Source organism: Methylocystis bryophila (assembly GCF_027925445.1).
Lineage (GTDB): Bacteria > Pseudomonadota > Alphaproteobacteria > Rhizobiales > Beijerinckiaceae > Methylocystis > Methylocystis bryophila.
Window position 1 is genome coordinate 3113937 of sequence record NZ_AP027149.1, and the last position, 57169, is coordinate 3171105.

Below are 57169 nucleotides of genomic sequence, written 5' to 3' on the forward strand. Positions count from 1 at the left end.
GCCGCGATCGTCCTGACGCCCTTCATGCTGGCGTCGCCGGGCTTCGCGCAGTCCGTCGGCGGCGCGGGCGGCCCAGACCCTTATGGCGCTCCCGGAGGGAGTGGCGGCGGGGGCTATACGGGTGTCGCGGGCGGCGCCGGCAGCGGCAATCTCGGCCCCCTTGGCGATGGAGCGGGCGGCGGCGGCGGCGGGCCGGGTGGCGGCCAGGGCGGCGCGGGTGGCGGAACCAATCCAGGGGCCGGCGGGACAGCTGGCGCCTCGGGCGGCAATGCGAATAACAGCGAAGGCGGCGGCGGCGGCGGTGGCGGTGGACTGAACGGTTTCGTCGGCTCTGGCATTTCGGGCTCCGTGAGCTTCGCGGGCGGCTCCGGTGGGGCTGGCGGAAATCAGTATAACGGAGTTCCGACAGGGGCCGTGGGCAACAGCGGCGGGGGCGGCGGAGGCGGCGCCGGCGGCTACGGCGCGGTTCTCACTGGCGCGTCGGCATCGGGAACATCCGGCATCCTCGCGGGCGGCAACGGCGGCGTCGGAGGATTCGGCAACACCGGCGGCAGTGGGGGCGACGGCGGCGGCGGCGTTTACGCCACGGCGACCAGAGGAAGCTTCGCGCTTTCGTCCGGTGGCCTGCTCACGGGCGGAACCGGCGGAACGGGGGGCGGCGGCGGGCTTCTCGACGCCGGCGGAATTGGTGGAAATGGCGGCTCAGGCGGAGCAGGGTTCTTCGCGGCCTTGGCCGGCGTGACCCTTTCTAATGGCGGAAACGTCAGCGGCGGCGCGGGCGGCGTGGGCGGCACGCCCTTTGTCGCCGGCATAGGCGGCAACGGAGGCGTCGGCGGGCCGGGCGTCTCGCTTTCGGATGGCGCGATCACAAATCAAGGAATAATTGCGGGCGGGGACGGCGGCGCGGGCGGCGGCGGCGGGCCTGGCGGAGGCACAGCCGGAAGCGCCGGGGCGGGCGGCGCTGGCGTGATCGGATCTGGACTCTCCATCACAAACGGCGGCACGATCTCGGGTGGCCTCAGCGGCAACGGTGCGACGCGGGCCAACGCCATCAGTTTCACGGGCGGCGTCAACGTGCTCGAGTTGCAAGCCGGCTCGACCATCACCGGCAATGTGGTGGCGTTCAGCCCCGCCGACACGCTGCGGCTTGGCGGCAGCGCCAACGCGAGCTTCGACGTCTCGCAGATCGGCGCGCAATATGTCGGTTTCGGCGTTTTCCAAAAGACCGGCGCGAGCGTCTGGACTCTGACCGGCGCCAACGACGCCACGATGGGTTGGGGCGTCGACGCCGGCACGCTCATGGTGAACGGCACCATCCCCAACGCGGCCATGACGGTGAACAACGGCGGCACGCTCGCCGGCGTTGGCACGGTGGGCGCCGTCACCGTGGCTACTGCGGGCGCGTTTGCGCCCGGCTCCGGCGCGCCCGGAAGCTCGATGACGATCGCGGGCAATCTGACGTTCAATTCCGGCTCGACTTATGTGGTCACGCTCAACACGCTGACCTCGACTTTCGCTGCGGTTCAGGGCAACGCTTCGCTGGCGGGCGGCACGGTCGCCGCGACTTACGTCCCGGGAAGCTATTTCTCCCGGCGCTATACGATCCTGACGGCGGCGGGCGGCGCCCTCGGCGGCGCCAATCGCTTCGCAGGCCTCGTTCCGACGGGGCTGCCCTTAGGATTCCACGAGACGCTGAACTACGACAACAACGACGTCTATCTCGATCTCTGGAGCAATCTCGGCGGCGGCGCGATTGGCGGCGCCTTCGGCCTGCCCGGCAATCAGCAGCACGTGGCCAATGCGCTGAACCTCTATTTCAACGCCGGCGGCGCGCTGCCGCCGAATTTCGTCTCGCTCTATAACCTCAACGCCCCGGCGCTTTCCTCCGCGCTCGCGACGCTCGCCGGCGAAGCGGCGACCGGAACCGAGCAGACGAGCTTTGGCGCGGCGAACCAGTTCTTCGATCTGATCTTCGACGCCGCGACCGCGGAGGGGAACAGCGGCGCCGCCTCGCCCGTCCAGCCGATGCGCTACGCCGAGGAGGAGACCGTCGCGCGACCAAAAGCCATCGCGCTGATCATGCCCGACGCCGGCAAGTCCGCGCCGCTCCCGATCCTGATCCCGCGGCCCGTTTGGGGCGTCTGGGCGAGCTCTTTCGGCGGCTATTCCAATCTCTCGGCCGATTACAGCGCTGGCGCGCACGCCTTCGCGGGAAGCGCCTTCGGTCTCGCTTCGGGCATCGACTATCGGCCGGCGCCCGGCGTGAGGCTGGGCCTCGCGCTTTCCGGCGGCGGCGCAGACTGGGGCCTCGCCCAGGGGCTCGGCGGCGGCCACGACGATATGCTCCAGGCGAGCCTCTACGGCCTCATGCGCTTCGGTTCCGCCTACGTCGCTTCCGCCTTCGCCTTCGGCAACCACTGGATGGACACGTCGCGCAACGCCATGGGTTATGGGCTGACAGCGCGCTTCCAGTCGCAAAACTACGCGGGACGGATCGAGGCGGGCTTGCGCGACGTCGCGCTCCTCGGCGTCTCGCCCTATGTCGCGGCGCAGGAGCAGGTTTTCGTCATGCCGGGCTATGGCGAGAGCGATCCGATGGCTTCGGGGTTCGCGCTCACCTATGCCGGCCGCTCTTTCACCGACGCCCGCACGGAAATCGGCGCGCGTTTCGAGCGCGCGATCGGCGCTTTCGGTCCCTCAATGCTGGCGCTGCGCGGCCGCGCCGCCTATGCGCATGACTGGGTGAGCGATCCCACGCTCGCCGCGGCTTTCGCGATCCTGCCGGGGACGGGTTTTGGCGTCGAAGGCGCGCGCCCTGGCCGCAATGCTGCGGTCGTTTCGCTCGGGCCCGAGCTGCGGATGCCGGGCGATACGACGCTCTTCGCCAAGTTCGACGGCGAGTTCTCCGACCGCGGCCAGGTCTATTTCGGCCGCGTCGGCTTTCGCTGGGGCTTTTGAGCGCGACGCCCGCAGAAAGCGTCGGTTCAAAGGACCTTCACCAGATCTTCGGAATCAGCCGCCAGCGAACCGTCGCCTCGTAATCTGCGTAGCCGGGCAAATTCTTCTCGAGGAATTTCTCTTCGTCGAGAAGGCGCCAGACGAGCACGGGGACCATCAGCGCGAAGGGGATAAGTCCCCACCATGACCCGAGCGCTATCGGAATCCCGCAGAGCAGGAGCACGGCGCCTGAATACATCGGGTGCCGCATGAGCGCATAAGGGCCGCTCGTGATGACCCTCTGGTCCTTCGCCACCTCGATCGTGCTGGCGGCGAAAGGGTTTGCGCGCAGCACGAGGAACATTGCGAGCCAGCCGACGAGCATGAGAGCCTCGCCCGCGAGCGAGGCCGCCGCGGACATTTCGGACCAACCGAAACGCCTGTCGAGCGCCGGGACGAGAATGAGCGCGACGAATCCGACGAAGACGAGACTCACGATGAGCTTCTGCGCGGGCTCCGTCTCATAGCCCGGCCCTCCTCTCATCCGCCGCTCCAAAAGCGCCGGGCTCTTTTTCATGAGATAGACTAGGATTGCGAGCGAGGCCACGAGATAGACGAGGAGAAAAGTCCAGGCCTGCCAGTAATCCAGGGTCCCCGCGGCAAGGAAGATCGACACGCCAGTGACGAGAAGGAAGATTGCAAAGCGGAAAAGGGCGCGCGCCATGAGGTTCCGCATGAAAAACCTCCGATCAGAAGCGCGAAAGCGACAACCGGCTTTTCGTATCAAGCGCGCTCTCAGGCGGCAAACCTAGGCCATGCCAGGAAAAGTGCGAAGCAATTTCGCGTGACGCCGCGCGACCAAGCGCGCTCTAAGCTCGATGCGTGGAACGATCGGGACGCGCGTCAAATCTACGGGATTATCGCCAAGACGGGCTAAGGCGCTCTGCTATTGGGCCTTAGCCTCGATCATCGTTTCGCAATGGGGAAGCGCCGTCGAAGGAGCACGGCGAGACCTTTCTTCCGCAAGAAGCGCGCTCTCCATCTCCGCGATCCTCCTCTTGCAGTTCGCCCATTCGTCGTGCTCGCACTGCAGCTTCTTGCAGCCGAACTCGCATCGCGCCAGATCCGGCGGGACGCCATCGATCACATGCCTCTTCAGGAAGGCCTTCAGCCAATCCAACATTTCGCAATTACTCTCTCTGCCTGCAAGCGCCAGGATCGGAGTGGCTTGCCGGTCCCTTCCTCATCAAATGATTATGCGAGCCTTTCCCCTTCGGCAAGCCGCTTTCCAGCGGGAAGCCCCAAAACATCTGTCGCCCCAAAAGGATTCTTGCCGTCGCGACGGAGGGCGAAGGGTTCGGAACGCCCCAGTTTGATACACAGCGTATCATTTTCTTGACAAGCCATCTTTTAGGATACACCATGTATCTTGAGGCGGCCGGCCAGCGGAACGCGGCGGTCGTCAGTGCCCCCGATCGAACTTAGCTCCAGCGAGGCGCCATCATGAAATATTTTGACCCTAATCCAATCCTCCCGGTCAGACGCGAAGCTATCGAACATCATTTCCTTCTCAAGGACGATAGGTCCCGACCTTCATGGACCGGCCCTGAATATGCCTCCTTTGCCGAAAATGACGAGCCAAGTCGCCAGGAAATGGTTATCGCCTTCCTGGCCGTGGCCTTTTCCGCTTCCCTCATGACACTGTTTGGATGTTGGATATATTGGCGCTTCTTGGGCTTCGCTTGCCATTAGCGACGCGTTGGCTGAGCCAACAACCTTTCGACCTCACCAACATCTTTCGACCCGTCAACATGATGCGCGCGACGGATGGTTCTTCAACCCATTCGGCAGTTCGGCGGATAGCCGGCATTCAGATGGACGATTCTCCAGGACCGAAGCCGCGCCCACGCCGAAGCGACTCCCCAGGCCAGGGCGTGGCGTTTCGCCGAATTTTGAAATCGCTTTTCGAACGCCTTTTTTGAAATCATCGCTTGAAACCGTCTCGCGCCGTCCCACGTCGGCCTAGAGAATAAATCGCGCTCTAGACTTCAAGAATGGATCACGTTTTCCGCATTCGGGCGTCTGCCTGAATGCGGCGTGATCTAGAGAGCGTCCGGATCGAGTGGACTTAAGACTAAGCTCCAGCAAAACCGAGAGCATGTCTTGACCGGAAAAACGCTACCCACTTTTCCGGGGCGTTCTCTGTGAGATCGCTGAGCTCCTTATAGCGGAGGCCACCCATGCGCTCCTTGGCTGTGATCTTCTTGGTTCTCTCGGTGACGCCTGCGTTGGGAGAAACGACCCAGCTGGCCGGGATCCCAAATCGAGGCGGCCTGCCCTCCCCACACGCTTCTCTCATTGAGGTCGGCGCATGCTTCACGACTTGCGAGAGCGGAGGCGCAAGTAAGGACTGCGCCCCAGGACAGTCGTGCAGCTGCTATTGTGACGGGAGCGGCCGCGCCGTCTGCGAGATCTGCCGTTAGGCCTTTCATCGAGGCGGACAAATCTCAAATCGCGTTCGGGGGAGAGCGCGGAGCTATCTCTCCTTAGGAAACTCGAGCCCCATCTCGCGATAGCGCTCAGGGTCCTCCGCCCAATTCTCGCGGACCTTTACGAAAAGAAAGAGGTGGATTCTCTGGTCGGCGGCGTCGGCGATCTCGGCGCGCGCCGCCTGGCCGATGGCCTTGATCGTTCGGCCGCCTTCCCCGATCACGATTTTCTTCTGCCCTTCGCGCGCGACATAGATTGTCTGCTCGACCCGCGCCGAGCCGTCCTTCTGGTTCGTCCAGGAGGTCGTCTCGACCGTCGATTCATAGGGCAGTTCGTCGTGCAGCCGCTCGAAGAGCTTCTCGCGCGTGATCTCGGCGGCCAGCATCCGCAGGGGCGCGTCCGAGAGCTGATCCTCTGGATAGAGCCAGGGGGAGCCGGGCATCGCTTGCGCGAGCTTGACGCGCAGCCGATCGAGCCCATCGCTCGTCAGCGCCGAGACCATGAAGGTCTCCTCGAATGTTTGCGCCGCGTTGAGCTCCTGGGCGAGGGCGAGCAGCCGCTCGCGCGCCATGACGTCGATCTTGTTCAAGACGAGCCACTTCGGCGCGGCGCTCTGCGCGAGCTGCTTCAAGAGCGCCAAAACCTCCTCGTCCGCGCCTTTGCGCGCGTCGACGATGAGGAGATTGAGATCGGCGTCTTTGGCGCCAGAAAGAGCGCTCGCGACCATGGCGCGGTCGAGCCGGCGCTTGGGCGCGAAAATGCCGGGCGTGTCGACGAGCACGATCTGGCTCTCGCCTTCGATCATCACGCCGCGCACCTGCATGCGCGTCGTCTGCGCCTTTCGCGAGACGATGGAGACTTTCGCGCCGACGAGCGCGTTGACGAGGGTCGACTTGCCGGCGTTCGGCGCGCCGACCAGCGCCGCAAAGCCACAGCGTCGCGTAAGGGCGTTCGTTTCGCTCACGACGGCTCCGCGCCTTCCGGTTCGATGCCTTCGCGATGCAAAAAGGACTGCGCCGCCGCCTGCTCGGCCGCGCGCTTGGAGGAGCCCGCGCCGCACGCACCCTCGAAACCGTCAATCTCGGCCCGGATTTCGAAACGCGGCGCGTGATCGGGACCGCTTCTGGCGGCCAGCCGATACGTCGGCGCCGGAAGCTTGCGGCCCTGCGCCCATTCCTGCAGCACGGTCTTTGGGTCTCGCAGCCGGCGAGACGGGGCGAGCATGCGCGGCTCGAAGGCGCGACGCACGACCGCCTCAGCGGCTGCAGCCCCCGCGTCGAGGAACACCGCGCCGATGATCGCCTCGCAGACGTCGCCCAGGATCGCCGGCTTTTCGCGTCCGCCGCTCAAGACCTCGCCTTCGCCCATTCGAATGAACGGCCCGACGCCCCATTCGCGCGCGACCTCCGCGCAGGTCTCCTTACGCACGAGCGCGGCAAGCCGGTGCGACAAAGGCCCCTCGCTCTCGGCGGCATAGGTCTCCATGAGCATATGCGCCACGCCCAGACCCAGCACGCGGTCGCCCAGAAACTCCAGCCGCTCGTAAGATCCCGAGCGCGGCGTCGCGGCGCTCGCATGCGTGAGCGCCTGCGCCAGCAAGCTCCTGTCGGCGAAAACATGCCCAATGCTCTGCTCGACCGCGGCAACGTCGCACTCTGGGTCCCCGTTCATCCCCGATATCGCCGGTTCAATGCGCAACCTTGAAGATGCGGCTCCAGCGGCCCTCGAAAGGCCAGCGCCAAATGGCGAGCGCCGACTCGCCCTCTTTGATGTCGAGCGAGAAGAAGATGCGCTCGGCGCGTCCCACGAGATTCTCGAAAGGCACATAGCCGACGCCGTTCTGCGACGGGGGCACGCGAGAATCGGTCGAATTGTCGCGATTGTCGCCCATCATGAAGAAATGGCCGGGCGGAACGACGAAGAGATCGGTGTTGTCGTTGATGCCGTGATCGCCCTCGATCTCGATGATCGTGTGCTCGACGCCGCCGGGCAAGGTCTCCTTGTAGGTCGGGACCTCCCCCACGCGTCCATCGCGGCCTTCGACGCGGGCGGGAGCGATGGGCTCGCGCGGCACGATGACGTTGTTGATGTAGAGTCGGCCGTCGATCATCTGTATGCGGTCGCCAGGAAGGCCGATCACGCGCTTGATGTAATCCGTGTCGTTGTCGCGCGGCAGCTTGAAGACGACGACGTCGCCGCGCTTGGGCTCGGCGCCGAGGATGCGACCGGAAAACAGATTCGGACTGAAGATGATCGAATATTTCGAATAGCCATAGGCGTATTTCGAGACGACGACGTAATCGCCGACGAGCAGCGTCGGGATCATCGAGCCGGACGGTATGTTGAACGGCTGGAAGAGCAGCGTGCGAATGACAAGCGCGATGGCGAGCGCCTGAATAACGACGACGACGAGCTCGACGAGCCCCGCGAGCCACCCTTCTTCTTTTTCAGGCTTGGCGACCGGAATATTCTTGCTCAAGGGGTCGATACTCCTCGTGGCGACGGGCGGAACAGGCGACGGCCGCTCCGGCGAGACCTCTATCACGGGGCGGCTTCGATGAGAACCATCGCCTGAGCGTATGGCTCCTCGTCGGAAAGCGTCAGATGCAGCCGCGCCGTCATGCCGGGCGGCGTGAGCTCGGCCAAGCGCTCCAAGGCGCCCCCCGAGAGCTCCAGCGTCGGCTGGCCCGTGTCGAGACTGACCACCGTCATGTCGCGCCAGCCGACCCTGGCGCAAATCCCGAGCCCCAGCGCCTTGGCGCAGGCCTCCTTGGCGGCGAAGCGCTTCGCATAGCAGGCGGCGCGCGACGGCCTCGCCTCGCAACGGGCGCGCTCCCGCTCCGTGAACAGCCTTCGAACGAAGCGCTCGCCGTGGCGCTCCAACGCCTCGGCGATGCGGCGCATGTCGCAAAGGTCCGCGCCGAAGCCGATGATCATCGGATTTCCCTCACAACCCTTCAGCCTGCCTCCGAACGACCGGCGTCCATCGCCACCCGCATGAGCCGGATCGCCTCGGCCAGTCCAACAAAGACGGCCTCGCCGATCAAGAAATGCCCGATGTTCAGCTCGACGATCTGCGGCAGGCTCGCGATGCGCCGCGCGCTCTCGTAATCCAGCCCATGGCCCGCGTGAACCTCGCGCCCCTTCTCGGCCGCATAGGCCGTTCCGAGCTTGAGGCGCTCGAACTCCCGTTCCGCCAGCGCCGTGTCGCCGACCTCGAGCGCATGGCACCAGGCGCCCGTATGCAATTCGACGACGGGCGCTTTGATCGAGGCCGCCGCCTCGATCGCCTCGGCGCTAGGCTCGATGAACAGCGAAACTCTCACCCCGGCGCGCACAAGCTCCGCAACGAAGGGGATGAGATAATCATGTGCGGCCACGACGTCGAGCCCGCCTTCCGTTGTGCGCTCGGTGCGCTTTTCGGGAACGAGGCAAACCGCGTGCGGTTTGATGGCTAGCGCGATGTCGAGCATCTGCTCGGTGGCCGCCATCTCGAAGTTCAGCGGCTTCGTGATCTGCGCCTTGAGCCGCGCCATGTCGTCGTCATGGATGTGGCGGCGATCCTCGCGCAGATGCGCGGTGATTCCGTCCGCTCCGGCCTCGATCGCGAGCAACGCCGCGCGCAGCGGGTCGGGTCGCGGGCCGCCGCGCGCATTGCGCAGCGTCGCAACGTGATCGACGTTCACGCCGAGGCGTAGCGGGGGCATGCGAATCTCCAGAAAAATGAGCCTTCAGGCGCGCGTTCTTAGGACCGCAGACGGGGCGCAGGCAAGCGGCGCCCAAATGGCGAAGCGCGAGGACAGCGTGCGTGACGAAAACCCCGCCATGCTCGACGCCTTATTTCCCGGTCCGGCGCCGAGGAAGCCGCATGCGCGATATAGAGCTTTTTACAAGACAAAAATTTACGCAGCCAATAACTTGATATCGTTATGTAACTGCGTAGTATCCGGGGCGACCGCATGTCGTTCGACGTCGGCGCCGGGGGGAGAGATCAATGCGGATGCGTGCGCTCATAGCCTGTCTTTTTCTGTTGCCGCCCATGCTCGCCGCGCGCGCCGAGGCGGGACAGACGCATGTCGCCGTCGCCGCGAACTTCATGGAGCCCGCGCGCGAGATCGCAGCGCAGTTCCAGAAGAAGACCGGCAACGAAGCGATTCTGATTTCCGGCGCTTCGGGAAATTTTTTCTCGCAGATCACCCATGGGGCGCCGTTCGAGGTGTTCCTCTCGGCGGACGAGGAGCGGCCACGCATGGCGGAGGAGCAAGGCTTCGCTGTTCCCGGCAGCCGCTTCACCTATGCGATCGGCAAGCTCGTCTTGTGGAGCCGGGTCGTCGATGTCACGAAGGGCGAGTCCGTGCTGAAGGCCGGCAACTTCCAGAAGATCTCCATCGCCAATCCCACCTCCGCGCCCTATGGCGCCGCCGCCGTCGAAAGCATGAGAGCCCTGGGCGTCTATGACGCGCTGCAGTCGAAGATCGTCCAAGGCGCGAGCATCGCCCAGGCGTTCCAGTTCGTGGACACGCGCAACGCCGAGCTCGGCTTCGTCGCGCTGTCGCAGCTTTACGGCTCAAAGGAGGGGACGCGCTGGCTCGTCCCCGAAAAGCTCCATACGCCGATCCGGCAGGACGCCGTGCTGCTCAAAAACGGCGCAAACGACGAAACCGCAAAGGCGTTTATCGCTTTCCTCAAGGGGCCGGAGGCCCACGCCGTCATCGAGCGCTTCGGTTATGCGCTGGAGTGCGTCGGCTGCCTCACGGAGTGACGGCGGATGGAGATACTCCTGCATCTCTGGCCGCCGGTTAAGCTCACTCTTCAGCTAGCGTCGATCACGACGCTCATGGTGCTTATGGTCGCGACGCCGCTGGCCTGGTGGCTGGCGCGCTCCAAAGCGAGGGGAAAAGAGATCGTCGCGACCATCGTCTCCCTGCCCATGGTGCTGCCGGCGACGGTGCTCGGTTTCTATGTTCTGATCGCGCTGGGTCCGAGCGGTCTCGGCGGCCGGCTCGCCAATCTCTGGGGCGACCGAACGCTCGCCTTCACCTTCACCGGCCTCGTCATCGGCTGCACCGTCGCCTCTCTCCCCACCGTGGTCCAGCCGATCCGCAACGCCTTCGAGGCGGTCGGCGATAGGCCGCTGGAGGCGGCCGCGACTTTGCGCGCCGCGCCTTGGCAAGCCTTCTGGCGGGTGGCGCTGCCGCTCGCGAGCCCGGGCATCCTCTCCGGCGCAGTGCTCGGCTTCTCGCACACTGTCGGCAATTTCGGCGTGGTGCTGATGATCGGCGGCAACATCCCCGGCCGCACCCGCGTGATGTCCACCGCGATCTACGACTATGTCGAGGCGATGCAGTGGGACGAGGCGAATGTTCTCGCCGGCGGCATGGTGGCTTTCGCTTTCGTGGTCATCCTGTCGATGATCCTCATCGAGAAGCGATTCGCCAGGATGCGCGGATGAGCGCCGGCCACACGATCCGCGCCGAATTCCGCAATGCGCTCGGCAAGTTTACGCTCGACGCCGCCTTCGAGACGCCCGCCAAGGGCGTCACAGCCCTGTTCGGCCCCTCCGGCTGCGGCAAGACCACAGTGATCCGATGCGTCGCCGGTCTTACCCGGGTCAAAGACGGCTATTGCCGCATCGACGGCGAGATCTGGCAGGACCGGGACGGCGTCTTCTTGCCCACGCATAAGCGCCCCTTGGGCTATGTGTTCCAGGAAGCGAGCTTGTTTCCGCACTTATCCGTGCGCAGAAATCTGCTCTTTGGCGCACCCAAGGAAAAGTCGAAGGATCGGCCACAGATCGACTTCGACGAGGTGGTCGATCTCTTGGGCCTGCGCCGGCTGCTCGAGCGTTCGCCGACCAATCTTTCCGGAGGCGAGCGCCAGCGCGTCGGCATCGGCCGAGCGCTGCTGACGCAGCCGAAGCTCTTGCTGATGGACGAACCCCTCTCGGCCCTCGACCGCAAGACCAAGAACGAGATCCTGCCCTTCATCGAGAAGCTGCGCGACCATTTCGCCGTGCCGATTTTTTACATCACGCACGACATCACCGAGGTCGAACGGCTCGCGGATCAGGTGGTCCTCCTGGAAAAGGGACATGTCGTCATGGCGGGGCCGCTCGCCGAATTGCAGAGCAATCCAGACTCGCCGCTCGCTTCGTCGCGAGAGGCGGCGGTCAGCCTTCGCGGCTCGGTCGTCTCATTCGATCCGCATTACGGTTTGCTCAATCTCTCGATCCCCGGCGGTCTTCTCATCGCGCCGTCTCCGCCGGCCGAAATCGGCGAGACCCGGCGCATCCGCATTCTCGCCAGCGACGTCAGTCTCGCCTGCGAAAGTCCAGGCCCCAGCTCCATTCTCAATGTTTTGCCCGCGAAGGTCGTGACGATGAAGCCGCTCGATCCCTATGAGACGCTCGTCGTCCTGGCGCTTGGCGAAAAGGGCGAAGGCGCCCGCCTCTTGGCGCGCATGAGCCGCAAATCATGTGAGACGCTCGGCCTTTCGAAAAATCTCAGCGTCTTCGCGCAAGTGAAGTATGTCGCGCTCGCCGCTGGCGGCGACGAGGACTAGGGCGCCGGCCCAAGAATTGCGTGCTCCGGCCCACCCTCTCCATGGACAAGAGAAAAATATTCTCATGAAGCTGGAAGAACGCGAGCCCGGCGTCCTGGCTTTTGTCGACGACTCCGGCCGCATCTGGGCGCAATGCGCCAAATCCTCCCCCTATGCGGATGATTATGTGATCGAAGGCCCATTGAGCGGCTTCATCTGTGAGGAAGGGACCTTCACGGAGGCGAGCGAGCGGAGCTTCCGGGCCTGGCTCGGCGATCGAATGCTGGAGGACGAGCTCTTCTTCGTCAAAAGCAAGGAGGCCGCCTTGGAACTCGCCGAGCGCATCGCCGAGGCGGCGCAGAAGATCCTGAAGGACCGCGAGCCGTCGTGAGGCCGTAGGCCTCTTGAGCCGGTATCAGGAAAAACGGCGCGAGGCGCCCATCCCGCCAACCGTTCACTATCGACTCTGCCGAAACGCCCGACTTCAGCAGCTCCCAGAAGAATCATAGCGAGCCAATGAACTACGGCGCAAGCTAAATTCATGCGACGACATTCGCTCGTTGAGCCGTCACGAAAAAAAGTTCCTGCATCCCAGTAATCATTTCCCCGCTTGCCACGAACAAGTGGGCGTCTGGTTCAATTGACGGGGAAAGGATTCTCGATGTCTCGAATATCTCTCGTGCGGGCGGCTCTGCTCGCAAGCTTATGCTCGTTTTCGTTCGCGACGCACGCCGCCGCGGAGGAGCTTGGGGCCGGCGTCGTCTACACCGCGAGCAACGGGCTGAACGGCAATGCGATCATCGCCTTTCAACGCGCGCGGAACGGCTTGCTCACGCCACTGGGCTCAACCCCCACGGGCGGCGCCGGGACCGGCGCGGGTCTGGGCAATGGGCGCGGCGTCGTCTTGAGCGCGGATGACCAATGGCTGCTCGTCGTGAACGCCGGCAGCAATGATTTCACCTTATTCCGAACGAACGAGCGCGGGCTCGTCGCGCTGACCAAGGTTCCAAGCCAGGGCAAGACCCCGGTGAGCATCGCGATCAACGGCGACCTGATCTATGTTCTCAATACTGGCAGCGACAGCATCGCCGGCTTTCGCCTCGACGAGCAGACTGGAAGCGTGGCGCCCTTGTCCAATTCGGTTCGACCGCTGAGCGGCGCGAATGTCGGGGGCGCCGAGATCGCTTTCAGCCCGGACGGAAAGAATCTCGTCGTGACCGAAAAGACCACCAATCGCATCACGATTTATGGCGTGGAGCCGACCGGCCTGCCCTCCGCAACGCCAAAAATCTATTCGTCGCAAGGGCAGACCCCCTTCGGTTTCGCCTTCGATCGTGAGCGAACGTTGCTTGTCACAAACGCAGCGGGCGGCGCCTCAAATGCGAGTTCGGTGAGCTCCTATCGTCTTGCGCGCGACGGATCGCTGAGCGTCGACCAGGGTTCCGTCGCGACGAATCAGACGGCCGCCTGCTGGATCGCCGTGACCCCGGGAGGCCGCCATGCCTACACTGCAAACACTCCTGCGGGGAGCGTCAGCGCTTTCGAAGTCGGCGCAAGGGGAGATTTGATCCTTGCGAATGGAGTCGCCGCCAGCGCGGGCTCGAGCTCCAAGCCCATCGACCTCGCAGTCGATGAGGAAGGGCGCTTTCTCTATGTTCTGGACTCGGGCTGGCAAAAGATCAACGCGTACAGCATCGCCACGGACGGCTCGCTCACTCCCCTAGCCTCGGCCTACGGCGGGCTGCCCGCTAGCGCGAACGGCCTCGCCGTGCGCTGAGCGCGCTTCGTTTCCTGGCGGTGGAAGTCCGGCGCAAACGCCGCCCCCTCGTCTCTACTTCCTCGCATCGGGCTCTTGGTTGCGCGATGCGAGCCCCTACCCCACCATGCGCTCGACCTTGCTCACCAAGGGGCTCGCTCTGAGACGCGTGATGATCCCGCTCAGATGCTTCAAGTCCGAGACCTCAAGATCGAAGGTCATCTCGCGAAAATCCGGCGAATGCGCGGTGAAGGCGATGTTGTCGATGTTGGCGCCCGTTCCTCCGATCAACGTGGCGAGCGCGCCGAGCGCGCCGGGCTCATTCACGACAGTGACGACGACGCGAGCCGGAAAAAGCGCCTTGGAGCCCGGCTCCACATCCCAGCGCACGTCGAGCCACAATTCCGGCTGGTCGTCGTAGCGGGTGAGCGAGGGCGACTGGATCGGATAGATCGTCACGCCCTCGCCGGGCGTCAAAATGCCGACGATGCGATCCCCTGGCACGGCGCCGCCGCCCTCGGCGAAGCGCACCGGCGTGCCGCCATGCAAGCCGCGGATCGGGATCGCCGAATCTCCGTCTTTCTCGCTCGCGCCCGGCGATTGGAACTTGAGGCTTGCGGCGTCTTTGGCGTCGAGCCAGCCGGGTTTCCCCGGCCCTTTCGCCGTTTTGCGATCCTCCGTGAAATCTGGATAGAGCGCCTTGACCACATCGCCCGAATAGATTTCGCCGCGCCCGACGGCCGCGAGCACATCCTCGACGCTGCCCCGGGCGAGGCGAGGCAGGACGCCCTTCAGCCGATCGAGACTGAAGGCGCGGTTCGCCCGCTCAAAGGCGCGTTCGATGATCTGACGTCCCAATCCGGAATATTGCCGACGCACGGCGTCGCGCGTCGCGCGCCTGATCGCCGCCCGCGCCTTGCCGGTCGCCACCGCCGCTTCCCAGGCGGCCGGCGGCGTGTGATCGGCGCTGCGCAAGATCTCCACCTCGTCGCCGTTCTGGAGCTCGGAGAGCACGGGCGCGACGCGGCCGTTGATCTTGGAGCCTACGGCGCTGTCGCCGAGCCGCGTGTGCACCGCATAGGCGAAATCAATCGGCGTCGCGCCGCGCGGCAATGCGATGAGCTTTCCCTTGGGCGTGAAGCAGAAGACCTGATCGCGAAAAAGCTCGAGACGGGTATGCTCTAGAAACTCCTCGGGACTGTCGCCATGCGCAAGGAGCTCCATCGTTTCCTGGAGCCAGCGATAGGCTCCGCTCTCCTGGGCAAGATCCACGCCCCCCTCGGCGCCGTTCAGGTCCTTGTAGAGCGTATGGGCGGCGATGCCGTAACGCGCGATCTCATGCATCTCCGCGGTGCGAATCTGCAGCTCGACGCGCTGCTGCCCCGGACCCACAACGGTCGTATGGATGGAGCGATAGTCGTTCTGCTTGGGCGTCGAGATATAGTCCTTGAAACGCCCGGGAACGGCCGGCCATTTGGTGTGAACGACTCCGAGCGCCGCATAGCATTCCGCGACCGTCCCGACGACGATCCGGAATCCGAAAATGTCGGAGAGCTGCTCGAAGGAAATCGATTTGCGCTCCATCTTGCGCCAAACCGAATAGGGTGTCTTTTGACGTCCCGTGACGGCGGCCTCGATGCCCCGCTTGGCGAACTCCTGCTTGAGCTCATCCTCGACGCGTCGAATGATGCGGCCATTCTCGGCGCGCAGCTCCTCGAGCCGCGTCTCGATCGCAAGATAAGCCTCTGGCGTCAGATGGCGGAAGGCAAGGCTCTCGAGCTCCTCGCGCAGGCGCTGCATGCCGATGCGGCCAGCGAGAGGGGCATAGATGTCGAGCGTCTCCTGCGCAATGCGCGCGCGCTTTTCGGGCGGCACGAAATGCAGCGTGCGCATGTTGTGCAGCCGGTCGGCGAGCTTGACGAGCAGCACCCGCACGTCCTCGGCGACCGCGAGCAGCAGCTTGCGGAAATTCTCGCCCTGACGCGCCTGTTTGGAGACGAGATCGAGCTTGTCGATTTTCGTGAGACCGTCGACGAGCCGGCCGATCTGAGGCCCGAAGAGGCGTTCGATCTCCTCGCGCGTCGCGTCCGTGTCCTCGATCGTGTCGTGCAGAACGGCGGCGACGATCGTCGCATCGTCGAGCTTGAGATCGGTCAGGATCGCCGCGACTTCGAGCGGATGCGAGAAATAGGGATCGCCCGACGCGCGCTTTTGCGAGCCATGCGCGCGCATCGCATAAACATAAGCGCGATTGAGCATGTCCTCGTCGACGGCGGGATTATATTTGCGAACCCGCTCGACGAGCTCATATTGACGCATCATGTGCGTTCGACCGGACTTAGCCTTGAGTACGGGGCGACGCGCCCGCGTCCAATGTTAGCTAGCGGCCAGCGTCCGGCCAAGTCGGCGCGCGCGCGCCCACCGACGCCAGGACGCGCGCAGCCCCAGGACTTAGAGCGCGATGCGAAAAAGTGGAAACCGGCTTTTCGCATAAATCGCGCTCTAAGCTCCTAGATTCGATCACTTTTTCCGCTTTCAGGCGATTTCGCCCGACCGCGGCGTGATCTGGAGCGCGTCCCGATCGCATGGAATCACGCGACCGAAAAGGACAAAGCTCAAAATAAAAAACTTGCAGCATGTCCCCGAAAACCGCTTCGCGCTGTTCCGGTCAGGACATGCTCTAGAAGCTGCCTTGCGCCATAGGACGGCGCGGTCGGCGCGACAAAAGAAGGAGGCGTCGCTCTCGGCGCACGAGCCGCCTTACTCCGCCTCGTCCTCGACCTCGGCGGGAGGAACCAGGCCCTCGAGCCCGCGCAGCAGGTCTTCCTCGGTCATTCGGTCGAACTCGGCTTCGGCCGGGGAGTCGACGCCCTCGACCGCCGAGAGCACCGGAACGAGCTCGGTCTCGGGCTCGTCGACCTCGACGTGACGCTGCAGCGAGTGGATGAAGTCCTCCTCGAGATCCTTGGGCGCGAGCTCGGAATCGGCGATCTCACGCAAGGCGACGACCGGATTCTTGTCCTTGTCTCGATCGACGAGGATCGGCTGCCCGGAGGAAATGAGGCGGGCGCGATGCGCGGCGAGCAGAACGAGGTCGAAGCGGTTTTCGATCTTGTCGACGCAATCCTCGACGGTGACGCGGGCCATGGCGCCGGCTCCTTTGCAGGGTTTTAGGGATTCGGAGTTGGTTGCTACTACGGCCGACCCGCGAAAGCAATGGCATTGCGCGCGTTCGAGCCGCGTTCCCGCGGCGCGACGCCACGCTCTCGGTCCACGCCCTGGTCGCGATGCCGGCGCAGAAGAAGAAAGAATGGAGCCCTTTTCGTTAGGCGCAAGCCTGAAATTTTTCGCCTTGCTGACGCCAGCGAGGTTTTACGCATGTCCAAATCTGCGGTTTTTATGTCCTTTGGGAGATGTGATGAGAATGGCACTATCCGCCTAGGCAAACTTGCCTTCAGATGTAACCGCGGAGCACAAAATATGAATCAAAAGACCATTCAATACCAAATTCCCTCCTACGAGGGATTCGCTGAAGGACTATCTCCCCCGGGAACGAAAACATTTCGCGTCGGAATCATTATTGGGCCAGGCTTCCTACCAATGGACATGGTCGGCATCCATGCCGTATTTGGGTTCTGCCCCGGGACAGAGATTCACTTGCTTTGGAAGTCTCTCGATCTAGTAGAAGGCTTCCCCTCTTGGTGGACAAGGCCGACGACAACCTTCGACAACTGTCCAGATCACTTCGACGTTCTGGCTATTCCCATGCTGGCGCCGGAAACCACTAACGATCCTGAACTTATCGCCTTTGTGGCCGAGCAAGGACGCAAAGCAAGATACGTGATCGGGGTCTGCAACGGCGTCGTGGCGCTCGGCGCGGCTGGCCTGCTGAAGGGAAAGCGTGTGACGACGAGCATAAACTCCCTCCCGCTTCTCACTCAGCTCGGCGCGGCCGAAGTCGTTACGACGGGGGGCGTCGTCGTCGACGGAAATATTTATACTGCGAGGCCGAGCATCGGTGGTTTCGAAGCCGCGCTGATGGTCGCGGATCGCGCCCTCGGCCATCAATCTGCTCAAATGGCGAATTTGATCGTCGAATATGATCCGCATCCGCCGCTTGGTCCCGGCACCGTCGAAAATGCTGGAAAGGAAATCACGGATCGATATGCGGGTTTGATCGCTGGCGTCATCCACGAGTACAGCCGTGGGGCGATCCCCGCTTACGAAAAGTGGCGATAAACTCCCAGCCGCCAATCGCCGTCGCCGTCCAAGGGGCGGCGGCGATGTCCCCATGATCTCGTATGCAGCACGCGGAACCATGCAACATAAGGTCACATTTCTTGTGCATCCGAAGTTCGAGTCGCTCGATTTGAGCGGCCCGTGCTCTGCGTTCAATCTGGTAAATGAGTTTTACGATAGTCGTTACGCTATAAATGTAGTGTCTGCCGAAGGCGGAGAAATAATAGATAGAGCTGGTATAATCATCAACTCTAAAAAATTTGCGGACGTTGCCGAAAATGAAACAATTCTAGTGGTTGGAGGACCCGCCGCCCATCTCCTCGAATTGGATCCGGCAACCAAGAACCTTCTCGCGGAATATGCTTCTCCCACCAATCGGGTCGCGAGCGTTTGCACGGGAGCTTTTCTCTTAGCGTCGGCGGGCTTGCTCGACGATCGGCGAGCGACGACTCATTGGCGCTATGCGGGAATCCTTCAAAGCCGATATCCTCGCGTGCAAGTGGACGCAGACCGCATTTTTATCAAGGATGGCAACGTCTGGACGTCGGCAGGATTAACAGCGGGTATCGATCTTGCACTGGCCCTGATCGAAAATGATTGCGGTTCCGATATCGCAAAAGGCGTGGCGAGAGATATGGTCGTCTACCATCGTAGACTGGGCGGTCAGTCTCAATATTCCACAATGTTGGAAATCATGCCCACCTCGCATCGTGTCAGAGAAGCTCTCTGCTACGCTCGCGCTCATTTGGACAAGCCCCTGTCCGTCGAAACTCTTGCAGATGCTGCGGGTGTTGGGCTGCGCCAATTCAGCCGGATTTTCATAAATGCGACGGGAACCACGCCCGCCAAGGCCGTCGAGCGGCTTCGATTGGAGGCCGCGCGTCCGAAGATCGAGGAAGGATCGGAGCCGATCGAACGGATCGCGCAAGCCGTGGGCTTTGGGTCGGCGGATACAATGTGCCGAAGTTTCGTCAAAGCCTGCGGCCGCACGCCGCAAGAGTTGCGCCGGTCAGCCCGCAAGCATCCTGGCTCTAATCCCTCGACGGGCTCGAGCGGGCAGGACGCGTGAATTCGGGCTGAAAAAGGTGCGCTCGACCCCCTCACTGCGAATTCTGCGTTCCGCGATGGCGATGAGCGCGTGATCGGTGAACGAGACCACGCGCCCGCCGTTTATTCCCCCGCCGCTCGCAGCCTCTGCGGCTTGCCTTTGGCCATGAGCTCCGTCAGCGCGCGCCGATATTCGACCGGCATGATCTTCTTAAATTTGGCGCGCATCGTCTGCCAGTTCTCGAGGATCGTCCGCGCCCGCGCCGACTCGGTGTAGCGGGCGTGATGGACGAGGAGCTGGCGCAGCCGCTCGGCGTCGAAGCGCGTCATGTCGCCCATCACATCGACGCGTCCGTGACCCTCGAGATCGCCCGACTGGTGAAAGGCCTCGCTCATCGCGGCCTCCTCTTCCTTGACCGGTTCAAGCTCGACCATAGCGAGATTGCAGCGCGTCTCGAACGTCCCGTCCTCGTCGAGCACATAGGCGATGCCGCCCGACATGCCCGCCGCGAAGTTGCGCCCGGTCGGGCCGAGCACGACGACAACGCCGCCGGTCATATATTCGCACCCATGATCGCCGACGCCCTCGACGACGGCGATCGCCCCCGAGTTGCGCACGGCGAAACGTTCGCCGGCGACCCCGCGGAAGTAGACCTCGCCGGCGATCGCGCCGTAAAGCACGGTGTTGCCGACGATGATCGAATGCTCCGGCGAGATCTGCGTGGCGACGCGCGGCGGATAGACGATGATCTTGCCGCCTGAGAGGCCCTTGCCGACATAGTCGTTGGCTTCGCCCTCGAGGCGCAGCGTCACGCCGCGGGCAAGAAAGGCGCCGAAGCTCTGACCCGCCGTGCCAGAGAGACGGATATCGATCGTGTCTTCCGGCAGGCCCGCGTGGCCATAGACTTTGGCGATTTCGCCCGAGAGCATGGCCCCGGTGGCGCGATCGGTGTTCTTGATCGGCGTCGCGATCTCGACCTTCGCGCCACGATTGATTGCGGGCTGCGCCTTCTCGATCAGCGTGCGGTCCAAGACCTTCTCGAGGCCGTGGTCCTGCTTCTTGCTGTGGCGGATCGCCTCGCCCTCGCCCGGCGGCTTGTGGAAGAGGCGAGAGAAATCGAGCCCCTTCGCCTTCCAATGCGCGAGGGCTTCGGCCTTGTCGAGCATCTGCGTCTGGCCGATGAGCTCGTCGAATCTGCGATAGCCCATCTGCGCCATCAGCTCGCGTGCTTCCTCGGCGACGAAGAAGAAAAAGTTGATGACATGCTCGGGCTGGCCGACGAAGCGTTTGCGCAGCACCGGGTCCTGCGTCGCGACGCCGACAGGACAAGTGTTGAGATGGCACTTGCGCATCATGATGCAGCCCGCGGCGATCAAAGGCGCCGTGGCGAAGCCGAACTCGTCGGCGCCGAGCAGCGCGCCGACGATCACGTCGCGCCCCGTGCGCAGGCCGCCGTCCACCTGCACTGCGATGCGCGCGCGCAGACCGTTGAGCACCAGCGTCTGATGCGTCTCGGCGAGCCCGATCTCCCACGGACTGCCGGCGTGCTTGATCGAGGTGAGCGGCGACGCGCCCGTGCCGCCCTCAAAGCCCGAGATCGTCACATGATCGGCGCGACCCTTGGAGACGCCGGCGGCGACCGTGCCGACGCCGACTTCGGAGACGAGCTTCACCGAGACATCGGCCTTCGGATTGGCGTTCTTCAAATCGAAGATCAGCTGCGCCAAGTCCTCGATCGAATAGATGTCGTGGTGCGGCGGCGGCGAGATGAGGCCGACGCCCGGCGTCGAATGGCGCACCTTGGCGATCACCGCGTCGACCTTGTCGCCCGGCAATTGCCCGCCTTCGCCGGGCTTCGCGCCCTGCGCCATCTTGATCTGCATCATGTCGGCGTTGACGAGATACTCCGTCGTCACGCCGAAGCGCCCCGAGGCGACCTGCTTGATCGCGCTGCGCTTGCTGTCGCCGTTGGGCTCCGGCTTGAAGCGGTCCGGCTCCTCGCCGCCCTCGCCCGTGTTCGACTTGCCGCCGATGCGGTTCATGGCGATGGCGAGCGTCGTATGCGCCTCGCGCGATATCGACCCGAAGGACATGGCGCCGGTCGAAAAGCGCTTGACGATCTCGGACGCCGGCTCGACCTCCTCGAGCGGGACGGGCTTGCGGCCGTCCTCTTCCGCGCTCTTGAACCGGAACAGCCCGCGCAGATTGAGCAGAGAGGCGCTCTGCGCATTGAGGATATCGGCGAAGGCGCGATATTTGTCGCGCGCATTGCCGCGCACAGCGTGCTGCAACAGCGAGATGGTCTGCGGAGTCCAGCTATGGGCCTCGCCTCGAATTCGATAGGCGTAATCGCCGCCGACGTCGAGCGCGTCGCGATAGACGGGCGCGTCGCCAAAGGCCAGACGATGGCGACGCACGGTCTCCTGCGCGATCTCGGCCAATTCCACGCCGTCGACGCGGGTCGTCGTGCCGGTGAAATACTGGTCGACGAAGCGCTGCGCGAGGCCGACGGCGTCGAAGATCTGCGCGCCGCAATAGGACTGATAGGTCGAGATGCCCATCTTGGACATGACCTTCAACAGGCCCTTGTCGATCGCCTTGATGTAGCGCTTGATGGCCGTCTCGGCGTTGACGTCGCCCGGCAGATTTTCGGCGTGCGCGGCGAGCGTCTCGAAGGCGAGATAGGGGTTGATCGCCTCGGCGCCATAGCCCGCAAGGCAAGCGAAATGATGCACCTCGCGCGCTTCGCCGGTCTCGACCACGAGTCCGACCGAGGTGCGCAAGCCCTTGCGAATCAGATGGTGGTGCACCGCCGCGGTGGCGAGCAGCGCCGGGATCGGCGCGCGGTCCGGGCCGACGCGCCGGTCGGACAGGATGATGATGTTGTATCCGGAGGTCACAGCCTCCTCGGCCCGGCTGCAAAGCCGAGCCAGCGCGCCGTCGAGACCGCCCGCGCCATGGGTTGCGTCATAGGTGATGTCGAGCGTCTTGGTGTCGAAGCTGTCCTCGAAGGAGCCGATCGCCCGGATCTTCTCGAGGTCCTGCGAGGTCAGAATGGGCTGACGCACCTCGAGGCGCTTCTTCTTCGCCGAGCCCTCGTGATCCAGAATGTTGGGCCGCGGTCCGATGAAGGAGACGAGGCTCATGACCAATTCCTCGCGGATCGGATCGATCGGCGGATTGGTCACCTGCGCGAAGTTCTGCTTGAAGTAGGTGTAAAGCAGCTTGTCGCGATCCGAGAGCGCCGAGATCGGCGTGTCGGTGCCCATCGACCCCACCGCCTCCTGGCCGGTCACGGCCATCGGGTAGACGAGCAGGTCGAGGTCTTCCTGCGTATAGCCAAAGGCCTGCTGGCGATCGAGCAGCGAGACATCGGCCCGCTGCGCGACGCCGGCCGAGACGGGCTTCAAGTCCTCGAGCTGAATCTGCGTGCGCGCGAGCCAATCTTGATAGGGATGCGACTGCGCCAGCGCCTGCTTGATCTCGTCGTCGGAGACGATGCGGCTCTGCTCCAGATCGACGAGCAGCATCTTGCCCGGCTGCAGGCGCCACTTGGCGACAATCCTCTCCTGCGGAATGGGCAGCACGCCCATTTCCGAGGCCATGACGACGAGGCCGTCGTCCGTGACGAGGTAACGGGCCGGACGCAGGCCGTTGCGATCGAGCGTTGCGCCGATCTGCCTTCCGTCTGTGAAGGCCATGGCCGCCGGCCCATCCCAAGGCTCCATCAGCGCCGCATGGTGCTCGTAAAAGGCCTTGCGCTCGGCGTCCATCAATGGATTGCCGGACCAGGCCTCGGGGATCAGCATCATCACCGCATGCGCCATCGAATAGCCGCCGCGCATGAGAAACTCGAGCGCGTTGTCGAAGCAGGCGGTGTCCGACTGGCCTTCATAGGAGATCGGCCAAAGCTTGCTGATGTCGTTGCCAAAGAGCGGCGAGGCGACGGAGGCTTGCCGCGCCGCCATCCAGTTGAGATTGCCGCGCAACGTGTTGATCTCGCCGTTATGCGCGACGAAGCGATAGGGATGCGCGAGCCGCCAGGACGGAAACGTGTTTGTCGCGAAGCGCTGATGCACGAGCGCCAGCGCGGAGACGAAGCGCTTGTCCTGAAGATCGAGGAAGTAGCGCGGTAGTTGCGAGACCAGCACCATGCCCTTGTAGACGATGGTGCGCGAGGACACGGACACGGAATAAAACTCGCGGCCCGAAGGACCGAGCGCATAAATCTCATTTGAAGCGGTCTTGCGGGCGAGATAGAGGCTTCGCTCGAAATCCGCCTCGTCTTTCATTTCCGGGCTGCGCGCGACGAAGAGCTGCGCATGGTGCGGCTCGACCTCGCGCACGGCCGCGCCGAGATCGCTCGAATCGACGGGCAGCTCGCGCCAGCCGAGCAGCGTGAGGCCTTCGCGCTGCATCGCGGCTTCGATGATGGCGCGCGCCTTCTCGCGCATTTCGGCGTCGCGCGGCAGGAAGAACTGGCCGATCGCATAATCTTGCGGCGCCGGCAGGACGACTCCCTGCTTCTGCATCTCCTCCTTGAAGAAGCCGTGCGGAATCTGGACGAGAATGCCGCAGCCGTCGCCGAGCTTGGGGTCGGCCCCGACGGCGCCGCGGTGGTCGAGGTTGAGCAGAATCTGCAGGCCCATCTCGACGATGTCGTGGCTCGCCCGATTGTCGAGTCTCGCGACGAAGCCGACGCCGCAGGAGTCATGCTCCTTGGAGGGGTCGTAAAGCCCTTGCGAGGGCGGGAGCAGCGGATCGCGGCCGAGGGGGCCGCTGGCGGAAAAATTGGATGCCGGCTCGTCGCGCGAAGCGCCTTCTAACTTCGTAAGCTCACGCTCGGAGGTCGCGCGCAGCGGCTCGGCGGGCAAGTAAGGGGTGCGCGGCATGTCGATTCAATCCTTATGTATCTCGTCCGCACTCGAGGGCGCGAAAGCCATGCTCCCTCCGGAGCCTTCCGGAGGCGAGCGGCGTCCTCCAGCGATGCAAGAGTTGCGGCTCGGCGAACCGGCGCGGGGCCTAGCGTTCGCCAGCCGTATTCCTGCCAGATTTGAACGGGGGTGACAAGAAAGCCATCGAGAGGGCGCCGGGCAAGCTCGATGCGCGGCTTATCGCCTCATAGGCGATCCTGGCCCGCTCCCGTCGAGGCGCGGAGAGGTCCCGATGCCAAATACTTTCATACAAGCGCTCGCAAGAAGTCGTTTTCAATTGGTTGCGCCTCCGACGAAGGTAGTGGTGAAGCCTGCCACGGCAGGTAGAGCTTACGAATTCAATGGTTAAGTTTACATCTCGTACTACTACGTATTGCTTCCTATCTGCCTCGACGTACTATCACTATGTGCGCGACGTCGGCGATATCGGCAAAGCGCATAACATCATGATTGCTATGATTTACAAATGGAAAGCTTAGGGAGAGCTTTATGAGACGGATAGTAAGACTCTGCTCTTTTGCGCTTTGGATGATTGCGATCGGCTCCTGGGCTACCGACGCTCCAGCGCAGGTTTCGATCTCCGCTCCATGCGCTTTGCCGTCGAGCGGCGCCATAATTGGTTTTGCGCCGGGATCACCCACGGCTCGCAAGCTGATTCTTCAACGAACGATCCGATGCTTACAGGCGAGAGGCGCGCTGACGGCCTCTGGAGCTCCAGACAAGGGCGACCACTTCGTCACCTTCGATCCACCCGGCTCCTTCTTCACCGTGCCTTCCGGGATTACCCTGGACGGAAGGATCACCGGATATTTTGGCGACGCGAGCGGCGTGCAGCACGGCTTCCTGCGCACGCCGAGCGGGACATTTGTCATTTTCGATCCGCCGGGCTCCGTGCGCACGCTGCCCACCGATCTTGATCCAGCTGGAGAAATCACGGGCGCCTATTGTGACACGGCCTCATGTGCGCCCCAGCACGGCTTCGTGCGAGATGCGGCTGGGGCTTTCGTGACCTTCAATGCGCCAGGGACCTCCGCCAGCATAGAGGCTCCGATATGGAACACCGGCGGCCCGCCTCCAAGCATCAACCTACAGGGCACGATCGCTGGAACCTATAGCGATGCGCATTTGACCGAGCACGGTTTTATCCTTTCCAAAAGCGGGGCCCTCACGACGATCGATGCGCCGAACGCTCTTTCTACCGAGGTTCTCGCCATCAACCCGTCAGGCGTTGTCGTGGGTGATTTGTGCAACTCCACCCACTGCGGCATCGGCTTTGTCCGCACCCCCGACGGAAGCTTCAACACGATCAACACGCCGGGCGCTTCCTGTGGAGGCTCGATCGCCACGGGCGTCAACCCGGCGGGCGCGATCGTCGGGATGACTTATGACTCCAGCTGCACCACTCCCCTCGCTTACTTGCGCAGCCCCGACGGAAAAATCACCACATTCGCGATCCCGGGCGCGCTAACTTTCGCACCCCAAGCCATCAACCTCACGGGACTTATTACAGGGTGGTTCTATGACGCCGCGGGCCTGTTTCACGCATTTCTACGGAGCCCCAACGGGATGGTCACCACAATCGACGTGCCTGGCTCGTTCGGAACTCTGGGTCTCGGAATTAATTCGGCGGGCGTGATTATCGGAATCTATCTCGATGCGGGCGGCGCGTATCACGGCTTCGCGCGAAGCCCGGGTGGCGCCAACCGCTTGGGTTTGACCCTGACGACTCCGTAACGGCCGCTTGCGTAACTTCTGCACGGCGCGCCAGCGCGCGCGGCGAAGGTCAAAATCCTGGCCGATCGCCCGACTCCACGCTGGCGCAATTGCGCCCCTTTGACCGCCCGGCCCCGATGAAACCTCGCGCTATACGAGTCCAGCCTAAACTCAGTCTATACTTTAGTTTTCACATTTCGCAATTGTCCTGAATTGGACATCATAAAAAATCGTGATAGCTTGAACATTAGGATTGTTTTCCGCGTCGACTTGACGCCGCGTTGAGGGAGCCTCACACATGGAAAAATTGGCCAAGACGTCGGGTTTAGTAGCGATCATCTCTGTGGCCGCCGGTCCGGCCCTTGCTGAGCGTGAGGGACATGGCCATGGCGGCGGCGCCCCTGCGCCCGAGATCGGCGCCGGGGTGGTGGGAGTGCTCCTTGCGATGGCCGCCGTGCGATATTTTCGCCAGCGCACTCGGGGATAATCCGACGCCGAAAGAGCCGACGGTGCGAGACGGCAAATGAGAGATCAGGGGCTTGGCGCGCCGTCTCGAGACGAGGCGCCAAGGTTGGGTCCTGCGGGAACTATCGATTGGAGCGGGTGGGCGGAGCGCCTGTTGCTGCGCTTGAAACTCACCGACGCGAACGTCCTGCTTCTTTACAGCTTCGCGCTTTTCGTGATTGCCGGCGTTCAGCGTTTCCTTGATGACAGCTCCTTGGACGCGCTGCTCGAGTTCAACGCCGGGGAAATTTTGGCGTTGTGCGCGATCTATTCGCTGGTCACAGCCAAAACGGGCGTCATCACACTCTCCCGCATAGATTTCGCCGTGATTTCCGCATGCGCGCTGCTCATGCTGGCGCCTGTGTCGCAGCACTTCGCATTCTTGGGCGCCGGCCTCGCGGGGCTTTATTTTGTGATTCATTATCCACGCCGCGCCGCCTTGGCGCAGGTGGGCCAGCTTTGGCTAGCGATCGCCTGTTACGAGTCCTTCGGTCGCCTCTTCTTCAAGCTGGTCTCCGCGCCGCTGATGCAGGCGGAGCTTTCCATGATCGCGCTGATCGGTCCCCCCCTTGGTTTTCCGGTCAGCAAGGACGGGATTCGTCTCGTCTCACCGGATGGGTGGTTCATCTTCATGTTGGAGCGATGTTCCGCATTCCATAACATCTCGCTCGCAATTCTCATGTGGTTATCGTTCCTGAAACTGGCCAGTGCAGAGGCCGAGAGGCCGCAGTTCGCCGCGCTTGGAATCGCCGTTCTCTCCATCTTTCTCCTGAACGAATGGCGGATGCTGCTGATGACGCCTTCTCCGACCGCATTTTATTTCTGGCATGGAGGAGCCGGCGCGCTGCTCTTCTCATGCGCCGCTTTTTTCGCTGTCGCCGTCCCCACTGCGCTTTCCTTGCGACGACCCGCTTGATGGATCGGCTGCGCTGGATTGTCGTTCTGATCATAAGCGGCGCGCTTTTGGGCGGCGTCCTTGGACGCCTCCGCTATGCAAGCTCCGATCTCGCTGAAACGCAGTTCGAAATTGGGCGCCCTTCCGAGTCGGGGCCAATGCGCATCTCCGGCGAATTCACGGATCCCCTCAACTATCTCACAGGCTATGAGTTTATCTTGCCCCGGTGTCCCCAGCCGCTCGCCGTCCTGCCTGTGTCCACGCGCACATTGGCGATCCCGCCGAGCGAATATCAGTATCCTCAGTCGGGCGAATATGCCGTCTCTTACGTTTACAACGGCGGCGTCTATGCCGAAGAAGGGATTGCCGCGCGGCTGCGCCTCCTGCGCATGCTCTATCGTTTCGAGTCGCTCTTCGGCCTCACGGACGCGCGCGGCTACGCGTTTTTTCTGAAGCTCTGGATTCCCGCGAATTGCGCCGGCGTCTCAACCGCCGAAGCGGAATCTTTCCAGCGTAGCCTCATCACGAGGGTCGGCTCAAAGCCGCGCTGATCAGTCCGACATGATGAGCGCCCAAAAAACCTTGTAGCGGGCCTCGGGCGCATAGGCTGTGGCGATCCCCATGCGCCGCACATGCGGCTCGAGCAAATTCTCGTTGTGGAGCTTCGAACGTCGCCAGCCCGCGAGCGCCGCGTCAAAGCTCTTGTAGCCGGCCGAGACATTCTCGACCGCATAGCCCCTGCCCCGACCGCATGCGGCGATCCTCTTGAGGAAAGTGCCTTTCACATTGTGGTCGAGCCGGCCGGCCTCCGCCATCGCATTCGCCTGGAATTGCGCCGCCTTTTGCAACGCCGGGTCATTCGCGACCTCCGCGAGCCCGTTGGTCTTGCGATAGAGCGAGATCATCTCACGCGCGACATTCTCGTCGAGGCTCGCGCCTCCGGACTCTAGAGCATGATGCTCGGGCGGCTGCAGAAGGCCCGTGGACGCCGGCTCTGTGGAGTTGCACCCGGCAAGGACGAGAGCGGCACAGGCCGAGAGGCCTATTCTGTAGATTGTGTCGCGCATGAAGCTTTTACGGTTTCATCGGAATGGTCGCGCGCCGGTTACTAAAGCTGATCCAGCGGCAAAAATAGGGCGCGGCCGACACGCGAGGCGATCACGCCTTTGAAAGGAGCCGTGGATTTACGCTTGAATCCCGGCCGCGCGCGCTAATTTCTTGCCTGCTTCCTCACGGCGCGGAAGGCCGAGATGAATTTTTTCGTCAAAGCCAGGGACTTGGGCGGCGCCGAGCACACGATCCTGTGCGACGCTCCTGAGCGCGCGCTCGAAATCGAGAAGGAAAAGAAGGCCACGGGCTGCGAAGTCTGGGTCGAGGACGGCGCGGGCCAGCGCCTCGATGACGCCGCTCTCCGCGATTTGGCGGGCAGAGGCGAGCGGCCTTCAGCGACGTCTCATTGACAGACGAGAGGTGCGCGGAGCGCGCCAGGGAAAGGCCAGATTGAAGAAAGCAACTGTGGCGCTTTTGCCACAGGTCGAGAAAATCATACGCATGTATACGTATGAATATTTACTCGCGAGCCATTCTCTGGCTTCTTCCCGACGGCGAGGCCTGGGCGGAGGCTGAGCGCGCCTTCTTCCGCGCGTGATGCTGCGCCTGCTTGAAGAAGGATATCTTGTGTGAGGTCCTTGAAAGCCAATCGCGCCCTCGCGAGCGCACTCGCGGCCATGACCTTCGGAGCTTGGCTTGGCGCGCTGGCGCCAGTCGGCGCGTCGCCGGTGATCGTTAGGGGGCCTGGCGATTTAATCAGCGGAAAGACGACTATCTATCTCGACGCCGCCAATGGCGGATCGGCATATTTCAGCCGAGCACATAGCGGCGCGGTCAGTGGCGACAATGGTGGCCGGGGCCTTGTCCACGGCTTCAAGCTTGCGGCAGCGTCGGAACCACGCCTGGCTGAAGGGCTTCTCAGCTTTGCCGTCTTCTCGGTGATACTCATTCTCGCCAGGTTCCGTGGGCTTCTCGTCTAATTGCGCGGCTCGGCGCTCTCGCGCCTAGAGGATCCGCGCCCGAGTCGAATGACGTCGGTCCCGCTTCGCCGTCGAGCGAAGCGTGTGGTACTTTTGCTACGCCTTGGAGTAAAAACACGCCCGCTGACGCGCGCATATTTACTATCGACGATTCTTTTGTCTTCCTGGCGAGGCGTTAGGCCGCGGGATGACGGCGGTCTTCCCTGATTGATTCTGCGCCTCAGCGCCAACCACAGAAGGATATCTGCTTTGAAGACGAAATGGACAAATCCGAAGGCGCTACTCCTGCTCGCCGCCTTTGCGGGGGTTCTGTCGCTTTTTGGCGCAGCGTCCTCGGCCCACGCCGCCAACCTCATTCAAAACGGCGATTTCGCTTCGGGCGACATTCTCCCCGGTTGGACCGAAAGCGGCGACATGAGCGCCACCCAGGTCAACACCTCCATTCCCGGATTGGGCACGAGCCCACCCTCCGGCCTGGTCTACCTGCTGAGCGCCGGCTCGCCCGAGAACACCTACCTCACCCAGAGCTTCAGCGACGTTGCCGGCCAGCGCTATAACGCATCCGCCCTGCTTGCCGCTTTTGGCGATAACCCCTCCTTTTTCGGGCTGAGCGTCACGCAAACAGGCACGTCGAACCTGCTGGGCTCCGTCTCGCTGACCAATCCCGACACCGGCGGCGCGTGGACGCCGGAATCCTTCAGCTTCATCGGCACGGGCAATGACACGCTCACGCTGACCACCGCCGATGCGGTGTGGTATCTCGGCGTGGCTGGCGTCTCCGTCACAGCCCCGGGTCCCATTCCGGGCGCCGGCGTCGCGGGGCTCGCCGCATTAACCTTTTTTGGCCTCTATGCGAGGCAGCGCCGCGCCTGAGCCGCGCCGCAGTTCTCTCCCCTCTCACGCTTTCGGCCGCCGCCTTTTTGGGCGGCGGTCGCATCGGCGCGCTTGTTTAAGCGGGCGCTTTCGCACAACATCGCCTCCTAATCCGGTCCGTGCGGCAAGACCGCGGGCGCAGCGCGCATTCCAAGCGCAAGGTCTATCGGTCTTTGCGGAACTCGCTCCAGCGGAGGCGCATTCGCATGTTCGGCATACGCCTGCCTCGAATGGCGACGATATTTTTGGCTGGCGCCTTCCTCCTCATCGCAGGGCTCCTCGCCGCCATGTACCTTTGGTTGCCGAAGGCCACCCTCACAATCACGACCGGCCCGAACGGGGGCGTGGCGCAACGCTTCATCTCGGCCTTCATCGCCACCACGGAAGCCGCGCATCCGCGCATCCATTTTGAAACCGTGAGCGTGCCGGATCTTGGCGCCAGCGCCAAGGCCCTGGAGGAGCGCAAGGTCAATATCGCCCTGGCGCGCAGCGATCTTCCGCCGCCCGTCAATGGCCAGACTCTCGTCATCCTGCGCCGAGACGTTATCGCCATCGTGCTGCCGCCGGGCTCGCCGATCGAGAACGTCGGGCAGCTCGCGGGCAAGACAGTCGCTATTCCGACCAGCCCGGTTCAAAAGGAGAACTCGCACGCGCTGGATTTGATCTTGAGTTACTTCAACGTTTCGCCGGAGGCGGTGAAGCGCGTGTTTCTGGATCCATCGCAGATCGGCGCGGCGCTGCGCAGCAAGCGCGCGGCTGCCGTTCTGGCGGTTGGACCCATCGGCCCGGGTCAAGTCGTCGACACTGTCGCGGCGGTGGCCAAGGCGACGAGAGGGACGCCCAGCATTCTCGACCTGGACGAAGCGGAAGCCATCGCAAAGAGGAACCCGGGATTCGAGGAAATCGACATTCCAAAGGGCGCCTTCAAAGGCAATCCGTCGATTCCCGACGACGACGCGAAAGGGGTGGCGGTCACCTATCGCTTTGTCGTTCCGACCACGATGCTGAATGCTGTCGCTGGCGCGCTGGCCCGCTCCATCTTGAAGACAAAAGCGAAGCTCGTGGAGCTGGCGCCGGCGGCGAACCAGATCGAGGCTCCGGATCCCGACGAAAAGAACCCCATACTGCCGATCCATCCGGGCGTCGCCGCTTACCTCGCGAGCGGAGACCAGAGCTTCTTCGATTCGTTCCAAACCTATTTCTACTTCATCGGCATCCTCTTGAGCGTTGTCGGATCGGCGATCGCCCTCACGGCGGGGCTCTTCAGCAATCGGAAGCTACGAAGCGATCAGGAAAATATTTTTCGACTTCTCACCATTGGCAATGAAGCCTTGACGGCGAGCTCTTCGGAGCTCGACGCGCTTCAGCAGGAATTCAGGACGATCCTCGAAAGCTGCGTCGGGAATCTTGCCGAGGGTTCGACCGAGGCGGGGCAAGCCGCAGTGTCCTTGGCCGTAGACCACGCCCGACACTCAATCTCGCAGCGAAGGGCGGCGTTGGGGAGGACATCAGAGCCAAGGGACCTCGACACGGGTCCTGCAGGCTGAACTCTTCGCGCTTCGCGGCAGCCTTTCGCCTCTGCCCCAACGCCGCCGCAATAGCTTGCCACTCTCCAGATCACGCTGTGTTTGTGCCGAATCGCTTGAATGCGGCGTGATCTAGGAGCGATGATGATGATCAGCCGCTGCGCACGGCAGTCTCTATCGACAGTCGCGCTCGTCGGAGCGCTCGGCGCTTTCGCAGCGCAAGGGCCAGCCCGCGCGCAAGCCTTCGGCTATCCCCCCTACGGCGGCCCGCCCCCCTATGGCGGTTATGACGACTATGGGCCGCCGCCGGGCTACGGCGCCCCGCGCGGCTACTATGATCAGGGCCCGCGCTATTACGGACCCCGCCGGCGCGCCGGCGCTCCCTTCGCCTCACGGCGAGCGATCGCGGGCCTGCTGGAGGACCGCGGTCTCCGCCTCGAAGGGCCGCTCGATTTCGAAGGGCCGAATATCGTCGCTATCGGCGTCGAGCCCGACGGCCGCGCGCGCCGCTTGGTCATCGACCCCTACCAGGGAGCGGTGCTCGCCGTGCGGCCTCTGCCGCGCCACCTCGCCGGACCCGGAAGGGACGGCCCTGACGATCAGCCGGTCTGGCGCGACGACCCCCAGACGACAGGCTCGATCTCGCATGGCGCCAACTCGCACGGCGCCAAGACGGCGGCCCATCCGGCGATCGCGGAGGCGCATGGATCGGCGCCGCTGGAGAAGCGCAAGCCCGCCGAGCAGACGGCAGCCGCGCCTGCAGCTGCCGTTCCCGAGGCCAAGGCCGCGCCGACCGGCGAGCTCGAGGCGCCTCTCCCGCCCAGCGGCGGCTAAGCGCGCTCTCCAGCCCTCCCTGCCAGCGACCCGCTCAGCTCAATCCCTGGGGCTTGCCGACGACGGCGACGAGCAGACTGCCGTCGCCGAGCAGCCGCTTCGCCACGGCGCGCGCGTGGTCGAGCGTCACCGCCTCGATCTTCTCGTTGCGCGTATCCAGATAGCTCGGCTCGTCGCCATCAAGTTGCAGGCGCACGAGTTGACTGGCGATCTTGGTCGAGGTGTCGAAGCGCAAGGCGTAAGAGCCGATGAGATATTTCTTGGCCTTGTCGAGCTCCTCAGGGGTCGGGCCTTCGGCTGCTAATCGGCGGCACTCCTCCTCGATGACGCCGAGCGTCTCGCCGGCCCTCTCGTTCTTCGTCGCGGCGGCGCCGAACATCGCCGCCGTATGGCGGTAGTCCTGAAGGTGCGAATAGACCGAATAGGCGAGGCCGCGCTTCTCGCGCACCTCGGTGAAGAGCCTCGAGGAGAACACCCCGCCGCCCAGAACATGGTTCACGACGACGGCCGCGAAGTAATCCGGATCCGCCTTGGCGACGCCGCCGCGCCCGAAGCGGAAGGTCGACTGGGGCACGTCGAGCTCGATCACCCGGCGCTCGCCGACGTTCGCCACGGCGACTTCGGGAGTCGGCTCGAGCTGCGGTGACTGCGGCCAGGCGCCAAACACGGCGTCGAGCTTTCTTGCGAGCGTCGCAGCGTCGATCGCGCCGACCACCGCGATCTTCACATTGTCACGAGCGAAGAGCTTTCCGCGCAAGGCTTCGATGTCGTCTCGCTCCAGGCGCTCCAATGTTTCGAGATCGCCACGAAGCGGCCGGCCATAAGCGTGGCCGGGAAAAGCCGCCTCGCGGAAGGCCTTCCCGACCATTGCGTCGGGGTCGTTCGCCTCGCGCCTGATGCTCGCGGCGAGCTGCCCGCGCACGCGCGCGACCGCCTCCGCCTCGAAGCGCGGCTCGTTGAGCGAGAAGCCGAAGAGCTCGAAACCTTCGTCGAGCGTGCGCGTCAGCGACTGAAAATGCCCCGAGAGATGATCGCGATCGGCCCCGAAACCCAAGTGAATCGCCAAGTCCTCGACCTTCCGGTGGAAGGCGCGCGAATCATAAGGACCGGCGCCCTCGTCGAGAAGGCCGGCGAGCAGCGAGGCGAGACCGCCTTTGCCTTGCGGGTCCTGCGAGGCGCCGCCGCCGACGGCGAATTCCAGCGCCACGAGAGGAACGGCGTAGCTCTCGACGAGCCAGGCCTCCACGCCGCAGGCGGCCTTGACCCGCTGAACGGTTTCCGCGCGCGAGCTCTGGCGCGGTAGAGAGAGGCGCGCCGTCATCGGCCAACACCTTGCGCGCGATCGTGAAGTGAAGTCGCCCTGATCATGCGGACTCCTCCGTGGGCAGGAGATAGCCCGTGACGGAGCGCCGCTTATCCAGCCATTTGGCCGCGGCGGCGCGAAGGGCGCTCGCGGGAACCGCATCGATGCGGTCGCTCCAGCTCTCGACGTCGGCGACGGACAGTCCCGTGGCGAGCGCCTCGCCATACCAGCGCGCGAGCGAGACCTGGCTGTCCTGCGCATAGACCGCGTCGGCGATCATGCGCGTTTTGGCGCGCCGCAGCTCGTCCTCGGAAACGTCCCGCTCCAGGAACCGCGCCAGCTCCCGATCGAAGGCGGCGTCCAGCGCAGCAGGCTCGACTCCCTCGGCTGGCGTGGCGAAGAGATAGAAGCGCGTGTCGTCGAGCGCCGAGCCCATGTAATAGGCGCCGACGGAAACGGCGAGCTTCTCGTCCTCGACGATGCGCTCATAAAGGACGCTCGCCGGACCGCCGCCAAGGACATGCGCGAGAAGCTCCAGCGCCTCGGCCTCCCCCGGCGCGGCGGTCGCATAGGAGGGCGTGACGAAGATGCGCTCATACGCCGCCTGCTCGACCTTGTCGTCCGTGAGCGAGACGAGGCGCTCCGCGCGGGGCGGCGGCTCCTGAGGACGGCGGCGGCGAGGCGCGGCTTCACGGGCGGGGATGCGGCCGTAGGATTCCTCTGCAAGGCGGCGAACGTCCTCGGGGGAGACGTCGCCCGCGACGATGAGGATCGCGTTCTCTGGCGTGTAGAAGCGCCGGTAATAGGCGAGCGCGTCGTCGCGCGAGAGATCCTCGATCTCGTGAGTCCAGCCGATGATCGGCGCGCCGTAAGGATGGCGGGCGAAAAGCGCCGACTGCAGCGCCTCGTCGAGCTGCGCCGCTGGATCGTTCTCGACGCGCATGCGACGCTCCTCGAGGACCACCTCGCGCTCGGGATCGACCACTTCGTCGCTGAGCACGAGATTGGTCATGCGGTCGGATTCGAACCGCATCAGAGTCTCGAGGTGGTCCCTGCCAATGCGCTGGAAATAGGCCGTGTAATCATAGCTCGTGAAGGCGTTCTCCTGCCCGCCCAGATCGGAGACGAGATTGGAGAACTCGCCCTTGCTGTGCTCCTTCGTGCCCTTGAACATCAGGTGCTCGAGGAAATGCGCAATGCCGGATTTTCCCACCGGATCGTCGGCCGAGCCGTTTTTGTACCAGACCATATGCGTGACAACCGGCGTGCGACGATCTTCGATCGTCACGACCTCCATGCCGTTGGCAAGCGTGCAATGATCGACCTTGGCCTTGCCGCCGCCAGCGGAAGGGGACGGCTGAGCCGGATTGAGATGAGATTGGACTTGAGGCATCGGCCCTTGAACTTTCCTCGGCGCGGCGCCGAAGGCTGGAGAGGAGGGTGCGCTTTTCTTGCAATATAAGCGCCAATTCGGCGCTTGTCAGGGCCGGCGACCGAGCCGACGGTCGGAGGCGGAAGCGGAACGATTCGGGCGACGCGGCGCGGCGTTCCTTCGGCCGAATCGTCCCCTAGATCACGACGCGTATGAGGGGAATCGCTCAAACGCTGATAACGTGATCGATTCCAAAGTTTTAGAGCGCGATTCGCGCGAAAAAACCGGTTCCCGCTTTCTCGCATCGCGCTCCAGAGCATGTCCCGGAAAAGTGCGACCTCATCGCTCGAACGATTCCGTACGAGCGGGAAACGCGCTTGACACCCCGCGCGCCGCTGACTCCGTCAGCGCGACGAGCGACCTGTCAGGACGGCGCTTGCTGGGGGGATGTTATCGCGCGGCGCGACTGGACGGGTCGGCTGCGACGATCGGCCGCCCGACGTGACCGAGGTTTTTGGTCTTTATGTCGCGTTCGATCGCGGCAAGGACAGTGCGTGTCCCGCGGCTCAGATCGCGCGTTTCGGCAAGCGTGCGAAAATCGGAGATGGCGTGCGGGCAAGCCCCTCGCCCTTCGAAAACGCGCACGCCCTCGTCAGTCACGACGACGTCGCCGTATCGCAGCGTCGCATCGCGCATCAAAGCCTGGGTGGAGTCGATGGTTTTGGATGAATTATTGGCCAGCGGGCAGAATTGCCCGCCTTTCGGCCGCGCTCCCTCCGACACGGAGACGAGCTTCGCGGGCGTGGGCGTGGCCATGCGCCGAGCGTGGTGCGCGCGCGGGCGTCCCCAATGCCTCGGCGAAGCGCTCTGCATCTCCGCTCCGCCGAAAATATCCTCGAAGAACCCGGCTTCAGCGGGTCCGCAAAGCATGGGGAGCGCCGCTGCGAGGACCAGCATCCGGCTCGCCCGCGACGCTGCTTGGAACAAGAAAAAACGAGGGACTGGCATGGTTTTTCAAAACCTCGAAGAAGGCCTGTGCATCGTCGCCTCGCCGACCGCTCTTACGCCCGATTGAACGGTGGAGACAAATCGTCTCCCAGGCCCTCCAAAGGAGCGCTTGAGCTTGGCCCGCGCAGCGCTCTCCTCAACGCGAGGGAAGGCTTAAAGTTCCGAGCCTTGCGCGAGCGTTCACAGGAAACCTCGTTGCAGAACTGTTACGGCGGCCTGCTCGCCTTGCTTTCTCGGCCTCGCAGCCGCGCGGAAATCAAGCCCCGCGGATGAAAACGCCCCGACCGTAGCTTTGACGATCGGGGCCTCTTCGTTCTTCAGGAAGATCGACGGCGGGATGCGACTCGAGGCCGCATCCTCGAGCGCGTTTCCTCAAGCCCGTCCGTCGCGGCGATCAACCGCCAAAGGCCGTGCGGCGCCCGCGAGATTTTTCCGCCCGCGCCGGACGCGCGCCGTTTGGGCGCGATCCATCGCGATGCTGACCCTCGCGGCTCGGCTGCGGCCGCCCATTGCGGTTGCCGCCGTCGCCTTTCGGCGCGCCGGCGTTGCGATTGCGAGGCGCCGGCTTCGCCTCCTCGTGGCGCGCCTCGGCGCTGCGTCGATCGGTGAAGGCCAAAGTCTGGCGCGTCAGTTTCTCGATCTGGCGCAGCAAGGGCCGCTCGCCATTGTCGCACAGCGATATGGCGCGACCCGACGCGCCGGCGCGCGCCGTGCGGCCAATGCGATGAACATAGGCTTCGGGCGTTTCCGGCAGCTCGTAATTGACGACATGCGTCACGCCGTCCACGTCGATTCCCCGCGCGGCGATATCGGTCGCAACGAGAACGCGCGTGTGCCCGCGTCGAAAACCGTCGAGCGCGCGCAGGCGCTGATTCTGGCTCTTGTTGCCGTGAATAGCCTCGGCGCCGACGCCTGCCGCGCCCAAATGCTGCGCCACTCGATCAGCGCCGCGCTTGGTGCGCGTGAAGACGATGGCGCGCGCAACCTGCGCATCCGACATCAGTTCCACCAGGATGTCGCGTTTGGCCCCGCCGTCGACGAGGAACACATGCTGGTCGACGCGCTCGGCGGTCGTCGCGACCGGCGTGACGGAAACCTCGGCCGGCTCATGCAGCATGTCGGCCGCGAGTCCCGCGATCTCCTTCGGCATGGTGGCGGAGAAGAGCAGCGTCTGCCGCTCTCTCGGCAGCTTTGAGACGATTTGGCGAATCGGGAGGATGAAGCCGAGATCCAGCATGTGGTCGGCTTCGTCGAGCACCAGAATTTGCGTCGCGGCGAGCTTCAGACGGCCGCTCGCGACGTGATCGAGCAGACGGCCGGGCGTCGCGACCAACACTTCGAGGCCGCGCGAAAGCATTTCGACCTGCGGGCGGTGCGAGACGCCGCCGACGATGACGCCGACGCTCGGGCGCATGAATTGGCCATAAGCGCGGAAGCTGTCGGCGATCTGCGCCGCGAGTTCCCGCGTCGGCGCCAGGATGAGCGCGCGGGTCGTGAAGGGCGCGGGGCGGCGGCGATCTTCGAGAAGCCGGTTCAGAATCGGCAATGCGAAGGCCGCCGTCTTGCCCGTGCCCGTCTGAGCAATGCCGAGCAGATCGCGGCCCTGCATGAGATAGGGGATGGCCTGCGCCTGAATGGAGGTGGGCGTTTCATATCCTTCGTGCACGAGGGCGCGAAGCAGCGTCTCGGCGAGGCCGAGATCGGAAAATTTGGTCACGTAGCGTCTTTCATAGGCGGTCGCGGGCTCCCGCCTCGTCGAAAGGCGGAGTCCGTCGATCCGGGATCAGGGAGGCCGGCCCCGCGTATCGGGCCGTCAACTGAGGATAGGGAGGCTCGACAGCGGATCGGGCGGCCGAAAGCGGCAAGGTCCTGATCTACGCGGCTGGAGCGCCTCATGCTGCGACGCAGCAGCGCTTGGGTACAGCAATGCTGTGCTGAGGTCAATCGTCGGTTCGCGCCGCAGCGCGGCTTTGACAGGGCATACGCCAGAATTATCGCGGGGGCTAATGGAGCAGACAGGCGGCGACGGCCTCTTCATTCCATTCGAGCCCGACGCCCGGGCTGTCTGGGATCTGCAGCGCGCTGTCCTTCAAAACATAGGGCTGCGCCAGGATCGGATTGATCCAGTCCTGCCATTCCAGCCAGTGGGCGGTTTCCGTGACGCGCATCACATGGGCGGCGACCTCCGGATAGAGATGGGTCGACATCGGAATGCCCGCAGCCCCGGCGAGAGCCGCCGCGCGCATCCAACCGGTGACGCCGCCAATCCTCATGAAATCCGGCATAACGAGGTCGCAGGCCTTTTTCTGGATGGCCTTATGCATCTCGCGCGGCCCATAGAAATTCTCGCCGAGCTGAATCGGCGTCTTCAGACTCGCCACAAGCCGCGCATAGCCATCGAGATTGTCGTAGACGATCGGCTCCTCGATCCAGGCTAGGCCGTGATCGTCGATCGCATGGCAGCGTTCGAGCGCTTCGGCGAGGTTCAAACCCTGATTGAAGTCGACCATAAGACGCATGTCATCGCCGACCGCATTGCGAACGGCGTCGAGCGCCGCGAGATCGTCGCGTAGGCGATCCCGACCGAGCCGCAGCTTCAGGCCCGTGAAGCCGCCCTCATCGCGCAGTTCGAGCGCCTCAGCGGCGAGCGCTTCCGGCTCTCCTAGCCAAAGACCGTTGCTGTTGTAGGCCTTCACCGGCCCCGGCGACCCGCCCAGCAAAACGCACAAGGGCAGATTGGCGGCCTTGGCGAGCGCGTCCCAAGCCCCCATATCGAGGCCCGAGGCCGCAATGAGGGTCAGTCCTTCATAGCCGACGAAATGCAGCGACCGTCGCGCAGTTTCAAACAATTCTACCGGCGCGATCGCTCGGCCCTTCATCAAGTCGGAGAAGTCGTTGAGCGCGGCGACGATGTAGCGCATCGACTTCACGACATAGGGCCCGAGATAGCTGCGCCCGACGACCCCTTCTTCCGTGTATAGGTCGATCAGCACGACCGGCCATTCCGTAAGGGTGGCGATTTTCGCAACAATCGGGCGCTTGAGCTTCAGGACCAGCGCGCGCGCCCTCAATTCACGGAAGGTCAGCTTGGGCGGCGTCATGGCGCTACTTGGGGCCGTATTGCATCAAGCCGTTGCCAAAGGACCAATCCTCCCGTCCGTTCTCCAACAACACGATCACAATATCTTCCTTTCTGATATTTTGACTCTTGTGGATCTCGTCGACGACCCTTGCGTAGAACCCCTGTTTTGTCTCCACGGAGCGGCCGCCGAGCCAGATGACCTGGATGAAGATCATTTGCTCAGAATAGGCCGCTCCAAGATAGCCTTCGGCAGGATAGATAAGCTCATCGGCCTCATGACGCGTGACAATTTGGAACTTGTCATGCAGCGGGACTCCGGCAATTTCGATCATCGCGCCATAGACGGCCTGGCCGACCGCGCGGATCAGCTCGCTTGACGCCTTCTTGTTCACATCGATCCGAACCAGCGGCATGTCCGACCTCCGTAACGAGTGGTATAAATCCGACGCTTGACGCCCTGTTCTCACGTCGTAACGAGGCCGCGAGTTCCCTCTCCCCGCAAGCGGGGAGAGGGAGATGCGCGCGATCGACTCACTTGCTTTGTCACAACGCCTTGGGGCGGCCTCACGGCGCGTCCTCGATTTGATCCAGCAATTCGGTGATCCGGTTGACCTGCTGCAGCAGTATTCCGCCGACCGCGAGGGCGAACCAAACACCGACAACGAAACCCCAGTGGATCGGAACGGCGAAGAATTCTTCTCGAAACCAGAAGGTGTGACCCCACTCGTTGAATCCGACGCTCACGAAGATCATGAAAGGACCGACGACAGCGAGCGTGAGGGGTACGGAGATCCCCTTCGCGTAGAGCGGGAGCCTCGTTCGCGCGTAAATCCAAGCCGAGCCGCCCATGAGAATGTAGAAGGGAAAATTGAAGTAAAATTCGATGATGTGGTTGGCCGTGAAGGGCGTGTCGCGAACGGCCACCTGATGCCAAGAATTGTCTTGTTCCGCGAAGTAGCTGCCGGCCCAATAGACGCCGAAGGTATAGATGCTGATCCACATCGTCAGGGTGAAATAGCGCGTGAGCTCCTCTTTCGGCGTGATCGCCTCGAGATCGCGATCGCGCGTCAACCAGAGGTATCCCCAGAGAGTTGGGAAGACCACGGCAAGGAAAGCCGCCTCCAGGTAGAGAAGGCGCATCCAATGAGCCTCGAACGCCGGCTCACTCGAGTCGAGCCCGGCTGAAATGCCGAATGCGCCCTGATAAAGCCGGAAGCCCACATAGATCGCCGTCATCCCCACGAAAGTGGCCAGGTATTTGGGAAGATCGCGAAGGTACCAGGGCAATCCTCCGATCTCGCCTGCTGAGGAAGCCGCCAAAGCCTGAGGTGAAAGGGACATGTCATTTCTCCGTGGTGGCCGAGCCCGTGGCTGAGTTGAACTTTGGAATCACCGCCGAGGCGACGCTTGCGATGTGGCGCGCGCCGGTGGGGTCGGCGAGGAAGAGAAGTCCGCCGATGCGGCTGTCGGCGTCCCGCACGAGACCGTCGAGCCGTTCCTTTTGCCAAAGCGCGTCGGCCGCGGTGATGCGGAGCGCGCGCGTTTCGCCCGGCGCGATGGCTTCGGCCCTGTCGATCGTCAACCCATCGCGGACGACGCCAGCATCGGTGTTTCGACTATTCTGCTGATTGGCGTCGTTCGCTCCGGGCGCCAGGAAGCGCACATTCGCTGTCGCGAATTCCGTCACGCGCACCGGCTGGTCCGATCCGTTGTGGATGAGGGCGAAAAGGGTGACAGCGCGACCGGGAATGTTGAATTCGACGCGTTGAATTTTCGCGCTGACAAGTCCGCTGTTCACGATCGGCGGCAGTGGATTGATTTGGTCCAGCGCCGCTTGCAGCGGGATGGCGTAGGGATATTGGCGATCCGCAAGCGCGTTAGCCGCAAGCACAACCGCTGGAACTCCCACAAGGATTGCGAGGGCGATTTTCTTATCGACAGGAGAAATCAGTTCGGCGTCGCGTCCCTCGCGGACCCTCCTGAACCGCGGCAGGAACAAAGGCCGACGCACCCACCAAACGAGCCAAGCCGATCCCAAGGCAATCCAGAGCAAATGCCAGATGACGCCGTTGACGAGCCCATAACTCTCCATGTCGATCACGGCGCCATCGAGTGTTTTCACCGGGTTCACGAAAGCCGCGGGTTGACCGGAAATTTCGACCCATTCGCCAGGCCCCATTACCGGTCCCGCATCGTGCAGGTTGAAGAAGGGATGGATGTGGAAGCGCCCGGGAACACGCGCTTTGAGCACGATCTTGAACTCGTAATCGCCGCCAAGTTTCAAAGCGAAGGAGCTCACCGACGGTTGTCCATTGATGTATCGTTCCGTGCGAACCAATACGGGCCCTGGCGCCGACACGTTGAGATAGGCTGCATCGGGCTTCGCCACGCCGCGCGGCCAGTCCTCGGCGACATGGAACTTGCCCGTCAGTACGACCTCGTCATTGACGGCAAGAATGTTCTTCGACCATTCCACGTCGTAGAATTGAATGGTGCGCATGCGAACGAAAGGCTCAAGCGCTTTCTCGCCGTGGGCGAGCGCCGCAGTTGGGGAGCCGAGCTGAGCGACGACGGCGAGGCCGAGGCCGAGGAAAAGGCTTTTCAGCGAGTTTCTCATGGACGCGCCCCTTAGATATTTTTGACGTATTTCGTGGTGGCGAAAGCTTTGCCAAGCCACCACCACAGCGGGTACATCAGCGTGCAGAGAAGAGCCGCGCAAAAGGCCGACAGAGGCGTTGCGTATTGGCCGTAAGTGCGTAACGTGCCCCTCTCGATCAAACGAAGATACTCCGGCGTCCCGGCTCTCACGTATTGGAAGCCGAAGAGATCGGCGACCGTCAGCTGCGCGCCGCCGTACTCGACCGGAACGTGAAACATCGCAAAAATGGGCCAGTTGCTCGGATAGAAGAGCAAGGCGAAGGCCATGCCGCCGAAAATGCTGGTGATGGTCAGACTGTTGCTCAGCATGAGGACTGCGTCGAGCACCAAGGCGCTCGGCAACATCGTTGCGGGAAGAACCTCGTTTATGGGGAAGTAATTCCACAGATGGTAGGCGAAGACCCGCGTGATCCAGGTTCCGATCAACAAGCAAGAGATGCAGAGCGTCGCGCCAAGCGGCAAGCGGAAGTTTGGCCAGAGCACCGCTTGAACCGCTGCAGGGAAGGTGATCATCATCAGCGGTGTGATGAGTGGCCACCATTGGCGGTCTTTCCAATCCAACCAAAAATCCCAGTCGCCCACCGTGAGCGCGACATGGAGATGAAAGGCTCCGACGAAGAGAAAGAACGCCAGGACGAGGATGAGATAATCATAGGCCCGGCTCAGGCGCGCTTTTTCGCCCGCATAGGGTTGAACGGCGGATTCCAAGTCTGTCGCAGTCATTTCGCTCCCCGTTTGGAGACCTCGAGGCTGGCGCAAGCCTATGTGACCGCGCCCATGCAAGGCCGCGGGCAAAACACCAACGCCTGCTGACACACTAGGAAGGGCTGTCCGTTCTGTTAAATGATGATTTTTGATAGGGGCATGAATCTAATCGCTCGCGAGATTCAGCGGGCGCATAAGAGCGGTGAGAGCAAGATCATCATCGGTCCCAACATTCGCGAGAAGACGGCGAGGAGCGAAATGTCGGAGCTGCGGAATTTCGATCTCAATCTTTTGGTCTCTTTCGATGTCTTGATGGAGGAGCTAAGCGTCTCCCGGGCTGCGGAACGAATGTTCGTCACGCAATCGGCCATGAGCCACGCGCTTCAGCGCTTGCGGCAGCAATTCGGCGACCCGCTGCTGGTTCGCACGCCAAGCGGCATGAGACCGACGGAGCGCGCGCTCTCCCTCGTTGGACCGGTCAAGGCCCTCTTACGCGACGCGAAAGGCCTGATCCATGCGCCGGATCAGTTCATCGCTGCGGAGAGCCGCCAGCGCTTCACCATGGCGGCGACGGATTACATGGACCTTCTGGTCGCGCCCTTGCTGATGGAGCGCATCGAGTCGACGGCTCCTGGCGTCGACATCCATGTCAAACGCACCGAACAACCATTTCCTGAGCAAGACCTTGAATATGGCGAGCTCGATGTTGTTCTCGGATTTGAGGCGGTCTTGAAGCCTCCGAGTCATTTGGTGAGGGAATATCTATTCGACGATCGCATGGTCTCTGTCGTGAGACGCGGGCACCCCATGGCCCGCGGGGAGGCGCTCACGCTCGATGACTACCTAGCCATGAAACACGTGCTGATCTCGCGAACCGGAACACGGTTTGGCGTCATCGACGATTGGCTCGCCGAACGAGGCCTGTCCCGTCGCATAGCGCTGATCGTTCCTCATTTTTTATCGGCGCCGTTGATTGTGGCGCAAACTGAGATGGAGCTGTCTCTGCCGGAGCGAGTCGCGAATGTTTTTGCGGCTTCGACGCCGTTGAGCATCCTCACCCTGCCCATCGACTTGCCCCGGTATAATCTCGTTATGGTGTGGCATCCGCTGCGCGAGAAGGATTCGTCGCATCGTTGGTTCCGTGAACAGATTATATCCGCCTGTCGCGAACTTGCCTCGCCGAGAGACTAGCGCGTTTCCCGCTCGAACGGAATCGTTCGAGCGATAAGGAATCGCGCGAAGTCAAAAAGTTAGAGCATGTCTTGACCGGAAAACCGCTTCGCACTTTTCCGTGACATGCTCGAGCCTTCATCGGCCCGGCATGCCTTCCGCCAACGCCTTGACCTCAATCAGAAGATAGGGCGGCTTTGAAAGATCCGCGCCGCCGTTCAGCGCAGCCGAGCGATGGAGTTGGTTCACCACGGCGTATAATTTGCCGCCAGGGCCAAAGGCCAAAGAATCCACCCATGCGAGCTCCGGGCTTTGCGCTAGCCGCAAATAGTTTCCGTCCGGCTTGATCACGCCGATCGCATTTTCCGCGAGGTCGCCAAGGTAGATGTTCCCCGCCCGGTCGATGGTGACGCCGTCGCATATCGGCTTGGCGCTGTACCGCTCAACTTTGGCGGCCAAGGCTTTTTGGTCAAGGCTTTCGTCTGCAAGATCGGCAGCCTTGAGGCGATAGAGAGAGGTCGAATGCATGGGGCCGAAATAGACCCATTCATCTTCCAAATCCTCGGTGACGGGGTTCACTCCAATTCTTGGCCGCGTAACGCGACCCTCCGCATCCTTGGTCTCGATGGGTCGTCCGTCGATGAAGAGATCGATCTTCTCGGGCGTGACGCTCGGATGTCCCTCCAGCACCCGTCGAGCGGCGCCTGTCGCCAAATCGACGACAATGATCGCCGCATTCGCGCCGCCGGCGGGATCGACGATGAATATCCGATTGTGCCGGCTATCCACGGTGAAGTCGTTGACGAAGGCGTTCTTCGGCGCGATGGGTTCGGGCAGGTAAATCACTCGGTGGAGCTTGTCGCTCCGTGTATCCCAGCCGACGAGCTTGGGCGTGACGCCGCTTCGCATGCCGTTGTCGAGCATCCAGACAACGCCCGCTCCATCGGTGCGAACGCCGAGCACCGAGTCGAGGGTCAAACCGGAAGGGTGACTCCTGTCGTTCAGCGCCGCATTTGGGAAGGGCGTGATGGAGCCATCCGGACGCCACTCCACCACCGACGCCTTCGGGGCGTAGAACTGATGCTGGCTCATGATAATTCTGCCAGTCGGCGTCGCCGTGACGTTCCCTGGGCCTTGTTGAAGCTTGCCGAGGATCGAGAAATTCCCGGTTGTTTCCCCGAAGGCGCCGCTCGCCATGAGCAAACCAAGGAGGGTGAGAAGCGATAGTTTTTGCAAGGGAGCCTCCCAAAATGCGCGCAAGGAGGCCACAGTAGTGGGGCCGGATAGAGCGCCGGAAATGAATTCTTTCGATCATCGCTTGAATTCTTTTCATTCCACCGCGGCCTACCTCCGGCCGAAAATTCACCCCAAAATCTCCTATCCTGCCCGGACTCCGGTGGCCTTTACCTGCGGTAGTCAGTAAATGCTTGCTGCGGTGGGGCAATTTCGCCTGCGGCGAACGGAAGATCCGATTGGGGCCGTCAACGCCCCTCCAAGCCGACCCCGTCGGGATGCGTGTGGGGGAGTCCCCTCCCTGCCCGCGCCGCGCTAATCTCGGACCCATCCCGGCGCCGATTCCGGCGCGCCCGATTCTCCGCGAGGCCGTCCTTGCTCACATTCCAAAATGTCGGCCTGCGCTACGGGACCGGAGAGGAGACGCTCAAGGATCTGAATTTCTCCCTCGCGCCCAAATCCTTTCAGTTCCTTACAGGGCCGTCCGGGGCTGGCAAGACGACCCTCTTGAAGCTCCTCATGCTCTCGCTCAAGCCCACCCGAGGCAAGATTGAGGTGTTCGGCAAGGACGCCGCGACCTTCGACAAGCCGGCGGTGACCGAGATCCGCCGCCGCTTCGGCGTCGTCTTTCAGGATTTTCGCCTGCTCGACCATTTGACGCTCTACGAGAACGTGGCGCTGCCCCTGCGCGTTCTCGGACGCGAGGAGGCGGACTATCGCGCCGAGGTCTTCGAGCTCTTGCGCTGGGTCGGTCTTTTCGAGCGGCGCTACAGCCCGCCCAGCGTGCTCTCGGGAGGCGAGAAGCAGCGCGCGGCGATCGCGCGCGCGGTCATCGGGCGCCCCGAGTTGCTGATCGCCGACGAGCCGACGGGCAATGTGGATCCGCCGCTCGCGCGCCGCCTTCTGCGACTCTTCGTCGAGCTGCACAAGTCGGGCGCGGCCGTTGTCATCGCGACTCACGACCTCGATCTGATGGATCAATATGAGGCGGCGCGCCGCCTCGTGCTGGCGGAAGGGCGGCTGCATGTCTATGAGTGAAGGCCCCCTCGAGACGATGCTCGCCGCGCCGGAAGCAAAGACGGCGGAGGAGCCGCCGCCGCCGCAAAAGCCATTGGCGCCAACCGATTCGGTTGCGGGACGTTCGCTTGTGATCGTCATCGCGATCACGACGTTCCTTGCCGCGCTGGCGGCGGGCGCAGCGCTGCTCGTCGCCGACGCCAGCGCCGATTGGCGCAAGGAGCTGGCGCGCGAGATCACCGTGCAGGTGAAGCCGGTCGAGGGGCGAGACCTTGAGGCCGACGTCCAGGCGGTGACGCGGACCGTCCTGACGGCGAGCGGCGTGCGCGACGCGCGTCCTTATACGAAAGAAGAGTCGGAAGCCCTGCTCGCGCCCTGGCTCGGAGAGGGACTGAATCTCGCCGAGCTGCCGACGCCGCGCATGGTCGTCGTCAAGATCGACCCGAGCCGTCCGCCCGATCTCGCAAAGCTGCGCGCCAGTCTCGCCCAGGCGACGCCCGCCGCCGTGCTCGACGACCACCGGGTCTGGCTCGAGCGGCTGTCGCGCATGGCGGGCACGGTCGTGGCGCTCGCCGCGCTTGTTTTCGTCCTCATCGTCGCGGCGATGGCCGTGGCCGTCGCCTCGGCGACGCGCGCGGCTGTCGCCACCAATCGAGAGATCGTCGAGGTCCTGCATCTCGTCGGGGCCGACGACGCCTTCATCGCCAGCGAATTTCAGCGCCGCTTCCTCGCGCTCGGGTTGCGCGGCGCGGCGATCGGCGGCGGCGCCGCGACGCTGTTCTTTCTCGTCGCGCGTATTGTGGCGCGGAGAATCGTGGCGACGCCGAGCGGCGAGCAGGTCGCGGCCATGTTCGGCGAGGCGGCGCTCGACGCCCGCGGTTTTGCCGCGATCCTACTGCTTGCGGCCGCGGCGGCTCTCGCGACGGGCCTCTTGTCTCGCCTCATCGTGCTCGGACGGCTGCGCGAGCTGGAGTGAGGACGCGGAAGTTCGGGCGGCAATTCCGCACAACCGCGCGGCGCTGGACAGGCTGGCGGCGCCGTCGCAATGATGGCTCGACGGCGACGGTCTCGCCAGCCGCGCTTTTCGCGAGCGCGGCGCTCACCGAGAAGGGGACGAGCATTGCAAGCGCAGCGACGCCGTTTCTGGCTTGGCGCGGCCTCGCACGGCTTTTGCGCGCTCGCCTTTCTGACGGCCTTGCTCACTGCAGGCTTTATTGGCTTTGCCGCCTCGTTGGCGCGCGAAGAGCATCCGTTGGAGCTCGACGCCGAAGGCGTCGTGGTGCTGACGGGAGGCTCTGATCGGGTGCTGCAGGCCACCGAATTGCTGGCGCGGGGCCAGGCCCAACGACTCTTGATCACGGGCGTCAATCCGATGACGCACGGCGCCGCGATCGAACGGCTTCTTCCGATCTCGCGCCAGCTGTTCAATTGCTGCGTCGATCTCGGCTATCAGGCGCAGGACACCGAGGGCAACGCCCGCGAAACCCGGGATTGGATGCAGCGACGCGGGCTTGTCGGCCCGCTCATCATCGTAACCTCGAACTATCACATGCCGAGGGCGCTTCTCGAGCTTCAGTCGGCCCTGCCAGGCGTTGAGCTTTACCCCTACCCTGTCGTGGGCGAGCATGTCCGCGTCGAATCTTATTTCGAAGACCAGCGCGTCCTGCGCCTGCTGCTGCGCGAATATCTAAAATATCTGCGCGCTTTGGCCCGCACGAGATGGGAAACCATTTCGGCGCGACCTGTCTAGAGCATGTCACGGAAAAGTGCGAAGCGGTTTTCCGATCATGACATGCTCTAACTTTTTGACTTAGCGCGCTTCCCGCTCGAACGATTCCGTTCGAGCGGGAAGCGCGCTAGGGCCTGTCACGCAAAGGTGCGAAACGGTCTTTCGCCCACCGCTTTAGGAGACAGCTTTTTTCGCCATAACGAACGAGCCGCCGGAACGCGATTCGTCTCTTGCGCCTGTCGCGCCCGACCGTTCGACAAAGTCGCGCAGAAAATTGAATTCGTCGATGCTCAGAACGACGAGCCTGTCACGACCATTCTTCGTGACGATGATAGGCGCGTTCAGCGCAAGATCGCAGTAGGCGCTGAAGCGCTTCGCCATCTCGGCCGAACTCACCCGCTTCAACCCGGCGCCCGGGCCGTCCGCGGAGGGAGATTCGTCGCTCACAGCAGTTATCCTCTTGCCTTTCTCGCGCTTCGCGTGTGTGCGCGGATACTGACTCGCTTCGCGACATTACACAAGTCGCCGTCGCCGCCGGGTCGGACAAAGCTCGATCGTCGCGGCGTCAAGGTTGAACGTAAAGCGCGCCGCGCCTGCCGGGGTCTCTTAAGGAAGATTGCGCACAAGCGCGCCGTTTCAACGGATTTGAGACCAACAAGCCGCTCCGCAGAGGCAAATTGGCGCCCGGCATGTGACTGGGGAGGAGTAAAGCGAAGGGCTTCGGGGAGCCGGACCGAACTCATCATTTCTTAACCATCTGTTTCAAAATGAGAAAAGAATCTGCAGGGGCTCCGACTGCAAATATTGCGGAAAATACGGATTTAACATAAAATGATCATTGTACGGCTCGATCCGTGCAATCGAAGCTACGCTTTTGAAAAGGCGAGGTGAGGATATGCGTAACGTCAACATCAAAATCGCGTCGACGGTGCTGGGGCTCGGTCTGCTTTGCGGTTTGGCCACGAGCGCGGTCGCCGGAGTTCCGTCCTTGGCGCAGAACGACGCCACGAAGGTCGAGGCTCCCGTGGACTATGTGCGGTGGTACTGCCATCGTCATCACCACCACATCTACACGCAGCTCGTTGCGGCAGGGACGGTCACCTATCCGGTCTATCGCATCGAGCACTACAAGATCGACTACAGGTCCCCGGTCTTCGCTTACGCCGCGCCTGTCGCGCCCGCCCCGGTCATCCCGATCCTCGGCTGGTTCTTCTAAACGGTCCGGACGGATCCTTTTGAGCTGCGCGTTCGAGCCATCGAATGCGCAGCTAGTCTTAGAGCATGTCACGGAAAAGTGCGAAGCGGTTTTCCGGTCATGACATGCTCCAACCTTTTGATGTGGCGCGTTTCCTTATCGCTCGAACGACCGTTCGAGCGGGAAACGCGCTGGCGTCGAAGGCGCATATCTCGGCCTTCAACGATTCAGCGCGGCATCACCGCCCAGTAATCGAGGTCGAGCAGAACGGACGGGTCGGGCTTGCCGTCGGGTCCGGTGAGCGGAAAGTCGGCGCAAGGCCTGTCCCTCGCGGCAACTAGGCGTAAACGCAACGCGCCGATGTCGTCGCGCCCCGGAATCTCGGCCTTGTCCAGCACCTCGCTCCACGCGAAGATCGTCCCGCCGGAAAAGAGCGGATTGACGTGCTTTCCGCCGTTGATCGCCGAGATGTGAAACGCGTTGGCGAGCCCGTTGAAGGAAATCGCGCGGGCCATTGAGATGACGTGGCCGCCGTAGATGATGCGCTTGCCGAATCGCCCTTGCGATTCGTAAAACTGATTGAAATGCACCTTGCTGTTGTTTTGATAGAGCCGCGTGGCGAGCTGATGCTCCGCCTCTTCGACGGTCATGCCGTCGATATGATCAATCTTCTCACCCTTCTCATAATCGTCCCAGAGGAAAGGCGAGCCCGCGAGCGCCCGATCGTAAGCCGCGACGTCGATCTTGGGGACGGCCTTGCCGAGATCCTTGGGCTCAACCGATTTCGGCAAGCTGGGGACGACTTCGGCTCCCACCGACGCGCTTTTGTCGCGCTTCTTCACCATCACCCAGCGGGCGTAATCGAGCACGACGTCGCCATGCTGATTGCGCCCTGTGGAGCGCACATAGACGACGCCTGTCTCCTTGTTGGAGTTTTCCTTCAGACCGATCACCTCGGAGGTCGCGGTCAATGTGTCGCCGGCATAGACTGGCGCAAGAAATTTGAGATCTGCATAGCCGAGATTAGCGAGCGCGTTGAGCGAAATGTCGGGCACGGTCTTGCCGAGCACGAGATGGAAGACGAGCGCGTCGTCGATCGGGGCCTCCTTATAGCCGATCGCCTTGGCGAAAGCCGAGGAGGACTGCACGGCGAAGCGCGGCAGATAAAGCGCCGTGTAAAACGAAACGTCGCCCACTGTGACGCTGCGCGGCGTCGCGTGGCGGATGATCTGACCGAGCGAGAAATCCTCGAAGAAATTTCCGATGTTCGATTTTTGCGCGGTCATCTTCTAAAGCTCGTTCCTTCAGCGTGGACCTTGCGCCAGCAATTGCGCCAGCGCTGTCTTGAGGCTCGCGGGATCCCCCGCGACGTGAATTTTCTTCAAGCGCGCCGTCTGGCCCGACACGAGCGTGAACGCGCTTTTTGGCGCATGCAGCGCCGTGGCGAGGAGAGCGATCAGGGCGGCGTTGGCGCGCCCGTCCTCCGGCGCCGAGCGAACCCTCGCCTTCAGGACCACGCGCCCGTCCGCGAGCGTCTCGATCCCTTCCAGCGCGTCGCGGCCGCCTTTGGGCGTCAGCCGCAGCCAGAGGGCGAGGCCATCCCGCTCTTCGATCCAGGGATCAGCCAAGCGCGCCGTAGCTGGCGCTATGGGCGATGATATCGCTCAAGAATTGCAGGGCGAGCAGGACGATCATCGGGGAGAAGTCCAGCCCGCCGAAGGTCGGAATGACACGGCGGATGGGTTCGTAGACAGGCTCGGTCATGGCCGCGAGCGCCCGGCGAATCGAATAGACCGTGCTCGAACGCGTGTTGATCACGTCAAAGGCCACGAGCCAGGAAACGATGAAGGAGGCGACGACAACCCACCAGTAGATGTCGATGACCGTCAAAAGCAGCTTGATCACGGCGTATTGCATTTGCCACTCACTATTAGCGCGCTCTTCCCTCGAACCACTCTTTCGAAGAGGAGGAATCGCGCCACCTCTAACGCCCGCCGCGACCGCGCGCAATCGGCGCCTGAAACGCCGAAAATCAGCGGCGGCGCAGAATCGATTGACAGAGCCGAGAGGCGCAGTGTAGTCAGCGCCCCTGGCCGGGGCTGTAGCTCAGATGGGAGAGCGCTGCAATCGCACTGCAGAGGTCCGGGGTTCGATTCCCCGCAGCTCCACCAGGGAAAACCCCCAAAGAATCCAGACGGTTGGGACAGGCGCGAGCGGAGCGAAGGTCTAGAGTCTGTCCCCGAGGCGCGCAAAGCGATTTCTCGGCCAGGACATGCCCTAGCCGTCCGCCGGTCTCCTCGCTGCGCCGCGCATCTCGGGCAGCGCCGTCGCGGCGATCCTGACGACCTCGCCCAAGTCTTCCGCGATGACCATGTCCCCGATCGTAACGATGGCTAGTCCCTTGGATATCTCGGTCACGGCGAAAATCCAGTTGGCCCGCGCCAGTCGGGAGAAATTGTTGAAGGCGGACTCGACCTGCACGACGGCGCTGCGCGACGGCTGCGCCCCGCGATGACGTTCTACGACCTGCGCATGGTCAGGCTGCCGAGGAACGATGACGCGCATCCTTGACCTACCCCGCTGGACTTGAAACTACGCTCCCCAATCCTCGTGAAATACGCCCGGATTAGTCCGCAATTGTGGCGCTGGCGTCGGAGGCGCTCGAGACCGGCTACGCGCTTCGCTCGGGCGCGCGTCCGCCGAGGCGCGCCATGATCCTTGCCCATCGCGCTCCCGCCCAGACGCTGAAACGGTCGAGATACAGGTAGATCACGGGCGTCGTGTAGAGCGTCAACGCTTGGCTCACGATCAGCCCGCCGACGATGGCGATGCCTAAAGGCCGACGAACCTCGCCGCCATTGCCGAAGCTCAAGGCCAACGGGACCGCGCCAAGGATCGCCGCCATCGTCGTCATCATGATGGGGCGGAAGCGCAAAAGGCAGGCTTCGTAAATCGCGTCGTAAGAGGAGACGCCTTGAACGCGCCGGGCCTCGATAGCGAAGTCGATCATCAAGATCGCGTTCTTCTTGACGATGCCGATGAGCAGGATCACGCCGATGAAGGCGATGACGCTGAATTCCGTGTGGAAAATCAGCAGCGCGAGCATCGCGCCGACGCCGGCCGAGGGCAGCGTCGAGAGGATCGTGATCGGATGCACGTAGCTTTCGTAGAGCATCCCGAGCACGATATAGACGGCGACGAGGGCCGCCATGATGAGCAAAGGCTCGGTCTTGAGGGATTCCGTAAAGAGCTGGGCGGTGCCAGTCAGCGAGCCCTTGAGCGTCGGCGGCATGCCGATTTGCCGCGTCGCGCGTTCGATATCCTCGAGCGCCTGGGAGAGAGAGGCGCCCTCGGCGAGATTGAAGGAGATCGTCGTGGCGACGAAAAGCCCCTGATGATTGATGGCGAGCGCGGTGTGGCCGGGGCTGAAGCTCGCGACGCCAGGGAGCGGAACCATGGTCTCCTCGCTCGTGCTGACCGATGAGCCCGTGGAGGCCGTGGCGGTGCCGACGACGGCGAGCGCATTGGTCGTCGCATTCCGCGCGGTGGCGTTGACGGCGGCCGCGGCGGCGGCGGCAGTGGCGGCGCTGGTCGACGTTGTGGAGGGCGTGACCGCCTGCTCGGTCGAAGCGACCGCGGTGCCGACCGGCGCGTTGGTCCGCGCCGTGCCCCTTGCGGGCGCGCCGGCGGTCGAAACATAGATTTCGTTGAGAGCGTCCGGCCGCTGCGTGCTGCGCGGGTCGATCGTCATGACCACGTGATACTGATTTTGCGCCTGGTAGATTACCGAAACCTGCCGCTGGCCAAAGGAGTCGTATAGCGCGTTGTCGATCTGCGCGGCGGTCAGTCCGAGCCGCGACGCGGTGTCGCGATCGATGTTGACGTCGGCCTCGAGCGCCCGCAGCTGCTGATCGGAGCTCACATCGCGCAGCACGCCGCCTTTGTTCAGCGCGTCCACGAGCTTCGGCGTCCATTCATAGAGATCCGCGCCCGAGCCGAGCAGCGTATATTGATAGAGCGCGTTCGACGATCGCGCGCCGACGCGAAAATCCTGAATGGCGCTCAAAAAGACCTCGCCGCCCGGAATTTTCGAAAGCGCCGGGCGCAACCTCGCAATCACCTCCTCGGCGCTATCGTGACGCTCTTCGAGCGGCTTCAGATTGACATAGACGGAAGCGGTGTTCACCGCAGCCGCCTGCCCGCCGCTCCCGACGCCCGTGAAGCCGATGACATTGTCGACGGCGGGATCTTTCCGCACGATCGCGATCATCTGCACGAGCTTCTTCTGCATGGCCTGGAAAGAGACGGACTGATCCCCCCGCAGCACCCCCGTAAGACGCCCCGTGTCTTGGGTCGGAAAAAAGCCCTTGGGGAGGACGCCAACGAGCCAGACGTTGAGCGCCACCGTCGCGAGAAGGATGAGCATGATGGTTCGCGGATGCCGCAAGGCCACAATGAGGCTCTTCTCATAACCCTCGAGCATGCGCTCAAAAAAGGTGCGCCTCCCAGGGCGTAACACTTCCGCCGCTTCTTTCTTGCGCAACAGCAAGGAGCAGAGCATCGGCGTCGTCGTCAGCGAGATCACGAGCGAGATCAGAATCGCGATCGATAACGTCAGCGCGAATTCACGGAAGAAACGGCCGGGAATCCCGCCCATGAACAGAATCGGCGTGAAGACCGCGACGAGCGACAGGCTGATCGACAGGACCGTGAAGCCGACCTCGCGAGCGCCGCGAAGCGCGGCCTCTCTTTGCGGCATCCCGGCTTCAATGTGCCGAGCGGTGTTCTCGACGACGACGACGGCGTCATCCACGACGAAGCCCGTCGCGATCGTCAACGCCATCAGCGAGAGGATGTCGAGCGTGAACCCCGCAAGATACATGACGCCGAAAGAGCCGACGATCGAAACCGGCACGGCGATGCTTGGCACGATCGTCGCACGGACGTCACGCAAGAAGAAATAGACGACGCCGATGACGAGCAGCACTGCAATGACCAGCGTCATCTCGGTGTCCGCAAGTGAAGCTCGGATCGTCAGCGATTTATCGCCAGCGATGACGACGTTGATGTCGCCGGGCATCGCCGCCTCGAGCGCGGGGAGCTCGGCCTTGATGCGCTCGACGGTGTCAATGATATTGGCTCCGGGCTGCGTGAAGGGAATCACCGCCACCGCCGGATCGTCGTTGAAATAGCCTGCGTTGCGGACGTCTTCGACCGAGTCGGTCACCGTGGCGACATCGGAGAGGCGAATCGCGTTGCCGTTGCGGTAGGCGATGACGAGCGGGGCATAATCCTCGGCCTTGGTGGCCTGATCGTTGTCGTAGATTTGAAAGTGCTTGGCGCCTTCCTCAATCGCGCCCTTGGGACTGTTGGCGTTGGCGGAAGCCAGCGCCGCGCGGACGTCCTCGAGGCCGATCCCGAATTTGTTGAGCGCCTCGAAATCCAGCTCGACGCGCACCGCGGGCAGCGTCGCGCCGCCGATGATGACCTGGCCTACCCCCTCGAGCTGCGACAGCCTTTGTTGCAGCACATTGCTCGCCGCGTCATAGAGCTGCCCGCGGGTCAGCGTCTTCGAGGTCAGCGCGAGAATCACGATCGGCGCGTCGGCCGGATTGACCTTGCGATAGGTCGGATTGGTGCGCAGATTGGTTGGAAGATCCGCGCGCGCGGCATTGATCCCCGCCTGTACGTCGCGCGCGGCGCCGTCGATGTCGCGACCGAGGCCGAACTGCAGAGCGATGCGCGAGATGCCGAGGCTCGACGACGAGGTCATCTCGCTCACGTCGGCGATCTGGCCGAGATGGCGCTCGAGAGGGCTGGCGACGCTGTTTGCGACCGTCTCGGGGCTGGCGCCCGGCAATTGGGCGAGGACGATGACGGTCGGAATATCGACCTGAGGCACAGGCGCGACCGGAAGGCTGAAGAAGCCGAGCGCGCCGGCGATGGCGAGACCAATCGTAAGAAGCGTGGTCGCGACCGGGCGCGCGATGAAGGGCGCCGAAATGCTCATGGCGGCGGCGCCGGGAGCGTCGACCGCCAGCCGAAGCGCTGCGCGAGCCGATCGAAATAAAGATAGATCACGGGCGTCGTGAAGAGGGTCAGCACCTGGCTGACAATCAGCCCGCCGACGATCGCGTAGCCCAAGGGTCGCCGCAATTCCGATCCCGCGCCCGAACCCAGCATGAGCGGCACGGCGCCCAAAATCGCGGCCATCGTCGTCATGAGGATCGGACGAAACCGCAGGAGGCAGGCCTGCAGGATCGCCTCGCGCGGCGCCTTGCCTTCGTTGCGCTCGGCGTCGAGCGCGAAGTCGATCATCATGATCGCGTTCTTTTTGACGATGCCGATGAGCAGGATGATTCCGATGATCGCGATGATGTCCAGCTGATAATTGAAGAGCATGAGCGTCACGAGCGCGCCGACGCTCGCGGAAGGAAGCGTCGAGAGAATCGTGATCGGGTGAATGTAGCTTTCGTAAAGCACGCCCAGCACGATATACATGGCCGTGATTGACGCGAGAATGAGCAGCAGCTGATTGGTGAGCGACGAGCGGAACGCTCCCAGCACGCCCTGATAGGCGACGATGAAGCTCCTGGGCAGCTGCATGTCCTTGATCACCCGGTCGAGCGCCTCGGAAGCGGCGCCGAGCCTCGTATGCGGGCCTAGATTGAAGGAGATCGTCGTCGCGGGGAATTGGCCGAAATGCGTGATCAGCAGCGGCGATGTCCGTTGTCGGACATGGACGATCGCATTGAGCGGCACTTGCCCAAAGGTCGTCGAAGTGGAGGACGGCAGATAGATCGCCGAAAGATTGTCGATATGCGTCTGAACCGCGGGATCAGACTCCAGGATCACGCGATATTGGTTGTTCTGCGTGTAAACGGTCGAGACGATGCGCTGTCCAAAGGAATCATAAAGCGCGTTATCGATCGTCGCCGGGGTGACCCCGAACCGCGCAGCGGTCGCGCGGTCGATCGTGAGATCGAGGCCGAGGCCGCCCTGCTGCAGATCGCTCGCGACGTCGGCAAGCTCCGGTTGCTCCGCGAGTCGCTGCACGAGCTTCGGCACCCACTCCTGAAACTCCTGCATGCGCGGATTTTCCAGGATGAACTTGAATTGCGCGCGGGTCACGGTCGCGTCGATCGTCAGATCTTGCACCGGCTGCATGTAAAGCGTGACGCCTGCGACGCTTGCGACCTGCGTCTGCAGCCGCTGGATAATTTGCGAGGCGCTCAGACTACGTTGATCAAAGGGCTTCAAGTCGATGATGAAGCGTCCGTTGTTGAGCGTCGGATTGGCGCCGTCGACCCCGATGAAGGAGCTCAAGCTTTCGACGTCCGGGTCCCTCAAGATCACCTTGGCGAGCTCGCCCTGCAGGCGCGCCATCTCCGCGAATGAAGCGCTTTGCGGCCCGACCGAGATCGCCTGAATCAAGCCAACGTCCTGGACGGGGAAAAAGCCTTTGGGGATGACCACGTAGAGAAGCGCGGTCACAGCCAAGGTCGCGAGAGCGACGAAGAGGGTCAGCGGCTGATGATCGAGAACGACCAGCAAGGCGCGGTCGTAGGCGTCGATGAGCCAATTGAATCCGCGCTCGGCCGCGAGGTCGAAGCGGCTTCGCTCCGATTCGGGACGATGATGAATAAGCCGGGCGCACATCATCGGGACGAGGGTGAGCGACACGAAGGCGGAGATCACGATCGTCACGGCCAGCGTGATCGCGAACTCGTGAAACAAGCGGCCAACGACCTCGCGCATGAACAAGAGAGGGATCAGCACCGCGATGAGCGAGATCGTGAGCGAGATGATGGTGAAGCCGATCTGCCCTGCCCCTTTGAGAGCGGCCTCCATGGGCTCCATGCCCTCCTCGACGTAGCGCGCGATATTCTCGATCATGACGATCGCATCGTCCACGACGAATCCCGTGGCGATTGTGAGCGCCATCAGCGAAAGATTGTCCAGGCTGAAACGCCAAAGATACATGACGCCGAGGCAGCCGATGAGCGACAGAGGCGCCGAGAGGCTCGGGATCAGCGTCGCGGCGATGGTGCGCAGAAAGACGAAGATCACCAGCACGACGAGCACGATGGCGAGCCCGAGCTCGAACTCGACGTCGTCAACGGAAGCGCGGATCGTAGAGGTGCGATCGCTGATGATGTCGAGATTTACGGAGCCCGGCAGGCTGTCCTTGAGCGAGGGCAAAAGCTTTTTGATTCCATCGGCGACATCGATGACGTTGGCGCCGGGCTGACGGCGAATGTTCAGAATGATTGCGGGCGTTTCGTTGGACCAGGCGGCCAGCAGCCTATTTTCGGGCCCGCGGATGATCGTGGCCACGTCCTTCAGCCTGACGGGATTGCCGTTGCGATAGGCGATGA

At 63.1% G+C, this 57169-nt stretch carries 49 protein-coding genes and 1 tRNA gene (2 of these 50 only partly in view); 22 read left to right on the top strand and 28 right to left on the bottom strand.

Annotated elements, in window-relative coordinates; genetic code table 11:
- Positions 1 to 2958: the 3' portion of an autotransporter outer membrane beta-barrel domain-containing protein gene (locus QMG80_RS14525; protein ID WP_158658515.1), read on the top strand. It extends 78 nt beyond the left edge of the window; the window shows 2958 of its 3036 coding nt (coding positions 79-3036); its start codon lies beyond the left edge, outside the window; the stop codon is at positions 2956 to 2958.
- 37 nt (positions 2959 to 2995) lie between these two features.
- On the opposite strand, the gene QMG80_RS14530 is transcribed toward QMG80_RS14525, so the two are convergent.
- The 7 genes from QMG80_RS14530 to QMG80_RS14560 all read right to left on the bottom strand — a co-directional run bounded on the left by QMG80_RS14530 (position 2996) and on the right by QMG80_RS14560 (position 9134).
- Positions 2996 to 3673, bottom strand: coding sequence for a methyltransferase family protein (locus tag QMG80_RS14530; RefSeq protein ID WP_085769822.1), 678 nt, complete (start codon positions 3671 to 3673; stop codon positions 2996 to 2998).
- Between the two features lie 210 nt (positions 3674 to 3883).
- Positions 3884 to 4120: a hypothetical protein gene (locus QMG80_RS14535; protein ID WP_085769823.1), complete on the bottom strand. Its 237-nt coding sequence runs from the start codon at positions 4118 to 4120 to the stop codon at positions 3884 to 3886.
- Positions 4121 to 5473: 1353 nt separating this feature from the next.
- Positions 5474 to 6391 (bottom strand): GTPase Era, encoded by a 918-nt coding sequence (gene era, locus QMG80_RS14540; RefSeq protein ID WP_085769824.1) that lies wholly within the window; start codon positions 6389 to 6391, stop codon positions 5474 to 5476.
- Positions 6388 to 7098 (bottom strand): ribonuclease III, encoded by a 711-nt coding sequence (gene rnc, locus QMG80_RS14545; protein ID WP_085769825.1) that lies wholly within the window; start codon positions 7096 to 7098, stop codon positions 6388 to 6390. Before rnc ends, era begins: the two co-directional genes overlap by 4 nt.
- Before the next feature lie 16 nt (positions 7099 to 7114).
- Complete coding sequence (gene lepB, locus QMG80_RS14550) at positions 7115 to 7906, bottom strand: signal peptidase I (protein ID WP_102938146.1); 792 nt, start codon at positions 7904 to 7906, stop codon at positions 7115 to 7117.
- A 62-nt stretch (positions 7907 to 7968) separates the two neighbouring features.
- Positions 7969 to 8364 carry a holo-ACP synthase gene (acpS, locus tag QMG80_RS14555; RefSeq protein ID WP_085769826.1) on the bottom strand — a complete coding sequence of 132 codons (396 nt, stop codon included), beginning with the start codon at positions 8362 to 8364 and terminating at the stop codon, positions 7969 to 7971.
- 20 nt (positions 8365 to 8384) lie between these two features.
- A complete protein-coding gene (locus QMG80_RS14560; protein WP_085769827.1) occupies positions 8385 to 9134 on the bottom strand; it encodes a pyridoxine 5'-phosphate synthase in 750 nt (249 codons plus the stop codon).
- Positions 9135 to 9421: 287 nt separating this feature from the next.
- Here QMG80_RS14560 and modA point away from each other — a divergent pair, with 287 nt between their 5' ends.
- The 5 genes from modA to QMG80_RS14585 all read left to right on the top strand — a co-directional run bounded on the left by modA (position 9422) and on the right by QMG80_RS14585 (position 13744).
- The gene (gene modA / locus QMG80_RS14565) at positions 9422 to 10189 is read left to right on the top strand and encodes a molybdate ABC transporter substrate-binding protein (protein WP_085769828.1); all 768 of its coding nucleotides are present in this window, start codon (positions 9422 to 9424) and stop codon (positions 10187 to 10189) included.
- A 6-nt stretch (positions 10190 to 10195) separates the two neighbouring features.
- Positions 10196 to 10879 (top strand): molybdate ABC transporter permease subunit, encoded by a 684-nt coding sequence (gene modB / locus QMG80_RS14570; RefSeq protein WP_085769829.1) that lies wholly within the window; start codon positions 10196 to 10198, stop codon positions 10877 to 10879.
- The gene (gene modC / locus QMG80_RS14575; protein ID WP_085769830.1) at positions 10876 to 11988 is read left to right on the top strand and encodes a molybdenum ABC transporter ATP-binding protein; all 1113 of its coding nucleotides are present in this window, start codon (positions 10876 to 10878) and stop codon (positions 11986 to 11988) included. Before modB ends, modC begins: the two co-directional genes overlap by 4 nt.
- A 64-nt stretch (positions 11989 to 12052) precedes the next feature.
- Complete coding sequence (locus tag QMG80_RS14580) at positions 12053 to 12358, top strand: hypothetical protein (protein WP_085769831.1); 306 nt, start codon at positions 12053 to 12055, stop codon at positions 12356 to 12358.
- A 270-nt stretch (positions 12359 to 12628) separates the two neighbouring features.
- Complete coding sequence (locus QMG80_RS14585) at positions 12629 to 13744, top strand: lactonase family protein (protein WP_085769832.1); 1116 nt, start codon at positions 12629 to 12631, stop codon at positions 13742 to 13744.
- Between the two features lie 96 nt (positions 13745 to 13840).
- On the opposite strand, the gene QMG80_RS14590 is transcribed toward QMG80_RS14585, so the two are convergent.
- Positions 13841 to 16045, bottom strand: a complete 2205-nt coding sequence (locus tag QMG80_RS14590) for a RelA/SpoT family protein (protein ID WP_085769833.1) — start codon at positions 16043 to 16045, stop codon at positions 13841 to 13843.
- 438 nt (positions 16046 to 16483) lie between these two features.
- Positions 16484 to 16870 carry a DNA-directed RNA polymerase subunit omega gene (rpoZ, locus tag QMG80_RS14595; protein WP_085769834.1) on the bottom strand — a complete coding sequence of 129 codons (387 nt, stop codon included), beginning with the start codon at positions 16868 to 16870 and terminating at the stop codon, positions 16484 to 16486.
- Positions 16871 to 17101: 231 nt separating this feature from the next.
- Here rpoZ and QMG80_RS14600 point away from each other — a divergent pair, with 231 nt between their 5' ends.
- Together QMG80_RS14600 and QMG80_RS14605 are read left to right on the top strand one after the other, a co-directional pair.
- A complete protein-coding gene (locus tag QMG80_RS14600; RefSeq protein WP_158658516.1) occupies positions 17102 to 17962 on the top strand; it encodes a DJ-1/PfpI family protein in 861 nt (286 codons plus the stop codon).
- Between the two features lie 79 nt (positions 17963 to 18041).
- Complete coding sequence (locus QMG80_RS14605; protein WP_085769835.1) at positions 18042 to 19031, top strand: GlxA family transcriptional regulator; 990 nt, start codon at positions 18042 to 18044, stop codon at positions 19029 to 19031.
- A 101-nt stretch (positions 19032 to 19132) separates the two neighbouring features.
- Here QMG80_RS14605 and gltB read toward each other — a convergent pair whose 3' ends face one another.
- Positions 19133 to 23902 carry a glutamate synthase large subunit gene (gene gltB, locus QMG80_RS14610; RefSeq protein ID WP_085769836.1) on the bottom strand — a complete coding sequence of 1590 codons (4770 nt, stop codon included), beginning with the start codon at positions 23900 to 23902 and terminating at the stop codon, positions 19133 to 19135.
- A 531-nt stretch (positions 23903 to 24433) separates the two neighbouring features.
- Here gltB and QMG80_RS14615 point away from each other — a divergent pair.
- The 3 genes from QMG80_RS14615 to QMG80_RS14625 all read left to right on the top strand — a co-directional run bounded on the left by QMG80_RS14615 (position 24434) and on the right by QMG80_RS14625 (position 27607).
- Positions 24434 to 25678, top strand: a complete 1245-nt coding sequence (locus tag QMG80_RS14615) for a hypothetical protein (protein ID WP_158658517.1) — start codon at positions 24434 to 24436, stop codon at positions 25676 to 25678.
- 598 nt (positions 25679 to 26276) lie between these two features.
- Positions 26277 to 27077 carry a hypothetical protein gene (locus tag QMG80_RS14620; protein ID WP_085769839.1) on the top strand — a complete coding sequence of 267 codons (801 nt, stop codon included), beginning with the start codon at positions 26277 to 26279 and terminating at the stop codon, positions 27075 to 27077.
- A complete protein-coding gene (locus QMG80_RS14625; protein WP_085769840.1) occupies positions 27077 to 27607 on the top strand; it encodes a hypothetical protein in 531 nt (176 codons plus the stop codon). The genes QMG80_RS14620 and QMG80_RS14625 overlap by 1 nt, the downstream gene beginning before the upstream one ends.
- Here the strand turns inward: QMG80_RS14625 and QMG80_RS14630 are convergent, their stop codons facing one another.
- On the bottom strand, positions 27608 to 28123 hold the full coding sequence (locus tag QMG80_RS14630; RefSeq protein ID WP_085769841.1) for a CAP domain-containing protein: 516 nt from the start codon (positions 28121 to 28123) through the stop codon (positions 27608 to 27610). It abuts the gene before it with no gap.
- A gap of 183 nt (positions 28124 to 28306) precedes the next feature.
- Here QMG80_RS14630 and QMG80_RS14635 point away from each other — a divergent pair, with 183 nt between their 5' ends.
- The 5 genes from QMG80_RS14635 (at position 28307) to QMG80_RS14655 (ending at position 32319) form a co-directional block, all read left to right on the top strand.
- Positions 28307 to 28516 carry a hypothetical protein gene (locus QMG80_RS14635; protein WP_085769842.1) on the top strand — a complete coding sequence of 70 codons (210 nt, stop codon included), beginning with the start codon at positions 28307 to 28309 and terminating at the stop codon, positions 28514 to 28516.
- A gap of 267 nt (positions 28517 to 28783) precedes the next feature.
- On the top strand, positions 28784 to 29086 hold the full coding sequence (locus QMG80_RS14640) for a hypothetical protein (RefSeq protein WP_281926142.1): 303 nt from the start codon (positions 28784 to 28786) through the stop codon (positions 29084 to 29086).
- A gap of 249 nt (positions 29087 to 29335) precedes the next feature.
- Positions 29336 to 29959 carry a hypothetical protein gene (locus QMG80_RS14645; RefSeq protein ID WP_085769844.1) on the top strand — a complete coding sequence of 208 codons (624 nt, stop codon included), beginning with the start codon at positions 29336 to 29338 and terminating at the stop codon, positions 29957 to 29959.
- 206 nt (positions 29960 to 30165) lie between these two features.
- Positions 30166 to 31506 (top strand): TAXI family TRAP transporter solute-binding subunit, encoded by a 1341-nt coding sequence (locus tag QMG80_RS14650; RefSeq protein WP_085769845.1) that lies wholly within the window; start codon positions 30166 to 30168, stop codon positions 31504 to 31506.
- 123 nt (positions 31507 to 31629) lie between these two features.
- Positions 31630 to 32319 (top strand): hypothetical protein, encoded by a 690-nt coding sequence (locus tag QMG80_RS14655; protein ID WP_210190837.1) that lies wholly within the window; start codon positions 31630 to 31632, stop codon positions 32317 to 32319.
- Positions 32320 to 32353: 34 nt separating this feature from the next.
- On the opposite strand, the gene QMG80_RS14660 is transcribed toward QMG80_RS14655, so the two are convergent.
- From QMG80_RS14660 to amoA, 9 genes are all read right to left on the bottom strand, one after another.
- Entirely contained in the window at positions 32354 to 33640 is a 1287-nt protein-coding gene (locus QMG80_RS14660) for a M16 family metallopeptidase (protein WP_085769847.1), read from the bottom strand.
- Positions 33641 to 33683: 43 nt separating this feature from the next.
- The gene (locus QMG80_RS14665; protein ID WP_085769848.1) at positions 33684 to 35015 is read right to left on the bottom strand and encodes a M16 family metallopeptidase; all 1332 of its coding nucleotides are present in this window, start codon (positions 35013 to 35015) and stop codon (positions 33684 to 33686) included.
- Positions 35016 to 35444: 429 nt separating this feature from the next.
- On the bottom strand, positions 35445 to 35951 hold the full coding sequence (locus QMG80_RS14670) for a hypothetical protein (protein ID WP_085769849.1): 507 nt from the start codon (positions 35949 to 35951) through the stop codon (positions 35445 to 35447).
- A gap of 445 nt (positions 35952 to 36396) precedes the next feature.
- The gene (locus QMG80_RS14675) at positions 36397 to 37719 is read right to left on the bottom strand and encodes a DEAD/DEAH box helicase (protein WP_085769850.1); all 1323 of its coding nucleotides are present in this window, start codon (positions 37717 to 37719) and stop codon (positions 36397 to 36399) included.
- A gap of 286 nt (positions 37720 to 38005) precedes the next feature.
- Entirely contained in the window at positions 38006 to 39103 is a 1098-nt protein-coding gene (locus QMG80_RS14680; protein WP_085769851.1) for an enolase C-terminal domain-like protein, read from the bottom strand.
- 4 nt (positions 39104 to 39107) lie between these two features.
- Entirely contained in the window at positions 39108 to 39497 is a 390-nt protein-coding gene (locus QMG80_RS14685) for a tautomerase family protein (protein WP_085769852.1), read from the bottom strand.
- 151 nt (positions 39498 to 39648) lie between these two features.
- On the bottom strand, positions 39649 to 40425 hold the full coding sequence (gene amoC, locus QMG80_RS14690) for a bacterial ammonia monooxygenase, subunit AmoC (RefSeq protein WP_085769853.1): 777 nt from the start codon (positions 40423 to 40425) through the stop codon (positions 39649 to 39651).
- A gap of 1 nt (position 40426) precedes the next feature.
- Positions 40427 to 41701, bottom strand: a complete 1275-nt coding sequence (gene amoB / locus QMG80_RS14695; protein ID WP_085769854.1) for a bacterial ammonia monooxygenase, subunit AmoB — start codon at positions 41699 to 41701, stop codon at positions 40427 to 40429.
- An 11-nt stretch (positions 41702 to 41712) separates the two neighbouring features.
- Positions 41713 to 42465, bottom strand: coding sequence for a bacterial ammonia monooxygenase, subunit AmoA (amoA, locus tag QMG80_RS14700; protein ID WP_085769855.1), 753 nt, complete (start codon positions 42463 to 42465; stop codon positions 41713 to 41715).
- Positions 42466 to 42606: 141 nt separating this feature from the next.
- Between amoA and QMG80_RS14705 the strand changes: the two genes are divergently transcribed.
- Entirely contained in the window at positions 42607 to 43638 is a 1032-nt protein-coding gene (locus tag QMG80_RS14705) for a LysR family transcriptional regulator (RefSeq protein WP_245300012.1), read from the top strand.
- Between the two features lie 117 nt (positions 43639 to 43755).
- Here the strand turns inward: QMG80_RS14705 and QMG80_RS14710 are convergent, their stop codons facing one another.
- Positions 43756 to 44853: a major royal jelly family protein gene (locus QMG80_RS14710; protein ID WP_245300013.1), complete on the bottom strand. Its 1098-nt coding sequence runs from the start codon at positions 44851 to 44853 to the stop codon at positions 43756 to 43758.
- 372 nt (positions 44854 to 45225) lie between these two features.
- On the opposite strand from QMG80_RS14710, the gene ftsE reads away from it, so the two are divergent.
- From ftsE to QMG80_RS14725, 3 genes are all read left to right on the top strand, one after another.
- Positions 45226 to 45888, top strand: a complete 663-nt coding sequence (ftsE, locus tag QMG80_RS14715) for a cell division ATP-binding protein FtsE (RefSeq protein ID WP_085769857.1) — start codon at positions 45226 to 45228, stop codon at positions 45886 to 45888.
- The gene (locus tag QMG80_RS14720) at positions 45881 to 46843 is read left to right on the top strand and encodes a cell division protein FtsX (protein ID WP_245300014.1); all 963 of its coding nucleotides are present in this window, start codon (positions 45881 to 45883) and stop codon (positions 46841 to 46843) included. Before ftsE ends, QMG80_RS14720 begins: the two co-directional genes overlap by 8 nt.
- 144 nt (positions 46844 to 46987) lie before the next feature.
- Positions 46988 to 47617, top strand: coding sequence for a YdcF family protein (locus tag QMG80_RS14725; RefSeq protein ID WP_245300015.1), 630 nt, complete (start codon positions 46988 to 46990; stop codon positions 47615 to 47617).
- A gap of 153 nt (positions 47618 to 47770) precedes the next feature.
- On the opposite strand, the gene QMG80_RS14730 is transcribed toward QMG80_RS14725, so the two are convergent.
- Positions 47771 to 48043, bottom strand: coding sequence for a type II toxin-antitoxin system Phd/YefM family antitoxin (locus QMG80_RS14730; RefSeq protein ID WP_085769859.1), 273 nt, complete (start codon positions 48041 to 48043; stop codon positions 47771 to 47773).
- A 448-nt stretch (positions 48044 to 48491) separates the two neighbouring features.
- Here QMG80_RS14730 and QMG80_RS14735 point away from each other — a divergent pair, with 448 nt between their 5' ends.
- Complete coding sequence (locus QMG80_RS14735; protein WP_085769860.1) at positions 48492 to 48812, top strand: hypothetical protein; 321 nt, start codon at positions 48492 to 48494, stop codon at positions 48810 to 48812.
- A 206-nt stretch (positions 48813 to 49018) separates the two neighbouring features.
- Here the strand turns inward: QMG80_RS14735 and QMG80_RS14740 are convergent, their stop codons facing one another.
- From QMG80_RS14740 to QMG80_RS14750, 3 genes are read right to left on the bottom strand one after another with little or no spacing between them, the layout of a single operon-like run.
- Positions 49019 to 50077, bottom strand: coding sequence for a MaoC family dehydratase (locus QMG80_RS14740; RefSeq protein WP_085769861.1), 1059 nt, complete (start codon positions 50075 to 50077; stop codon positions 49019 to 49021).
- A gap of 18 nt (positions 50078 to 50095) precedes the next feature.
- The gene (locus QMG80_RS14745) at positions 50096 to 50419 is read right to left on the bottom strand and encodes a DUF167 family protein (RefSeq protein ID WP_085769862.1); all 324 of its coding nucleotides are present in this window, start codon (positions 50417 to 50419) and stop codon (positions 50096 to 50098) included.
- Entirely contained in the window at positions 50412 to 50708 is a 297-nt protein-coding gene (locus QMG80_RS14750; protein WP_085769863.1) for a YggT family protein, read from the bottom strand. Before QMG80_RS14750 ends, QMG80_RS14745 begins: the two co-directional genes overlap by 8 nt.
- A 178-nt stretch (positions 50709 to 50886) precedes the next feature.
- Here QMG80_RS14750 and QMG80_RS14755 point away from each other — a divergent pair.
- Positions 50887 to 50962: transfer RNA gene (locus QMG80_RS14755), tRNA-Ala, on the top strand.
- Positions 50963 to 51068: 106 nt separating this feature from the next.
- Here QMG80_RS14755 and QMG80_RS14760 read toward each other — a convergent pair.
- The 3 genes from QMG80_RS14760 to QMG80_RS14770 form a co-directional block, all read right to left on the bottom strand.
- A complete protein-coding gene (locus QMG80_RS14760; protein ID WP_085769864.1) occupies positions 51069 to 51356 on the bottom strand; it encodes a hypothetical protein in 288 nt (95 codons plus the stop codon).
- A 106-nt stretch (positions 51357 to 51462) separates the two neighbouring features.
- Entirely contained in the window at positions 51463 to 54801 is a 3339-nt protein-coding gene (locus tag QMG80_RS14765; RefSeq protein WP_085769865.1) for an efflux RND transporter permease subunit, read from the bottom strand.
- On the bottom strand, positions 54798 to 57169 hold the 3' portion of the coding sequence (locus QMG80_RS14770) for a multidrug efflux RND transporter permease subunit (RefSeq protein ID WP_085769866.1). 733 nt of this gene lie beyond the right edge of the window; only the last 2372 of its 3105 coding nucleotides appear in the window; the start codon falls outside the window, past its right edge — the gene reads right to left on this strand; it ends in the stop codon at positions 54798 to 54800. The genes QMG80_RS14765 and QMG80_RS14770 overlap by 4 nt, the downstream gene beginning before the upstream one ends.

What these genes read in the sequence shown, in the direction of transcription:
- QMG80_RS14600 (WP_158658516.1), top strand. Translation starts at nt 17,102, where the DNA reads ATGTCCAAATCTGCGGTTTTTATGTCCTTTGGGAGATGTGATGAGAAT.
- QMG80_RS14720 (WP_245300014.1), top strand. Translation starts at nt 45,881, where the DNA reads ATGAGTGAAGGCCCCCTCGAGACGATGCTCGCCGCGCCGGAAGCAAAG.
- QMG80_RS14665 (WP_085769848.1), bottom strand. Translation starts at nt 35,015, where the DNA reads ATGCCTCAAGTCCAATCTCATCTCAATCCGGCTCAGCCGTCCCCTTCC.
- QMG80_RS14630 (WP_085769841.1), bottom strand. Translation starts at nt 28,123, where the DNA reads ATGCGCGACACAATCTACAGAATAGGCCTCTCGGCCTGTGCCGCTCTC.
- QMG80_RS14760 (WP_085769864.1), bottom strand. Translation starts at nt 51,356, where the DNA reads ATGCGCGTCATCGTTCCTCGGCAGCCTGACCATGCGCAGGTCGTAGAA.
- acpS (WP_085769826.1), bottom strand. Translation starts at nt 8,364, where the DNA reads ATGATCATCGGCTTCGGCGCGGACCTTTGCGACATGCGCCGCATCGCC.
- QMG80_RS14640 (WP_281926142.1), top strand. Translation starts at nt 28,784, where the DNA reads ATGACCTTCGGAGCTTGGCTTGGCGCGCTGGCGCCAGTCGGCGCGTCG.
- QMG80_RS14705 (WP_245300012.1), top strand. Translation starts at nt 42,607, where the DNA reads ATGAATCTAATCGCTCGCGAGATTCAGCGGGCGCATAAGAGCGGTGAG.
- QMG80_RS14680 (WP_085769851.1), bottom strand. Translation starts at nt 39,103, where the DNA reads ATGACGCCGCCCAAGCTGACCTTCCGTGAATTGAGGGCGCGCGCGCTG.
- QMG80_RS14765 (WP_085769865.1), bottom strand. Translation starts at nt 54,801, where the DNA reads ATGAGCATTTCGGCGCCCTTCATCGCGCGCCCGGTCGCGACCACGCTT.
- QMG80_RS14535 (WP_085769823.1), bottom strand. Translation starts at nt 4,120, where the DNA reads ATGTTGGATTGGCTGAAGGCCTTCCTGAAGAGGCATGTGATCGATGGC.
- QMG80_RS14660 (WP_085769847.1), bottom strand. Translation starts at nt 33,640, where the DNA reads ATGACGGCGCGCCTCTCTCTACCGCGCCAGAGCTCGCGCGCGGAAACC.
- gltB (WP_085769836.1), bottom strand. Translation starts at nt 23,902, where the DNA reads ATGCCGCGCACCCCTTACTTGCCCGCCGAGCCGCTGCGCGCGACCTCC.
- QMG80_RS14685 (WP_085769852.1), bottom strand. Translation starts at nt 39,497, where the DNA reads ATGCCGCTGGTTCGGATCGATGTGAACAAGAAGGCGTCAAGCGAGCTG.
- amoB (WP_085769854.1), bottom strand. Translation starts at nt 41,701, where the DNA reads ATGAGAAACTCGCTGAAAAGCCTTTTCCTCGGCCTCGGCCTCGCCGTC.
- QMG80_RS14625 (WP_085769840.1), top strand. Translation starts at nt 27,077, where the DNA reads ATGGATCGGCTGCGCTGGATTGTCGTTCTGATCATAAGCGGCGCGCTT.
- rpoZ (WP_085769834.1), bottom strand. Translation starts at nt 16,870, where the DNA reads ATGGCCCGCGTCACCGTCGAGGATTGCGTCGACAAGATCGAAAACCGC.
- QMG80_RS14615 (WP_158658517.1), top strand. Translation starts at nt 24,434, where the DNA reads ATGAGACGGATAGTAAGACTCTGCTCTTTTGCGCTTTGGATGATTGCG.
- QMG80_RS14740 (WP_085769861.1), bottom strand. Translation starts at nt 50,077, where the DNA reads ATGACCGCGCAAAAATCGAACATCGGAAATTTCTTCGAGGATTTCTCG.
- amoA (WP_085769855.1), bottom strand. Translation starts at nt 42,465, where the DNA reads ATGACTGCGACAGACTTGGAATCCGCCGTTCAACCCTATGCGGGCGAA.
- QMG80_RS14580 (WP_085769831.1), top strand. Translation starts at nt 12,053, where the DNA reads ATGAAGCTGGAAGAACGCGAGCCCGGCGTCCTGGCTTTTGTCGACGAC.
- QMG80_RS14655 (WP_210190837.1), top strand. Translation starts at nt 31,630, where the DNA reads ATGATGATCAGCCGCTGCGCACGGCAGTCTCTATCGACAGTCGCGCTC.
- QMG80_RS14585 (WP_085769832.1), top strand. Translation starts at nt 12,629, where the DNA reads ATGTCTCGAATATCTCTCGTGCGGGCGGCTCTGCTCGCAAGCTTATGC.
- rnc (WP_085769825.1), bottom strand. Translation starts at nt 7,098, where the DNA reads ATGAACGGGGACCCAGAGTGCGACGTTGCCGCGGTCGAGCAGAGCATT.
- QMG80_RS14735 (WP_085769860.1), top strand. Translation starts at nt 48,492, where the DNA reads ATGCGTAACGTCAACATCAAAATCGCGTCGACGGTGCTGGGGCTCGGT.
- QMG80_RS14605 (WP_085769835.1), top strand. Translation starts at nt 18,042, where the DNA reads ATGCAACATAAGGTCACATTTCTTGTGCATCCGAAGTTCGAGTCGCTC.
- modA (WP_085769828.1), top strand. Translation starts at nt 9,422, where the DNA reads ATGCGGATGCGTGCGCTCATAGCCTGTCTTTTTCTGTTGCCGCCCATG.
- QMG80_RS14635 (WP_085769842.1), top strand. Translation starts at nt 28,307, where the DNA reads ATGAATTTTTTCGTCAAAGCCAGGGACTTGGGCGGCGCCGAGCACACG.
- amoC (WP_085769853.1), bottom strand. Translation starts at nt 40,425, where the DNA reads ATGTCCCTTTCACCTCAGGCTTTGGCGGCTTCCTCAGCAGGCGAGATC.
- QMG80_RS14590 (WP_085769833.1), bottom strand. Translation starts at nt 16,045, where the DNA reads ATGATGCGTCAATATGAGCTCGTCGAGCGGGTTCGCAAATATAATCCC.
- modB (WP_085769829.1), top strand. Translation starts at nt 10,196, where the DNA reads ATGGAGATACTCCTGCATCTCTGGCCGCCGGTTAAGCTCACTCTTCAG.
- QMG80_RS14560 (WP_085769827.1), bottom strand. Translation starts at nt 9,134, where the DNA reads ATGCCCCCGCTACGCCTCGGCGTGAACGTCGATCACGTTGCGACGCTG.
- QMG80_RS14750 (WP_085769863.1), bottom strand. Translation starts at nt 50,708, where the DNA reads ATGCAATACGCCGTGATCAAGCTGCTTTTGACGGTCATCGACATCTAC.
- QMG80_RS14670 (WP_085769849.1), bottom strand. Translation starts at nt 35,951, where the DNA reads ATGCTGGTCCTCGCAGCGGCGCTCCCCATGCTTTGCGGACCCGCTGAA.
- QMG80_RS14530 (WP_085769822.1), bottom strand. Translation starts at nt 3,673, where the DNA reads ATGCGGAACCTCATGGCGCGCGCCCTTTTCCGCTTTGCAATCTTCCTT.
- modC (WP_085769830.1), top strand. Translation starts at nt 10,876, where the DNA reads ATGAGCGCCGGCCACACGATCCGCGCCGAATTCCGCAATGCGCTCGGC.
- QMG80_RS14650 (WP_085769845.1), top strand. Translation starts at nt 30,166, where the DNA reads ATGTTCGGCATACGCCTGCCTCGAATGGCGACGATATTTTTGGCTGGC.